We start from the raw sequence: 41628 nt of genomic DNA, 5'->3' as shown, positions 1-41628 counted from the left end.
CACCGATATCCGGCAAACGGGATGCCCGTACGCGGCATTTCCGGCGCTTTTCCGCACTGGTTGGTTTGTAAGGATTTCGCTATCAAGTTGGGTATGTGGAAGATGTCCGTTTTCCGTTCCGTTTTTTCCCGCCGGCAGCACATCGGGGCGGAAACAGGCGATTCTGCGGCGCCGGAAAAGACAGATTGTCAAAAAGACAGCCGTACGCGGTTTTTCATTTGCATCCAACTTCCTGACGGATCGATGCGAAGGGGCAACTCCTCCCCCCCTCCCGAAATGCAAAAGCCGCGGGAAAACATTTTCTTTATCCTGCCGGAGCGGGATTTCCGCAATTTTCATTTATCTTTGCAGGGTTAACCAACAATACACAGACAAGATGAAAACCGGCACACTGCTATTGTATGTTTACATATTCCTGTTATCCGGCATCGGCTACAGTTCCGCCCAAGAAATATCATTCAATCATCTTACCTCCAAAGACGGTCTTTCAAGCAACACGGTCATGAGCATCTACCAAGATGAAAAAGGATTTATGTGGTTTGGTACAAGATACGGCGTCAACCTGTATAACGGAAACAAAATCACCGTCTACAAATCGTATAAGGACGGCCCGCACATCCTCAACGCCGGCGGCACGGGAGGGAGCATCACCGGCAACGGGAAAGGGGAAATTTATATCAAAACCTCACAGGGCATTTCCATGTTCAACACCTCACGGCAACGGTTCACGACCTTATTGAAAGGAGACATAGGAGTGATGTGTTACCACAAGCACCTGTATATTACACAAAAAAACAGGATTTACAGATATGAAGGCAACCAGTTTGTGCCGTTCTATGAGTTGAGGAACAACCGCCACAGCATCATCACCGCCTTGCACGTCCGTGACGAACACATCCTGATAGGGACCGAAGAAGACGGTCTGTTCCGGCTGAACGGCAAGCAGGAGCCGGTGCAGCTTATCCCGCAAGGCACTGTCACCAATATTTTCCAGGATTCTACGGGAAAGACATGGGTCGGGACGTGGGAACACGGCTTTTACCTGATTGACGGGACATCGATTGCCAATTTCAAGCATTCGGAAACAGACCCGGCAAGCGTCAGCTCCAACTTCGTAAGAAATTTCTGTGAAGACAAACAAGGGAATATATGGATAGGAACCTTCAACGGGCTGAACAGGTTTAACCCCTCTACCCGGACTTTCACCTGCTACAAAAAACAGGACGACGACAACAGCCTTACCCACTCCTCCGTATGGAGCCTGCTGTGCGACAACCAAGGGACCGTATGGGTGGGCACCTATTATGGCGGGGTCAATTACTTCAATCCTCAAAACCAGATATACCGGCATTTTCAGGAAAGCAAGACGGAAAACGCCGGGTTGAGCGCATCCATCATCGGTTGCATTACGGAAGACAGCCTGCACAACATCTGGATAGGGACCGAAGGCGGAGGAGTCACCAAATACGACCCGCAATCGAACACTTTCCAATGGTACAAGCACAACGGCAGGAATGCCAACAGCCTGTCGCACGACAATGTGAAATCGCTCTGCTACGACCACACAAACGAGACTATGTGGATAGGCACGCATCTGGGAGGGCTTAACAGGCTGGACATACGCAAGGGGAAATTCACCCATTATTATCCGGGGAAACAGCACAAGTCACCGCACGCGAACATCATCCGCCAAATCGTACTTTACAAGGACCGCCTTTTCTTAGCCACTCATGGCGGATTGTATTCTTTCGACCCCGAAACCGAGCGATTCGCGCTGTTGGGGCAGAAGCATTCTCCGCAGATAAAAAGCGCCGTATCCATCCAGATTGATTACCAGGAAAAACTATGGCTCAGCGGAAACGGAGAAGGCGTCTATACTTTCGAAAAAAGCACGGGCAAAATAGAGAACCATAAACACAACCACGCCTTTGAGCATAGCATCAGCAACAATCAGACCGGTATTGTCTACGCAGACAAGCAAAAAAGAATCTGGCTATGTTCCGGAAGCGGAATCGATTTATTCCAGCGCGAAACGAATGATTTCGAGAACTTCAACGAACGGAAAAACGGCTTGGGCAGCAACCTTGTTTATGGCGTGTGCGAGTTGTCGCCGGACAAGATGCTGTTCACTACCGATATAGGGTTCTCCATTCTGGATTATCCGACGCGCAGGTTCACCAACTATAGCAAGGACAACGGCTTCCCCCTGTCGGCCATCAACGAGAACTCGGTTTACAAGGCCTGCAACGGGGATATTTACATCGGCGGCCTGGACGGCATGGTCTCTTTCCGCGAGGAGAACATCGACAACACCCCGCAAAACTACAACATCTATCCTTTCAGTTTAAGCGTTAACGACAGCGACATACAAACAGGCGACGAAAGCGGCATCCTGCAACAGCCGCTTTGCGAAGCATCGTGCATCACGCTGAAAGCCGGCCAGCGGATGTTCAGCATCGAGTATGCCACAACCAATTATATCCCTTTCAACAAAGACAATCTGGAATACTACCTGAAAGGATTCTCGGAAGGATGGACGGATATGAACGAACTTAACAACGTCACTTACACCAACCTGAGCCCGGGAAAGTACACCTTGATTGTACGTGCCAAGAACAACCGGCTCATTCCGGAAAGCCGGCTCGGCATCGAGATACTCCCCCCGTTCTATCTTACGATGTGGGCATATCTGCTCTACGCGCTCTGCATTGGCATCGTCCTTTATTTCATTGTACGTGCCTACAAGAAGCGCATCAAGCTGCAGGAATCATTGAGATATGAACAAAAACACACCGAAGACATCGAACGGCTCAACCAGGCGAAACTCCGATTCTTTACCAACATTTCCCACGAGTTCCGCACTCCGCTGACATTAATCATCGGACAAATGGAAATGTTGTTGCAGGCACGCACCTTCCCTCCGTCTATTTACAACCGGATATTAGGTGTGTATAAGAATTGCCTGCACATGCGGGAACTCATCACCGAGCTGCTCGATTTCCGGAAACAGGAGCAAGGTTACATGACCATCAAAGTAAGCGAACAGAATATCGTGGATTTTGTGTACGAAAGCTATCTGCTGTTTCAAGAGTATGCCTTGCAACGGCAGATAGCTTTCAAATTCAACAAGATACAGGACGACATTCCACTTTGGTACGATAAAAGGCAGTTCCAAAAGGTAATGAGCAACTTGATATCCAATGCTTTCAAACATACGCAAGCCGGTGAAGAGATTACCGTATCCGTGCGCAAAGTCCACAAGGAAGTCGTTATTGATGTAAGCGACACCGGTTCGGGTATTGCACCCAAAGATTTAGAAAAGATTTTCGACCGTTTCTATCAAATAGACCAACTGTCCGCTCCATCTGCCGGAACCGGCATAGGACTGGCTTTGACAAAAGGTATTGTAGAATTGCACCATGGGCACATTGAAGTATTTAGCAAACCCGGCGAAGGAACCACCTTTTCCGTATATATGCAACCGGGAAAAGCCCACTTCGCAGCGGAACAAATTTGCGATAACGCCGCAGACTCTCCAATAGAAAAATCGGTTCTACCCGAAATCGCCTCCCTGATTTCGGAAGAGCAACAGTTTCTGACCTCGGACTCGTATGCAGACCGAAAACAAGAGATTAAAATACTGGTTGTAGAAGACAATGGGTCGCTCCGCGAAATGCTGGTTGACATCTTCACGTCGTTCTACCGGGTAATCACCGCCTGCAACGGAGAAGAAGGGTGGCTAAAAGTGCAGTCGGAGCATCCACATATCGTATTGAGCGACGTGGTAATGCCTGTCATGTCGGGAACCGATTTGTGCAAACTCATCAAGAACAATATAGAGACCTGCCATATCCCTGTAGTACTGCTTACTGCAAGGACAGCCGTCGAGCACAACCTGGAGGGGCTTCGCATAGGAGCGGATGACTATATCACCAAACCTTTCAACGTCAATATTCTGTTGTCACGCTGCAACAACCTGATCAACAACCGGATTATGTTGCAGGAGAAATTCAGCAACCATCCGCAGGAGACGCCGCAGATATTAGCGACAAATGCGATAGACAAAGAACTGGTGGATAAGGCAATGGCAGTCATTGACAAATATATGGATAATACCGAATTCAACATTGATATACTCGCACGAGAAATGGGAATCTCCCGCACAAAGCTCTTCAACAAGCTAAAGGATATCACTGGGCAAACCCCGTACGACTTCATCGTCACAATCCGCTTGAAGCGAGCCGCAATCATGCTGAAAGAGCATCCTGAACTGAACATCTCGGAGATTTCCGACAAACTCGGCTTCTCCTCGCCACGGCAGTTCAGCAAGAGTTTCAAAGAGAAGTATAACATTGCGCCACAAAGCTATCGGAAAGGAGAAGTAGCGTCGGAAGGTGACGAGCACTGAAAAGAGGATGCCGAAGCACCCTCTTTCTAATATCACCTATGACTTACTCATCCTCCAACGACTCCGTATATTCCATTTCACCTTGCACAATGAAAAGGATTTCATCCGGATCGTAATCGCCCATTTCATCCTTATGAGCTTCCTTGATGATGTAATCTACGATTTCTCCCAAATCGATTTCGATATACCCATCACCGTCGGGCTGCACATCAAGGATGCCGCTCTCGGAATAATACTCGTCAATCAAATCGAGGAAATAATAAAACTCATCATCAGAGAACTTCTCTTTCAACTCCTGCGGCAAATAGTTTTTGATGTACTCAATGGTCTTTTCATCATCGAGATCATTCTTCAAAAAATCGTTTTCCAGTCCCATAGCTTTATATTATTTTAATTGTCAAACAAGTACCTTACAACAGTGCTTCAATCTTCGCCTGATAAGTCGGTTTAGAAGCAGAACCCACCTGTTTATCTACCAATTCCCCGTTCTTAAAGAACAATACAGTGGGAATATTACGGATACCATATTCAGCAGCCACATCGCCATTCTCGTCTACATCGCATTTACCGATAAGAGCCTTGCCCTCATATTCACCGGCCAATTCTTCAATAATAGGACCTACCATTTTACAAGGTCCGCACCAAGGTGCCCAAAAGTCAATTACCACAGGTTTACCTTCTGACAAGATTTCTTTGAAATTGTTGTCTGTAATTTCTAATGCCATTTCTTTTAAATATTAAGTTTAAATATCAATTCAACAGTATAGGTATCAAGCATTATCCGCTTATCACTATCAGTGAAGCAAAGATAATTAATTTATCCGAAAGTCAAGTTCCGGACGCTCTTTTAAATAAGAGATAAGTTCACGACCTACAGAAAGTTTCACCGGACGGGATACCAAATCAACAGTCATCTTACTGTCCGGATCGGTCACTTTAAAATAGAGTTCCGTAGTTCCGGGACGCTCTTTTGTCAGCTCTGCCAATTCTGTTACCAATGCCTTGTTCAGCACACTGAGCGGAACAAGAATCGTAATCTTCTCTATCAATTTCTCTTTTACATCGGGAAGCAACTCCATAGAGGTAATCTTCAATTCCAGTTCATCCTGGCGCCACTGCTTAGGCTGGCAACGCGCCTTGATATAAAGGAAAGTACGCTCGCCCAAATATCCCTGGTAAGTTACCCAATCATTTCCGAAAAAAGGCAACTCTGCCGAACCGGAATAGTCTTCTATCCTGGCAATGCCGTAAGGATTACCGTTCTTACTGATGCCCCGGCGGACAGATGTAACGATACCGCCCATCGTAATTTCACGTCCTACAAGAGCTGTTTTATCTTCCAGTTCTGCCATGTGCGTATTGCAGACATGCTCCAACACAACGGAATATTCATCCAAAGGATGAGCAGAGAGATAAATACCTACCAAATCGCGTTCCTTATTTAATCGGTCAAGGTCGCTCCAACGCTCTGCCGGAAGAATTTCGGGAGTGGCTATATCCACCACGTTTTCCCCACCGAACAAAGAATTGACAACTGCCGCCTTATCCGCCTGATAACGGTTGCCATAACGCACCAGCGTTTCAATAAATAGTTCATTCTTTGCGTTGACAGCAAAATATTGCTCACGCTTCAACTCGGGAAAACTGTCAAAACCACCGGCAAGAGCCAGGCATTCCAAGTTCTTTTTATTGCAAGCATTCAGGTTGACACGCTGTACAAAATCGAATATACCTGTATACAGACCGTTCTTCTCACGCTCTTCCATAATGCTTTGCACAGCACTTTCACCCACACCTTTTACTGCCCCCAATCCGAAACGGATATTACCTTCAGGGTTGACGGTAAACTTCAGGTTCGATTCGTTTACATCGGGTCCAAGCACTTTGATGCCCATCGACTTACATTCATCCATAAGTTTGGTTATGGTCGTTATATCGGATAAGCTTCGGCTCATTACGGCAGCCATATACTCCGCCGGATAATTGGCTTTCAGGAAAGCAGTTTGATAGGCCACCCATGAGTAGCAGGTAGCATGAGATTTATTGAATGCATAAGATGCGAATTTTTCCCAGTCAGCCCATATCTTCTCGAGTACTTTCGCATCGTGTCCGTTTTTCTGTCCGCCTGCAATGAACTTCGGTTTCATGTGATCCAATTTGTCACGCAGTTTCTTACCCATTGCTTTACGTAAAGCATCGGATTCGCCACGGGTAAAGTCTGCCAACAAACGGGACAAAAGCATGACCTGCTCCTGATAAACAGTAATTCCGTATGTGTCTTTCAGATATTTCTCCATAATGGGAATATCATATTCAATAGGCTTGCGCCCATGCTTGCGATCAATAAAGTCCGGGATGTAATCCATAGGTCCCGGCCGATAGAGAGCATTCATCGCAATCAAGTCCTCAAAAGTGGAAGGTTGCAATTCGCGCAAGTACTTCTGCATACCGGCAGACTCGAATTGGAACGTGCCGACAGTACGACCATCACTATATAATTTATAAGTAACCGGATCATCAATGGGCACCTTATCTATATCCAACTCCAAACCACGATGTAAACGTACATTCTCAACGGCTTCCTTTATAATAGAAAGAGTTTTCAGTCCCAGAAAGTCCATCTTTATCAATCCCGTATCCTCAATGACCGAACCTTCATATTGAGTAACGAGCATCTTCTCTCCGGTTTCCTTATCATCTGCCGTACTTACAGGAACCCAGTCGGTGATATCATCACGACAGATAATGGTACCACAGGCGTGCACACCTGTACCGCGCACATTACCTTCCAACATTTTGGCATACTTCAACGTATCGCGTACTAACGGATCGGGCGATGCTTCCGCTGCCTGCAACTCCGGAACATAGGCAATGGCATTGGGAAGATTCAGTTTCTTATCGGGTATTTTATCGGGAACCAATTTTGCCAAACGGTCGGACTCCGACAAAGGCAACTTCTGTACGCGGGCAACATCCTTAATGGCAAGTTTGGTTGCCATCGTACCATACGTAATGATATGCGCCACTTTCTCCTGCCCGTACTTTTCCGTTACCCAACGCAACACCTCACCGCGTCCGTCATCATCAAAATCCACATCAATATCAGGCAAGGAAATACGGTCGGGGTTAAGAAAACGCTCGAACAGCAAGTCATACTGAATAGGGTCTATCTTAGTTATACCTAAACAGTAGGCCACAGCCGAACCGGCAGCCGAACCACGTCCCGGTCCTACCGAAACTCCGAGTTGCATACGGGCGGCATTGATAAAATCTTGCACAATCAAGAAGTAACCGGGGAAACCCATTGTCTTCATAATGTACAACTCAAATACCAGACGCTCTTTTACTTCATCCGATAACGGATCTCCATAAAGCCGCCTGGCACCATCAAATGCCAATTTGGCAAGATAATCAGCTTCCAGTTTGATACGATAGAGCTTCTCGTAACCGCCCAAACGCTTGATTTTTGCTTTAGCGGCTTCTTCGTCCAAAACGACTTTTCCGTTTTCGTCTTGCGTAAACTCATCAAACAAATCTTTTTCCGTGTACTTCTGCCTATATTCTTCCTCTGTCCCAAAATCTTCGGGAATAGCGAAAGTAGGCATGATAGGTGCATGGTCAATAGAGTAGTATTCCACCTTGTCCAAAATTTCCAATGTATTGGAAAGCGCTTCCGGAACATCGGCAAATAGCTCGTTCATCTCAGCCTTGGTCTTCATCCACTCCTGTTTGGTATACAGCATGCGGCTCGGATCGTCCAAATCCTTACCTGTACTCAAACATATAAGACGGTCGTGCGCTTCAGCGTTCTCCTCATCCACAAAATGGACATCATTGGAACAGATTACTTTTATATCGTATTTTCTGGCATATTCCAGCAATTTGGCATTCGCCTTCTGTTGCAAAGGATAAGCTTCATGATTGGCCCGGGGAATGGTTGCCTTATGACGCTGCAATTCCAAGTAATAATCATCTCCGAACAGGTTCTTATACCAACGGATAGCCTCTTCGGCATCTTCCAATTGTTCATTGATAATCTTTTTAGGTACTTCGCCACCGATACAGGCGGAACAGACAATCAGTCCTTCGTGATATTTTTCCAATTCATTACGGTCGGTACGCGGACGCATATAATATCCCTTGGTCCACGCACGGGATACCAATTTTATAAGATTATGATATCCCTTTTCGTTCTTCGCCAACACAATCAAGTGATAACCGCTTTGGTCGGGTTTGCCCTCTTTCTTATCCATTGTGCGGCGTGCCACATACATTTCACAACCAATGACAGGCTTGAAGAGTTTGTTTTCGGCTTCTGCTATCTTCGCCTTGCAGGCGGCAATCTCCGTTTCCTTATCCTCGCACTCTATCGCACCGCTCTCTATTCCGGCAATCCGTTTTTTCAGGTCTTTTATTTCCCCTTTCGGACCGCTGTTCTTTTTATTAACATAGTTGGTGAATTCCTTGATGCCGAACATATTGCCATGGTCAGTAACGGCAATACCTTTCATACCATCCTTCATCGCCTTGTCCACCAAGCGGCTTACACTGGCCTGACCGTCGAGGAGCGAATATTGGGTATGTACGTGCAAATGAACAAAATCCTGCATAAATGTATCCTTTCTATAAGCGAGCCTAAAGGTACGACCTATGCGATATCTAACAAAAATATTCCTCAAAAAGTTATCAACACCTGTAATTCTATGACTAATTTCTTGTTAGATTTTCAAAATAAGCCTATTTTTGCAGATAATTTGCATCAGAAAGAATAAAACAAGATACATGAGTCGACTTAAAAAGCTAAAGAAAATACGTATTCACCGCGAAGGCACACATACCCTTATCGGCAGTTTATTATTGATACTTGCCATAAACACCGGACTTTATTTCGGATTGGAGTGTAAGATTCCTTTCTACGTATCGGCAGTTATCAGCCTTGTAGTTTATGGTATCTTAGTGAATTTCTTCCGTTGCCCCATACGCTTGTTCGGTCAGGAAGAGACCGAAAAGATTGTGGTTGCCCCCGCCGACGGAAAGATTGTGGTAGTGGAAGAGGTTGAAGAGACCGAATATTTTCATGACCGCCGTATCATGGTTTCCATATTCATGAGTTTAGTTAACGTACATGCCAACTGGTATCCGGTAGATGGAACCGTGAAGTTGGTGTCTCACCACAACGGCAAGTTCATGAAAGCCTGGTTGCCTAAAGCAAGTACCGACAATGAACGATCTACCGTGGTCATCGAAACCCCCGAAGGTGTGGAAATCATGGCACGCCAGATTGCAGGTGCCATGGCACGCCGTATCGTAACATACGCCGAACCGGGCGAAGAATGCTACATTGACGAACACATGGGATTCATTAAATTCGGTTCTCGCGTAGATGTGTTCCTTCCATTGGGTACGGAAGTTCTCGTTAAACTTGGACAACTTACTACCGGTAATCAAACCGTGATAGCAAAACTTAAATAATAATGGCAAATCGCATCACCCGTCCTATTCCAAACACCTTAACCTGTCTGAATTTATTCTCCGGGTGTATTGCTTGCGTCATGGCTTTTGAAGCCGATTATCATTTGGCGCTTTTATTCATTATTTTCAGTGCCGTATTCGATTTTTTCGATGGCATGATGGCGCGTCTGCTGAATGCCCATTCGCCCATCGGAAAAGATTTGGATTCTTTGGCGGATGATGTAAGTTTCGGTGTGGCACCCTCATTGGTCGTGTTCTCTTTATTTAAGGAGATGTATTATCCGGCATCTATGGAGTTCATCGCTCCTTATATGCCTTATGTCGCATTCCTCATATCCGTATTCTCGGCGTTGCGCTTGGCGAAATTCAATAACGATACGCGCCAGACAAGTTCCTTCATCGGTTTACCTGTTCCTGCCAATGCTCTTTTTTGGGCATCATTAGTAGCAGGCATGCACCCCATTCTCATCTCCGAGAACTTCAATCCTGTTTACCTGTCGGTATTGGTCGGTCTGTTCTCATGGTTGCTGGTATCGGAAATACCGATGTTCTCATTAAAGTTCAAGAATCTTTCATGGACAGACAACAAGACAAGCTTCATTTTCCTGATTGTCTGTATCCCGCTTCTTATCCTATTTAAAACCGGCGGTTTCGCAGCAGTGATTATATGGTACGTCATATTGTCACTTCTAACAGGGAAACGCGGGTAAACATTTCCGTGGCACGGTTGTTGTACTATATGTTCGCAAGAAACGAACACATAAAAAAAGATTAGCCCATGCTCCATGTTTTAGGATTCTTCTTCATCATTATAATCGCCATCCTGCTTATCGGACTCAGCATTATCGGCACTGTCATCCGAAGTATCTTCGGGTTGGGCAGACACCGTTCATCAAGTACTTATCGGAACGACAACGAAGACTACCAATCCGGAAAGGAATATTCCTTCAACGGCAGGCAGCAATCCGGTCCTATCGCCGATGAAGAACCGCAAACAAGAGCTAACGCAACCTCTACACACAACAAACGTAAGAAACTCTTCTCCCAAGATGAAGGGGAATACGTAGATTTTGAAGAACTCAAAGAAGAATAACAATAAGAGAAACCGCTTCCAAGAAAGCATTATCTGCGTTTGGCTACAAAGAAATCCTTCATCAGCGCGGCACATTCCTCGGCAAGTATCCCTTTCGCTACCTCAGTCTTAGGATGCAATGCCTGTGGCGCATAACACTGATATCCCCGCTTCTCGTCCTCCGCACCAAAAACCAATCGTCCCGTCTGTGCCCACGCAATAGCTCCGGCACACATCACACAAGGCTCAACGGTCACATACAACGTACATTCATTCAAATATTTACCGCCTAGAGTGGCGGCTGCGGCAGTGATTGCCTGCATTTCGGCATGAGCGGTAACATCGGTCAGCGTTTCGGTCAGGTTATGGGCACGGGCAATAATACGGTTTTTACAAACAACAACAGCACCAACGGGCACTTCGCCCCGCTCGCCTGCCTTTTGCGCTTCAAGAAGCGCCTGTCTCATATAATCCGCATCGGTCATCTTTTTCCCTGCTTATAGTCCGCTTTACTTTTTTACTTTCACATCCTTATACAAGCTCCGCTCCGCAATGTGCTTACCTTCGCATATCATGCTCACCGAACAATGTAGGATAATCCTCTTCCATATTCTTATGGATAAACATGAGAACAGTCTCCCTCAGCCAGCGCGATTTGTTCGTTATCTTATACTTCTCCAAATAACGGTCCACAATCCGCAGCTCTTCTTCGCTCATCAGACATACTATGCGCTGCTCGCGTTTGGGTTCTTCGGGTGTTGCTTTCGCACACGTTTTGTCTCTCTTTCTCATATTTCTTTGCAAAAATAGCTTTACTTCCGTAAAAACAAAGCAGAAAAAACGTATTTTTGTAGGGAAAGAAAGAAAATTGTACTATGGCAATACATAATGCACTGGGAAAGGCCGGAGAAGATGCGGTTGCCGCTTATCTGGAACATAACGGATATATAATACGCGACCGGAATTGGCGGAAAAACCATCTGGAGTTGGACATCGTCGCTGCTAAAGACAATGAATTGGTTGTCATAGAAGTAAAAACCCGGAGCAGTACCGAATACATCAAACCGCAAGATGCCGTCGACCGGCAGAAAATACGCCGTATTGTCATAGCCGCCGATGCCTATATCAAACACTTCAGTATCGATGCCCCTGTACGTTTTGACATCGTTACGGCAGTAGGCAATGCCGGCACCTTCAAGATAGAGCATATCAAAGAAGCATTTTATCCGCCAATGTTTTAAACAAATCCTAACATCTGAAATACAATGGATATAGAAACCGCCCGCGAATATTGTCTCAGTAAAAAGGCTGCGACCGAAGACACCCCTTTCGGTGAAGACGTGCTCGTCATCCGAGTAATGGGAAAGATGTTCTTATGTATTAATCTCCAGACTCCGGACCGTATCACCATGAAGTGCGACCCGGAATACGCATTGGAGCTACGCGACCGCTACAACGCCATCGAAGGCGCCTGGCATTTCAATAAAAAGTATTGGAACCAGGTACTTCTGGACTGCGACGCAGACGACAAGCTGATAAAACATCTTATAGACCATTCTTATGAAGAAGTAATAAAGAAGTTCACAAAAAAAATGCGCAATGAATATGAAGCCCTGCCCTGAGACGTTTCCTTATCCGCTGATAGCGCTGGACGAAACAGACTCGACCAATCAGTACATAAGCCGGCTGTGCTACGACCGGCAAGCCCCGCTCACCGAACTGACCACGGTTACCGCCGAATTCCAAAGCGCCGGCAAAGGCCAGCGCGGCAATAGTTGGGAAGCGGAAAAAGGAAAGAACCTGCTTTTCAGTTTTGTCCTCTACCCCACATTCCTCGAAGCGCGCCGTCAGTTTATCCTGTCGCAAATTGTTTCCCTCTCCATTAAGGAAGAACTGGACAAATGGTCGGACGAAATCACCATAAAATGGCCGAACGACATCTATTGGAGAGACAGGAAAATATGTGGCATACTGATAGAGAACGACCTCACCGGACACTTCATCGGGCGCAGCATCTCCGGTATCGGAATTAACATCAACCAGAATATATTTCGTAGCGATGCCCCCAATCCGGTATCACTGACACAAATCACCCACCGGGAACATAACCGTTACGAAATCCTGGCGAGTATCCTGAAACGGATACAAATCTACTACAACGGCCTGCAAACGGAAGAACGCGACAGCTATTCCGCCGAGATAGCCGCCCGCTATGCCCGTTCCCTATTCCGCCGCCGTGGTTTTCATCCCTACGAAGATGCCGATGGCAGATTTTCCGCCCGTCTGCTACGTGTGGAACAAGACGGACGCTTCGTATTGGAAGACGAGAACGGCAAAGAGCGGGAATACCTGTTCAAAGAGGTGCAATACATTGTCTGATTGGAGAAATCGGCAAACATTACCTTTACAAAATACATTCCGGATTAAAATCAACATACAACCTCATGAAAATACAACTTTTACTCGCAGCCTTCCTGTCAAGCTTCATCCTATGCGGCTGCAAGGATAATGAAGCCGGCATTTTAGAGCTCTCCGAATCATCATTCGGCAACATCAGCAGTGCCGGAGCAACCTTAACGGTCGGCATCACAAGCGATGCGGAATGGAAAGTATCCAAAACGGCGCAATGGTGCAACGTCACCCCAAGCGAAGGCTCAGGCAACGGGACGCTGACCCTACAGATAGAAGCCAACCCCGACAACAAAGAAAGAAAAGTGACGGTAACCGTCGCCTCGGCAGCCGCGAAGACAAGCAAAAGGATAGAAATCACCCAATCGGCAGGATATACGTCCATAGAGCAACATCATTACAACCTGCCCGTAGTTTTCCATGTACTTTATAAAGACCGGTCCAACCCGGAACAGTATGTCAGTACAAGACGCCTAGCGGAAATACTGGGCGCGGCAAACCGGCTTTACAAGAACAGCATGCAAAACGCGGACATGAATCTGGCATTCACGCTCGCCACCGTCAATCCCAACGGGGAAAAGATGGCACAACCGGGCGTGGAATACATCCCGTGGCAAGGCAACTATCCGATAGACTGCGACGAGTTCATGTACGACAATATCAACGAGCCGGCAGGCAAGGGATATGTGAAATACCTATGGGACCCCAACAGGTATATCAACATAATGGTTTACAACTTCGCCCAAGACCCGGACGGCAATGCAACGACATTGGGGATATCGCACCTGCCTTTCACCACGAAAGGGGCAAACAGCCTGCCGGGCCTCAGCGAAATCACACCATCGCATTTGGAATTAAGCAACTTGCCTTTCCCTTATTGCATATCCATCAACAGCCTGTTCATCAACTATGAAAGTACGGCAGACATATACACCACAGCAGACGTCACCGTCACATTAGCCCACGAATTAGGGCACTATCTGGGCCTGCACCATGTATTTTCCGAAACCAAAAGCGGAAGCGGTTGCGAAGATACCGATTATTGCACAGACACCCCCACCTACGATAAAGAGCAATATGATATCGATTGCGCATACATCAAAGCAAACGAACAGGAGAAATTCAAATTCGACTATCTGGTAAGACGTGAGAATTGCCTGACAGGCGAATCCTTCGTTTCACACAATATCATGGACTATGCCATCAGCTATTCCGACCGGTTTACTCCCGAGCAACGGAGACGTATCCGCCATGTACTGATGTACAGCCCCCTGATACCCGGTCCTAAAGCAAACCGGGAGACCGATACACGTTCCACGCCTGCCGGTCTTTTAAACCTGCCGATCCGGGCAGTCAAATAAACATTCCCCCTACTGCCTGTCATGAAGAAGAGTGTGCCGAGACACTTCAAATACACAAATCACCCCTGCCATAGATATCTGTGACAGGGGTGATTTGGTCAATAAGAGAGTTCCGACACACTCTCTGTTATGAAGTGCACCCCAAAAGTCAGACACAAAACTTTTGGGGTGCACTTCAGTTATAAGGAAACAAAGAGGAGAACAATCAGTTCATCTCTTTTTCCAATATCATTATCCGTTCCAGCGTCTTTCCGGCCTCGGTAGAGGGAAAAAGCTGAAGCACCTTCTGCAAATATCCCTTAGCCTTGTTATACCCGTTAGAGAATATATCCGACAGTCCGTTACGGTAACCGGCATACTGCATACGTGTAGGAGAAGCAATTTTCTTATAACTGTCCTCCAAAGCCTTCTTCTTTTGCTCGGCTTGCAAGTAGTAATAATTACCCAGAAATATGTTCGCCTGAAGATTATCGGCATCCAATGCCAACACTTTCCGATAGAGCACCAAGGCATCTTTCGCTTCGTCGCGCATCAGCTGCATCTCCGCACATGCCACAAGTCCGGGGACATCTTCCGGATAATATTGCAACCACTCCTTATAAAAGAGATACGCCTTGTCATAATTCCGTTTGTCCTTATAATAGACCGCCAGTTCGTGCACGACGCGAGGAGCCGCCGCGCTGTTTTTCTCCACATTCGTCCAATAGAACATTTCCGCCTGTTCGGCTCCCACAGCGGCAGCCTGGCGAAACAGGCTCACGGCATAATCATCCTTGCCTGCCGACAAAGCATCTGCCGCCTTCTGCAACAGTATCTCTGCCGTTTGTGCCGGAAGCGGCATCGGGCACAGCAAAAGCCCAAAGAAAAGTAAAGTTAAGGTCTTCATTTTTAATATATACTTGGTTCAACGTTTCCGAAATGTCCTACGGGGGATTACCCACAAATTTACGGATTTCCACACCAACCATCAACAGATGAAAGTAGAAATATAGTTAAAGATACTATTCCCTATCCAGCAACAGCCAACGGTCCAACCAACCAAAGCATATCCTCACCCAATGATTGGACAGCGAGTAAAACCACATCATAGGGATGAAACAGAAAAAGAAGCGTTTGGCAGAGTATGCCAGCACATTCCGGATGGAATCCCACTTATAGTCAATCTGATAAAGAACAATCACATAAAACGCCAAGGAGAGGACAATCATTGCCAGCAGAGCCAGGTTGTCTTTCCGCTTTATCAAGAACCAACCGTTGACAAGCAACGACAGGGAGAATGCCATGACCGTCCAGCCAAAGAACTGCGTATCTTCATAATAAGCCTCCAGGAATGCCCGGATGATACCCGCCTTCTCCGCATCCCAGTAAGGGCGGGATATGACAATGCTTTCGGCATAAAAACCATTTATCCACGAAAAAACCGCCCACAAAAGAGCGGGAAGCAACGCAGCGGCAACAGGCAGCAAGTCTTTCCAGTTTCTGCCCCTAAGCGCGCCGGCAAAAACCGCCAACAGCGCCGCACCGATAAAGACTATCCCTTCCGAACGGGTCCATACATTCACCGCAAGCAGCAACGAACCGAGGTATAAATCCTTCCGCTCCCCGCACTTCAGCCATAAAGAGACGTAAATAACGCCCAACGAAGCGGTGACGGCATGAATGACATTCGTTGCCGACAGCGAAGAAAAGGCAATCATCTCCGGAGTTATCAACACGAAGAAAGTGGCAACAGCCGCGCACGTAGGTCCCGACACACGCTGCATGCTGCCATAGAAGGCTATCAATAGGGACAAATACATCAATGCCGGAACTATTTTGGATGTCTCCGCCCCCAAAAGATAGACAAAAGCATAGCTCAACTGCACCATCGGGGCATACGTTATGTAGCTGCCCGCATCATGGATATGCGGCATATAGCTCTGCTGGAATATGCTCAGGTTCCTGAACGTATGTTCCTGCGCGATGACGTATCCAATGGTGTCGAACCCCGCCAGGCTGTCCCTGTCGAACGTAGGGAAATACATGCACTTGGCAAAATTCATATACTCAAAGTATGCGATAAGCATGATGAAGAAGAACCAGACAAGGTTATAGTTCGAGGTATCGATATGGAAAGCGTCCTTATAATACATTATCACCTCGCCTCTACGTCTATACAGGAAAAACAGCAACAGAAGCAACAGCAACACTCCCCCAAGCAGCACGCTGACGGGTATCAACTGTATCTTAAGCAGGTTGACGACAAGCATCACAAGCGTTTGCAGCCCGATTCCTACCGGAAAGGCAAGACCAATCTTTTCGGTCCACGTAAACTTAATGGAAATACAATTGACGGCAAGAAAACCTATCGCAATGACGAGAACAATTCCTAATGCAAGCATGGCTACTGTTTTTTCTGTTGGACAATCGGGAATATGGCATGCTTCACTTCCGGGTCGACCTGATAAGGAATCCGCTCCTTTCCTTCCCCGTTCACAATGGCAATATGAGTTATTTTACCTGCATACTTGCTCTCTTCCAATTCGCTTTCCAATATCAGCAGGCGGGGATGCAAGAAACGGGTGGCATAAAGTTTATTGCTGATTTCCCGTTTGAACGGGCTTCCTTCTTTTTGGAACGCTGCCTGAGAAGGATAAAGAATAACCGCATTCTCCGGCGTGGCTTGCTTGATAAAGCGGAGATAATCGTAACCCATCCCCAGTTTCATCTGCATTTTCTCTTCAAAGGTCAGTTTGGGATACTTCCTTATCACTGCCATATTCTCTTTCAGCAAACTGTTGTACACCCAACGGTAAGTAGGCTGCTCCGTCAATGCGTATCTGACAAGAAGCAGTGCAAGGACCATAAACAGCACATTCCTTGCAAGCCATGCGGCATACACGGCAAAAGTTTTCTTTTGCATCGCCCGTCTCCCTTCCCGGTTTGTTTTCTTCGATTGCATATCCATCACTTTTTAGTAAACCTGTATTTCAACAATATGCAGACAGCCTCAACCCCGTCACGCCATCTTATCTTCTTCCCCTCTTCTTTAGAACGCGGATTATAGCGTATCGGGACTTCCTTTATCCTGTGCCCCCTTCTGAGAATTTTGGCAGTCACCTCGGGACAGAACCCGAACCCGTCACAGGTCAGCGGCACGGACTTCAGCAAGGCAGCATCGAACATCTTGTAGCAAGTAGGCTCGTCCGTTATCTTCCGGAAGAAAAGCAGGCTTGTGACGAGGGATACCAGCCGCCCGCCCCAATAGTACGTATGATATATCGGCTTATTATTGCCACCCAGCAGCCTGGAGCCATATACCACCCGGCACTCTCCCGACAAGATGGGCTGCAACAAAACCCGGTAATCCTCCGGGTCGTATTCCAAATCGGCATCTTGTATGATGATGACATCGCCGGCGGCACACGCTATGCCCTGGCGCACCGCATATCCCTTTCCCCTGTTTTCCGGCAGTCTGAGATATTCGATGCAAGCATCCGGATAGCGCGCTTTGGCTCTCCTCACCTCCTGTTCCGTGTCGTCGGCGGAACAATCGTCAATCACCCGTATCTCTTTTTCCACGCCCGCAGGGAGCTGCGCGCTTACAACCTTTTCCAAAACCCTGAATATCGTTTTAGCCTCATTATAAGCAGGTATTATTACGGAGAGCGTCTTTACTATGTTCTTCATCTTTATCAATTAAACAATTATTCCTTTGCGGGAGAGAGTGCCCGAAAACTCCGGCAGAGCAGAACAATACTGGTTTTGGCATCGGCACAGCCTCTTATAGGGCAACTGTCTGCAAAATAACAAAATTTTAATCAGAAAGTTACGACATGCACGATTAATATTTAATGATTGTCCGCAACTGAGTTTTTGCATTGAAAGGGGGCAAAAGCCATGTATCAAAATGACAATTTGCATTTTCCAACTCCGTAGAATCGCCTGTTTCCGCCCCGATGTGCTGCCGATCGGAAAAAACGGAACAGAAAACGCTTATCTTATACATTCTCAACGCGATAGCGAAATACTTACAAACCAACCGAAAGAGAAAAGCACCTGAAATGCCGCGTACGGGCATCCCGTTTCACGGATATCGGCGTCTTTTGCAAGCGACATTAACATCGCTCGTGATAGACATTAATGTCTGTCGCGAGCGGCATTAATGTCTATCGCGAGCCGTGTTAATGTCCCTCGGCAGAAACACCAGTGTCTGACATCTGAAACACCTGCATCCAACAACGGAAAAACCTGAATTCTGCATAAACAGCGCATATCTATCGGGAAAAGCGGTATATCTATCCGCACTTTATACAAGCCGCCGCTATTCCGGCAGAAATACGGAGGAAGGGGAGTAAGCGAAAAGGCGTTTGCGCCGTCTTTTTGCCATAAAAAGCGGCAAAGACGTAACAGGAAAGGTACGGCAGAACGAATGCCCTGCAAATGAAAGAGCCGTGGCCGTCCAAACAGAATAACCGGAAATTGTTTATGACGATTGGTATTATTTTCCTACACAACTGACTTAACAACCCGCTCTTTCCTCTAAAGAAAAAACATTTTCTTTATCCTGTCGGTGTGAAATTCCCGCGATTTTCATTTATCTTTGCCGCTAAGCGAAATAAATTAATAAACTATGGCAACATACAAAAGAATCTTATTGAAACTCAGCGGCGAGAGCCTGATGGGAGAAAAGCAATACGGCATTGACGAGAAACGCCTTGCCGAATATGCGGCACAGATTAAGGAAATTCATGGATTGGGCATACAAATCGGCATCGTTATAGGCGGCGGAAACATCTTTCGCGGGCTAAGCGGCGCCAACAAAGGTTTCGACCGCGTGAAAGGCGACCAGATGGGCATGCTTGCCACCGTCATCAACAGCCTTGCGCTGAGCTCGGCACTGGTAGCGGCAGGCGTAAAGGCACGCGTGCTGACAGCCGTCCGCATGGAGCCTATCGGCGAGTTCTACAATAAATGGAAGGCAATCGAGTGCATGGAAGCGGGCGAAGTGGTCATCATGTCTGCCGGGACAGGCAATCCGTTCTTCACCACCGACACCGGCTCCAGCCTTCGCGGCATCGAAATTGAAGCGGACGTCATGCTGAAAGGAACACGCGTAGACGGCATCTATACCGCCGACCCGGAGAAAGACCCTACGGCAACGAAGTTCCACGACATCACCTACGACGAGGTGCTGAAGCGCGGACTGAAGGTGATGGACCTTACAGCCACCTGCATGTGCAAGGAAAACAACCTGCCCATCATCGTCTTCGACATGGACACCGTAGGAAACCTGAAGAAAGTGATGCAAGGCGAAGAGATAGGAACGCTGGTGCACAATTGAGAATTGGGAATTAGGAATTGAGAATTAAGAGTTGGGGGTAGGGAATTAAGAAACAGGTGCCAAACACCGACGTCACGGCTTTTTCTCAATCCCCGGTTCTTAATTATCAATTTAATAACTATCTTTGCAAAGTTTCAAAACCAAACGCTACTTCAAACAATAGAAATATGAAAGACGTAAAAGACATCTTAGACGAAGCACAAGAGAAAATGGACATGGCGGTAATGTATCTGGAAGAGTCACTGGCACATATCCGTGCCGGAAAAGCCGACGTCCGTTTGCTGGACGGAATCCGTGTAGATTCTTACGGAAGCATGGTGCCCATCAACAACGTGGCAGCCGTAACCACCCCGGATGCCCGCAGCATCGCCATCAAGCCGTGGGACAAGAGCATGTTCCGTGTGATTGAAAAGGCAATCATCGACTCCGACCTCGGCATCATGCCCGAAAACAACGGCGAGATTATCCGCATCGGCATTCCGCCGTTGACGGAAGAGCGCCGCAAGCAACTTGCCAAACAGTGTAAGAATGAAAGCGAAACCGCCAAAGTGAGTGTACGCAACGCACGCCGCGACGCCATCGACTCCTTTAAGAAATCCGTTAAGGAAGGCCTGGCGGAAGACGCACAAAAAGGCGGTGAAGAAAAGCTGCAGAAGATTCACGACAAGTATATCAAGCAGATTGACGATATGCTGGCAGCAAAGGAGAAAGAAATCATGACCGTTTAATCCACTACAGGCTTTAATAGTTGATAGTTGATAGATGATTGAATTGGCAGATGCCATGCGGAACGACGTGGCAACAGGCTATCAGAAATCGATTATCAATTATCAGCTATTAAAGGCTATCATCCATTAAAGACTATCAACTATTTTGAGGGGACTGGTAATTAAAAACACAGGAAGCTGGTATCTGGTAAAAACCGACGAAGGGACATACGTTGAATGCAAAATCAAAGGTAACTTCCGCCTGAAAGGCATCCGCAGCACCAATCCGGTGGCTGTGGGAGACTATGTGCACATCATCCTGAACCAGGAGGGCACAGCGTTCATCAACGAAATTGAAGACCGGAAGAATTACATCGTCCGGCGTTCGTCCAACCTCTCCAAACAGTCTCATATCCTTGCCGCCAACCTCGACCAATGTATGTTGGTGGTAACGGTGAACTATCCGGAAACGTCCACCACATTCATCGACCGTTTTCTGGCATCGGCAGAAGCCTACCGCGTACCCGTCAACATCATTTTCAACAAGACAGACGCTTACCACGAAGACGAGCTCCGCTATCTGGACGGTCTTGTCAATCTTTATACCACCATCGGTTATCCCTGCTTCAAGGTATCCGCCAAAACAGGCACAGGCATCGATACCGTAAAAGAGGAACTTAAAGGGAAGATAACGCTCTTCTCCGGTCACTCCGGAGTAGGCAAATCTACCCTTATCAACGCCATTCTGCCGGAACTGGACATCAAAACCGGCGCTATCTCCTCCTATCACAACAAAGGCATGCACACCACCACGTTCTCCGAAATGTTTCCCGTGGCGGGCAACGGCTATATCATAGACACACCGGGCATCAAAGGCTTCGGGACATTCGATATGGAAGAAGAAGAGATAGGACATTACTTTCCCGAAATATTCAAGGTTTCGGCAGACTGCCGCTATAATAACTGTACCCACCGCCACGAACCGGGATGTGCCGTACGCGAAGCGGTAGAGCAACATTACATCAGCGAATCGCGCTACGCTTCTTATCTGAACATGCTGGAGGATAAGGAAGAAGGGAAATACAGGTCTGCCTATTGACAAAACATCCCCGGCATCCACGCTTCTTTCCCATAAGCCATCCGCCTTGTGGAATATACAGATGCAACGTAAGGGATATACAGAGCCGGCAGGAGCGCGCTTATCACTTTTATTAACTTTTCTTGCTTTAAACTTTTCCGTATCTTGTCTGTCTAATTAACTTTAATATTAATGATTAATTAGCTTATACCATTGCTATCGGTCATCCGGAACGCAGCGAAGGCTATACCTTAATGAGGCAACCCCAAAAAAGGATTAACCTCACCCAAGACCGTTTGCGTTTTTTAAAGAGAAGCGCCGTTTCAGCACGCTCCGGATGGCAGAATAGTATATGATACAGGCTGATTTCAAATACTTACTAATACTACAGCATGAATAAAAAAGTGAAATGGGGCATCATCCTGCTTATTGGTGCCGGACTGATAGGCGGAGGTATTTATTCCCAACTCCCTAAGACAAACGAAGAATTGGCGGCTGCCGACAAAGTGATGACAGGCAAACGGGGCGGCGGAAAAAAGATTCTGAACGTAAACGCCCGAATAGTAAAACCGCAACTGCTGAAAGACGAAATACAAATCAGCGGCAGCCTGCTGCCCGATGAAGAAGTAGACCTTTCGTTCGAGACATCCGGCAAGATTATAGAGATAAATTTCGAAGAAGGAAGCTTTGTGAAGAAAGGGCAATTGCTCGCCAAGGTAAACGACCGCCCTCTCCAGGCACAATTGCAAAGGCTGGTATCGCAACTGAAGCTGGCGGAAGACCGGGTGTTCCGCCAAAACGCGTTGCTGGAAAGGGATGCCGTCAGCAAGGAAGCCTACGAACAGGTAAAAACCGAACTGGCAACCTTGAATGCCGACATCGACCTGATAAAATCGAACATTGCACAGACCGAGCTTCGCGCTCCCTTCGACGGGGTTATCGGCTTGCGGCAAGTCAGCGTAGGAACATACGCCTCTCCCGCTACCATTGTAGCCAAACTCACCAAACTGTCGCCTTTGAAAGTGGAGTTTGCCGTGCCCGAACGATACGCCAACGATGTAAAAATCGGTGCAGGGCTGGAGTTCACACTCGAAGGGAAGCTGAATGCCTTCCATGCCACCGTCTATGCACGCGAGTCGAAAATAGACCCCACCACCCATACGCTGACCATACGCGCGCTCTATCCCAACGCCCACAGTGCCGTGTTGCCGGGACGTTATGCCAGCATCAAACTGAATAAGGACGAAATAGAAGATGCGCTTGCCGTACCTTCCGAAGCCATCGTACCGGAAATGGGCAAGGACAAGATTTTCCTCTATAAGTCGGGAAAGGCACACCCCATAGAGATTACCACCGGCATCCGTACGGAAGCCGAAGTGCAAGTGCTGCAAGGCTTGAGCGTAGGCGATACAGTGATTACATCGGGAACCTTGCAGCTTCGCACAGGGTTGCCGGTGACATTGGATTCCGTCGAGTAAGAGCCAGTTCCCAATCATTATTCCTCCATTATCAATATAGCAAACAATGAATATATCCGAATTAAGCATACGGCGACCGGTGCTCTCCACCGTATTGACACTGATTATCCTGCTTTTCGGTTTCATCGGGTACAATTACCTCGGTGTCCGCGAGTATCCATCGGTAGACAATCCCATCATTTCCGTGTCTTGCTCCTATCCGGGAGCAAACGCCGACGTTATTGAAAACCAGATTACAGAACCGCTGGAACAGAACATCAACGGTATTCCGGGCATCCGCTCCCTCTCCAGTGTCAGCCAACAGGGCTCGGCACGCATCACGGTGGAATTCGAACTTTCCGTCGATCTGGAGACTGCCGCCAATGACGTGCGCGACAAGGTTTCGCGCGCCCAGCGCTACCTGCCCCGCGACTGCGACCCGCCAACCGTATCCAAGGCAGATGCGGACGCCATGCCTATCCTCATGGTTGCCTTGCAAAGCGACAAGCGCTCCCTGCTGGAACTGAGCGAAATAGCCGACCTCACCGTCAAGGAGCAGCTCCAGACAATCTCCGATGTAAGCAGCGTGACCATTTGGGGAGAGAAGCGTTATTCCATGCGCCTGTGGCTCGACCCCGTCAAAATGTCCGGCTACGGCATAACCCCTGTCGATGTGAAGAACGCGGTAGACAAGGAAAACGTGGAACTTCCTTCGGGCAGCATCGAAGGAAACACGATTGAGCTCACCATCCGTACACTCGGACTGATGCATACGGCTGAAGAGTTCAACAACCTGATTCTGAAAGAAGACGGAAACCGCATCGTCCGGTTCAGCGACATAGGCCGTGCCGAATTAGGTCCGGCGGATATCAAAAGCTACATGAAGATGAACGGCGTGCCGATGGTAGGTATCGTGGTAATCCCCCAACCGGGCGCCAACCATATCCAGATTGCCGATGCCGTGTACGACCGCATGGAGAAGATGAAGAAAGACCTGCCGGAAGACGTGCAATACTCGTATGGTTTCGATAACACCAAATTCATCCGCTCCTCTATCAATGAAGTGAAGCAAACGGTGTATGAGGCGTTCATCCTCGTTATCATCATCATCTTCCTCTTTCTCCGCGACTGGCGTGTGACGTTAGTGCCCTGCATCGTAATTCCCGTCTCGCTCATCGGAGCGTTCTTCGTCATGTATCTGGCGGGGTTCTCCATCAATGTGCTCTCCATGCTTGCCATCGTGCTTGCCGTAGGACTGGTGGTGGATGACGCCATCGTAATGACGGAAAACATCTACGTCCGCATCGAAAGGGGAATGCCTCCCAAAGAGGCGGGCATCGAGGGAGCCAAAGAAATCTTCTTTGCCGTTATCTCCACCACCATTACACTGGTGGCGGTGTTCTTCCCTATCGTATTTATGGACGGCATGACGGGACGTTTGTTCCGCGAGTTCAGCATCGTGGTGTCCGGTTCGGTTATCATTTCCTCATTTGCCGCACTGACCTTTACGCCCATGCTGGCAACCAAACTATTGATAAAAAGAGAACAGCAAAGTTGGCTGTACCGTAAGACCGAACCTTTCTTTGAAGGGCTGAACCGCCTTTACAGCCGTTCGTTGGCAGCTTTCCTGCGCAAACGCTGGATTGCATTGCCCTTCACGGCGGCAACCATTCTTATTATCGGTTTCCTCTGGAGCCATATCCCGGCGGAAATGTCACCTTTGGAAGACCGCTCGCAAATCAGCATCAATACGCGAGGTGCCGAGGGTGTCACCTACGAATATATCCGCGACTATACGGAAGACGTCAACCAACTTGTCGACTCCATCGTGCCCGATGCCCAAGCCGTAACCGCCCGCGTATCCAGCGGTAGCGGCAATGTGCGCATCACCCTGAGAAACATGCAGGAACGTGACTACACGCAAATGGAAGTAGCGGAAAAGCTGTCGAAAGCCGTGCAGAAAAAGACCAAGGCACGCTCCTTCGTGCAGCAGTCCTCATCGTTCGGCGGACGGCGCGGCGGCATGCCCGTGCAATACGTGCTGCAAGCCACCAACATCGAGAAGCTGCAAGAAGTACTGCCCAAATTCATGGCAAAGGTCTACGAGAACCCGGTATTCCAAATGGCGGACGTGGACTTGAAGTTCAGCAAACCGGAAGCGCGCATCAACATCAACCGCGACAAGGCAAGCATCATGGGAGTCAGCACGCGCAACATCGCACAGACACTGCAATACGGGCTGAGCGGACAACGCATGGGTTACTTCTACATGAACGGAAAGCAATACGAGATATTGGGCGAAATCAACCGCCAGCAACGCAACAAGCCTGCCGACCTGAAAGGCATCTACATCCGTAGCGACAAAGGAGACATGGTGCAACTCGACAACCTGATAGAGCTGACCAACGGCATCGCTCCGCCCAAGCTGTATCGCTACAACCGTTTCGTATCCGCTACCGTATCTGCCGGACTTGCCGACGGCAAGACCATCGGACAGGGTTTGGACGAAATGGACAAGATAGCCAAAGAGACGCTGGACGACACCTTCCGCACCGCCCTCACCGGCGATTCGAAAGAGTATCGTGAAAGCTCTTCCAGCCTGATGTTCGCCTTCATCCTGGCAATCCTGCTCATCTACCTGATTCTCGCCGCGCAGTTCGAGAGTTTCAAAGACCCGCTGATTATCATGCTGACAGTGCCGCTTGCCATTGCCGGCGCGCTGGTGTTCATGTATTTCGGCGGCATCACGATGAATATATTCAGCCAAATTGGCATTATCATGCTGATTGGACTGGTGGCAAAGAACGGTATCCTGATTGTAGAGTTTGCCAACCAGAAACAGGACATCGGCGAAGACAAGATGCAAGCCATCAAGGATTCCGCCCTGCAACGCCTGCGCCCCATCCTGATGACAAGCGCCTCTACCGTATTGGGACTGATACCGCTGGCATTCGCCACAGGCGAAGGTTGCAACCAGCGTATCGCCATGGGCACTGCCGTAGTAGGCGGCATGCTCGTATCGACATTGCTCACGATGTATATCGTTCCTGCTATTTATAGTTATGTATCTACCAACCGAAGTAAACTGAAGAACGAATGAGACGTACGATTCTATCTTTCTTAACCATCTTGTGCGCCGCGCTTGCCGTTCAGGCGCAACCCGTACCCGTATATACCCTGAAATCCTGCCTGGAACAGGGGCTGCTGAACAACTATTCCCTGCGTATCACCCGCAACGAGCAGCAAGTAAGCCGGAACAACGCCACCCTTGCCAATGCCGGATACCTGCCTAAGCTGGACCTGTCCGCCGGCTATAGAGGCACTCTGGACAACACCGAAACCAAGCTCCGCGCCACCGGCGAAACCACCAAAGAGAACGGCGTGTTCGACCAGACCGTCGATGCCGGCGTCAACCTGAACTGGACCATCTTCGACGGTTTCAACATCACCGCCAACTACCGGAAACTGAAAGAACTGGAACGGCAAGGCGAAACCAACACCCGCATCGCCATCGAAGACCTGATAGCCAACATCGCCGCCGAATACTACAACTACGTGCAACACACCATCCGCCTGAAGAATTTCCGTTATGCCGTATCGCTCTCCAAAGAGCGCCTGCGCATCGTAGAGGAGCGCTATCACATCGGAAACTTCTCCCGGCTGGATTACCAGCAGGCGAAAGTGGACTTCAATGCCGACAGCGCGCAATACATGAAGCAGCAGGAGTTGCTGCATACCTCGCGCATCCAGTTGAACGAGCTTATGGCAAACGAAGATGTGGACCGTCCTTTCGTCATTCAAGACAGCCTCATCAACGTCAGTGCCAAGCTGAACTTCGAAGAACTCTGGAATGCCACCCTGCATGCCAACGCTTCGTTACTGAAAGCGGAACAGAACAACACGCTGGCGCGCCTGGACTATAAAAAAGCCGCTTCGCGCGACTATCCGTACGTAAAGATGAACGGCGGCTACGGCTATACCCTCAACAAATATGATATCTCGGCAAACAGCCGCCGCAGCAACCTGGGACTGAACTTCGGCGTCACCGTAGGCATCAACCTTTTCGACGGCAACCGCCGCCGCGAACTCCGCAACGCCCGCATCGCCGTGCAGAACGCCCGCCTGGAGCGCGAGCAACTGGAACAAGCCTTGCGTGCCGACTTGAGCAACCTGTGGCAAGCCTACCAGAACAACCTCCAAATGCTGAACCTCGAACGCCAGAATCTCGTTGCCGCCAAAGAGAACCATGAGATTGCAATGGAACGCTACATGCTCGGCAACCTTTCGGGCATCGAAATGCGCGAAGCGCAAAAAAGCCTGCTGGATGCCGAAGAACGTATTCTATCGGCAGAATACAACACCAAACTGTGCGAGATATCCTTGCTGCAAATCAGCGGAAAGACAGAACAGTATTTAGAGTAGGGAAACAGGCGTAAATAACAATATTTACGCCCTTAAAAACAAATATTACTATTCCTGCTTCAGGGTTTTTCCTACTTTTGTCCGCAAAGAAAAACCAAAAGCAACAATAGTATGAAAAGAACCATCATCTGCTGTGCATTGCTCGCCCTGCTTACGGGCGTCAACGCACAGAAAACAACCGACTACAGAGAGAAACAACCTTATAAGGAGTGGGTAAAACTGGCTCCCAAGCTGGACGACACTTTCTTCACCACTCCCGAAGCCGTCCGCATTGCCGACAATGTGCTGCTCTACCAACAAACCACCGGCGGCTGGCCCAAGAATATCTACATGCCCGCCGAACTGACCGCCGTCGAATACAAGAAAGCCCTTGCCGCCAAAAAGGATGTGAACGAAAGTACCATCGACAATGATGCCACAAGCACGGAAATACGCTATCTTTCCCGCATCTACCTCGCCACCGGCATAGAAAAATACAAGGATGCCGCTTTGGAAGGCATACGCTACCTGCTGAAAGCACAATATCCCAACGGCGGCTGGCCTCAGTTCTGGCCGCGCCCCAAGGGGTATTACACCCACATCACTTACAATGATAATGCCATGGTGAACGTCATGAATCTGTTGCGTGATGTCTACAACAAGAAAGCCCCGTACACTTACGTGCCCGACACGCTTTGCCAACGCGCCCGCGCCGCATTCGACAAAGGCGTGGAGTGTATCCTCAATACCCAGGTGAAACAGAACGGCAAGCCGACCGTGTGGTGCGCCCAACACGATGAACACACCCTTGCCCCCGCCAAGGCACGTGCCTACGAACTGCCCTCGCTCAGTGGCGGCGAATCGGATAACATCGTCCTGCTACTGATGTCCATCCCCCATCCTTCACCCCGGATAATCGCTTCCGTAGAGGCAGCCGTCGCTTGGTTCAAGGAGAACAAAATCATAGGTATCATGCGCCAGGAATTCATCAACAACGAAGGCAAGAAAGACTACCGGATGATTTCCTGCCCGCAGGACGACTATCCCTGCCCTGTGCTTTGGGCACGCTTCTATACCCTCGAAGACAACCGCCCCTTTTTCTGCGACCGCGACGGGGTGAAGAAGTACGATATCTCCGAGATAGGTTACGAACGCCGCAACGGCTACAGTTGGTACAACAGCGCCGGACTGAAAGTGCTGGAGAAGTACGAACAGTGGAAGAAGAAACTAAGAAGGGATATTCAGTAAATGTCCCTGAGAAACTAACAAAGAGCTAACAAAGAAAGCCGCTTGCGGAAATTCATCCACAAGCGGCTTCTTCTTTATCGCGATACGGTGATATACGCTGTTACTTACTACAGTTCCACGGCTTCAACTGCTTGAAGAAGTCATTGCCCTTGTCATCCACCAGGATAAATGCGGGGAAATCTTCCACTTCAATCTTCCAGATAGCCTCCATGCCGAGCTCGGGATATTCCACACACTCGATGCTCTTGATGTTGTTCTGCGCCAGAATAGCGGCAGGACCACCGATAGAGCCGAGGTAGAAGCCGCCATACTTCTTGCAGGCATCCGTAACCTGCTGGCTGCGGTTACCTTTGGCAAGCATAATCATACTGCCGCCGTGGCTTTGGAAAAGGTCTACGTAGGGGTCCATACGTCCGGCAGTGGTCGGTCCCATCGAACCGCAAGCCATACCTTGCGGGGTTTTGGCAGGACCGGCGTAGTAAATGGGATGGTCTTTGATATACTGCGGCAGCTCTTCGCCACGGTCCAAACGCTCCTTCAGCTTGGCATGAGCAATGTCACGACCCACGATGATGGTACCGTTCAGCGACAAGCGGGTGGAAACCGGATACTTGGTCAGCTCTTTCAGGATATTCTCCATCGGCTGGTTCAGATCAATCTTCACTACATCACCCTCGCCTGCCTTACGGAGTTCGGCGGGAATGAGTTCGCCCGGATTACTGTCGAGCTTTTCAATCCAGATACCCTCCTTGTTGATTTTACACTTGATGTTGCGGTCGGCAGAACAGGAAACGCCCAAACCCACGGGACAGGAAGCACCGTGACGCGGCAAACGGATGATACGTATATCATGAGCCAGATACTTGCCGCCAAACTGTGCGCCAAGACCAATCTTATGAGCTTCCGCCAATACCTGTTTTTCCAATTCCACATCGCGGAAAGCACGACCGAACTCATTGCCGGTAGTAGGCAGGTTGTCGTAGAAGTGGGTGGAAGCCAACTTCACCGTCAGCAGGTTCTTCTCGGTAGAAGTGCCGCCGATAACGAATGCAATGTGGTAGGGAGGACAGGCTGCCGTACCCAGCGTCTTTATCTTTTCAATGAGGAATGGAACCAGTGTTTGGGGGTTCAGGATAGCTTTTGTCTCCTGATAGAGGTATGTCTTGTTGGCAGAACCACCGCCCTTGGTAACACAAAGGAATTCATACTCCATGCCTTCGGTAGCCTCGATGTCAATCTGTGCCGGAAGGTTGCATTTCGTATTCACCTCATCGTACATGGTAAGAGGCGCATTCTGAGAATAACGTAGATTCTCCTCCGTATATGTCTTGTAAACACCGAGCGAGAGAGCTTCTTCATCGCAGTAGCCCGTCCATACCTGTTGACCCTTTTCACCGTGGATGATAGCCGTACCCGTATCTTGGCAGAAAGGAAGTACACCCTTGGAGGCAACTTCGGCATTGCGCAGGAAAGTCAGAGCCACATACTTGTCGTTATCGCTTGCTTCGGGGTCGTTCAATATCTTAGCAACTTGTTCGTTGTGCGAACGGCGCAACATAAACGAAACATCACGGAAAGCCGCATTAGCCATCGCGGTAAGACCTTCTTTCTCAATCTTCAAGATAGGTTTTCCTTCAAACTCGCTTACAGACACGTAATCTTTTGTAAGCAGATAATACTCGGTTGTATCCTTACCCTTCTCGAACATGGGCTGATACTTGAACGGAGGTGTTGTTGCCATAATTATTTGTTCATTTAATGTTTAAAAGTGATTCGAGGGCAAAGGCAGCCCAAAACCGCCTTTACCGAGCAAAGGTAAAAACTATTATTGAAATAATTCTTTAATCAGAGGAAAAACGCAACAAATCATACTTAATTTATTGCTTCGTATGAGACAAGGACACCCGCTGCATCCGTCCTATCAATTCATCACCGAGTGCCGTTTTCACCTCTATGTGTTTCAACACAGCCGTCACAAAAGGATTGCTCTCAAAGTCGCCACGCACCTGCTCGAAATCAAGTTCTTTCTCAAGGCGTGAGCCGTCGGCACCGAATCCGGTCATGGAAGCCAATGAAAATTCTTTCTTGGCATCCTCGTATACCATGCGGTCAAGACCTACTACAGCTTCTTTCCATTTCTCGACAATGTGTATAACGTCTTCCGACGTTATATTTTCCGGCTTGATGCCATAGAACTCCTCCAACTTCTCATAAGCCCATGTCCATTCGTACGTGTAGTAATTGTCATGCATCTTCTCGAACTCGGCATTGATATGCTTCAGACGATTCACCCTACCGGACTCAATTCCCTCTATCAGTGCATCTATCTCACTCTTCGGAGCAATCAGCCCGGAAATATCCACCCACTCGCCACTGCCAATGGCAGTATCGGGCTTCAGACAGGCACGTATCTCTTCATTACTGCGGAAGTCGGTATTTTCCAGACGCTTGATGACAGAGTTACCGAGAAACTTATGGATGGCAACCTCATAGAAACGGATACCTTTCACCAAAGCCGAGTTGCGTATCTTGGCACTGTGGAAAGAGTATATATCGGAAAGTTCGCCACTAGCATAACGCAAATTCTTCAGCGTTTCCCGCCCCTTGAACATCTTCTGTACGGTATAGGGACTCAGAAGGTTGTAATTGATGAAATCCAGTTTATTGGTGTCGGTACGCCGGTCGCGCTTAGGCCATTTCTGCGCATCGCGGATGGTACCTACGCTTCGAAGATTGACACCCGGCACAAGATAAGTCGTGTTGTTCTGCTCTATCAGATAGGAGAACGGCAGGTTGGAAGTGTCGGAATGATTGACGTGGCGTCCCATAACGAGGGAGAACGCCCCTACCCTGGCAGGCCAAAGGATATAAGAATCGGAAGTGGTCTTGGCACCACGCTCCAACGTGCCCTGATGGATAGGACCGAGCTTGTACATGTGATTGCTTTGGTTGGAACCGGAACCGGCATTCATGAATGAAAACATACCGGCTATGAGCAAAGTGGATTTATGGTGTGTCACCGTATAAGGTCCGGCAAAGATGGCACACGCCTCACCATTCTCTCCCTGGCAATTGCTGAAAAACAGAGAGTCCGAAGCAGAATAATTGTGTCCCAGCTTGCACGCCTGCCCTACGAAACAACGGGTAAGCATGGCGCCATCATCCACGTGCGAACCGGACGAGATGATAAAATGGTCGCAAATGACACCGTGACCGATATGCACAGGCGCTACCTCATTGCTGTTGATACTTCCGTCATACAACCGGCACGTACCGCAAATGTGGCAATAATCGCCGATACGCACATTCTTGATGGAACCGGTATTGAGTATCATGACATGACTGCCGATAAATCCGGTGGCAGAAGCATGCTTGTTGGAATAGAAATCGGTAATCTCCTTCATCCGCGCAATCAAATCCGGACGATGGCGGTAGAGCGCCATGATATAAGCCTGATGAGCGGAGAGTTTGTCGCTGATAAGCACCTCACGACCACCGGTCTCGTTCAGGACAGACACCTCCACTCCGTTACCGAACTTGGAAAGCCCGTCTACGAGAATGATATCTACATTCTCAATGAAAGTATCATGTCCTATCTCATAGTTGGCAATGTAGTTCTGGATATTCTCAATGCAACAGTTGTCTCCCACCGTTACATTGTGAAGCGTCACATGCCGCAAACCGGAATGTTTCTTTATTCCGCCGGGCAAGGTAAACTCCGAATGGAACACTCCCAGACGCACCTCGCCCGAAAAGCGGGTGTGATGCACAAACTCCGTTGAAAACCCTTCTGCAACGGTCACCTTTCCCCAATCATCCGCCAAACACGATTGGCTCTGCAACCGGGACACTTCGTCTCCGGTCAAGTTTCTGTAAATCATACTTTAATGAATTGTAAGACAGGGCATCACCTATAATGAGTATGACCAACCCGCCTTAAATTAAACTTCTTCATCGTAAGTCTGATAAAGAAAATCGTTATAGGGATACTTTTGCACGTGCAGTTCTTTCACACGCTGGTAAACCACACTCTTCAGTTCCTCCATATTGATTTTTTCACGGGCGGAGACGAACAGGCAGTTGTCTTCCATCTTTGCCATCCATGTCTTCATCAGTTCTTCGAGTGTCAAGTTCTCTTTCGTTCGGGGGGTAAGGTCGTCTTCTGCTTTCGCCACGTAGGTATAAGCATCTATTTTATTGAATACAAGCATCATGGGCTTGCCGGCGGCACCGATATCCGCCAATGTCTTGTTTACTACTTCTATCTGCTCCTCAAAATCGGGATGAGAGATATCTACGATGTGCAGCAACAGGTCGGCTTCGCGCACTTCGTCCAACGTAGATTTAAAGGAGTCTACCAAATCGGTAGGCAATTTACGGATAAACCCGACCGTATCGGACAACAGGAATGGCAGGTTCTCAATAATAACCTTGCGTACAGTAGTATCCAATGTTGCAAACAGCTTATTCTCTGCAAACACTTCACTTTTGGAAAGCATCGTCATCAAAGTAGACTTTCCGACATTGGTGTATCCTACCAGCGCCACACGAATAAGGCGTCCTCGATTTTTACGCTGGGTTGCTTTCTGTTTGTCGATTTCTGCCAGGCGTTCTTTCAGCAACGACATACGGTTCAGGATGATACGGCGGTCCATTTCCAACTGGGTTTCACCCGGTCCGCGCAAACCTACAGAACCCTTGCCGCCACCGGCACCCGAGCCACCGCCCTGACGCTCCAAGTGCGTCCACAGACGTTGCAGGCGGGGAAGCATGTATTTATATTGCGCCAATTCCACTTGCGTTTTGGCATTTGCCGTCTGCGCACGCATGGCAAAAATATCAAGAATAAGCGAGGTACGGTCCAGTATCTTTATCTTCAGTTCGGCCTCAATGTTACGTATCTGTTTTGCCGATAGTTCATCATCAAAAATCACCATGCCAATCTCGCGCTCGGCTTCCTCTTCGTTGCGGATATACTCTTTTATCTCTTCCAACTTGCCCTTACCCACATATGTCACCGAGTGCGCCTGGTCAAGTTTTTGCGTAAATCTTTTCACTACTTCCGCCCCGGCTGTCTCAGCCAAGAATGCCAGTTCGTCGAGATATTCGTTTGTCTTACGCTCATCCTGAGTCTTCGTGATCAGACCTACCAATACTGCGGTTTCAACCTGTGCCTCGGAAATTACAAATTCTTTCATTGCCATATTCTGTCCTTATACCTTATTATATATACACTCCGGCTACGACCGAAGTTATTGACATACAAATAACAGTTTAACCAAACTATTTATCAGTTATATGGCGACAAATATAGCAAAAAAAGAAAGCATAAATAAAAAGTTCCTACTAAAAATCCCCCTGCCGCAGTTGAAGTTCATTCATTGTGCAACAGGGGGAAGCCTATTCAATCGGCTCTCAGCCAATCGTTATCTTAATTCTCGAACGGTAACGATATTTGCGCGGCAGACAGGGTCATGACATTTAAAGGATTAGCATCCTCTGTCAAAGTAATGTAACTCGGATTCTTCGCGTCATCCGTAGTAAGCGTAAACAAACGTTCCGCACTGTAACCAAACGGCATCAAAGCATAGGCCATTCCGCCGCTATTATGATACCATATTCCGTTGTTATCACCGTCCATAGCAAATTGTAATGCTATCTGACTGTCACCAACCAGCCGGTAATTAAAATACAATATGCCACGGTAGCCACTGCTGATAAAATTAAAACCGAACTGACCTGTTTCGGAAAACATTGTACCCATAAAAGCATACTGCAGTACCTCACCCAGTTCATCTTCCTTTTCTTTTACCTTATCAAAATAAGATTTGGCAAATACACCCAACTTACTGTAAGCAATAAACCAGTCACCTTCTACAAACACTTCATTTATCGCAGGCGGAATTTTCGCCATGGTAACTCCCGTGGTGGAAGAGGTGAAAGTATCAGTCGAAGCATCATAAATCAAATCAGCAAACTCAATACCATTCACATTGACAGGAGCATAGAACTTCATGCCGGCAGGAGTCACGATATAAGCTATCGTCTGCGACATTTCCTCGCCATTCACCTCATAACTCAAAGAGAACGTACGTTGTGATTTACGTACCAATATCTCCAAATCGCCCACCGTCATTGTGTACTTATTGCTGGACATGGCTTCCTCTTTCGCCTGGATTTCTGTAATGTAATCTTCCCAGCTACCGCTAACCGGAGTCATCACCGCCACATTGCCGCTCTTCTTACCTTTCACCACTACCTTTTCCGGTGTAGCCTCCAGTATCAGGAAGTCATAATCGCCTTCCATGCCATATCCGGCTCCTCCCAATCCCGAAGGATCGGACGGATCGGAATAGAAATGGAAAATCTCATTGTAAGTGTCGAAAGAGAGCATCACGCCTGCACTCTGTTTCACCGAATAAAGGCTGGTAACTGCATCGGTCGCCTCATAGACATCACTCGATACTGTAACTTTTCCTTCATTGTCAAACTTGACCAGCGTATTGTATCCGCCATATTTTTGCTGCATTTCGGGGTAATACTCCATCAGCCATCCGTTTTCGGCTCCCGTCAAGATATCCGTATAAGCTTTGATTGTCGCATCGGCACGGTCGGCAGAAGAAGAATCGAACAAATCTTCCTCCTCGTGGGTACACGCAGATGCCATCATGGCCGCAACCAAACAAAATAGACAGTATATTTTCTTCATAATCGTATCCATTAATTAAGTGTTGATAAATCCATGTCCAAGACTTCCTGTGAACGGCGTTGCACTACGGCACGGAGTTCATCCAAATCAATCTCCCATGTTGTTTTCATATAATCCTTCACAATAGCCAACTTCTGTTCTATGACATCGCGTCCATAGTCGTTTGCCAGGCCGACCAACGCATCCCAATATTCGGCAGTGTGGGTCACATAAATAGAAATAAACTCTACAAAATCTTCCTGAGGCTCGGAACTGCCGTAAGAGGAGACAAATCCCATATCAAGGGCGTCGGTAGAAATCTTTCCCAACTGAGGGTGCATCACTTCTTCTACATTCACCCAACTGCTCGACTGGTAGTTGCTGGCAGATATAATACCGAAATCGGTGGAATATTCCTTGGTCTGATGCAGAATGTGTGCAAACTCATGGTGCATGGTCTTGAAGTACCAGTAATTCAGCTCGTCAATGTCGATATTGTCCAAATCGATGGAATTGACATTGTAAAGCGTAATCTTAAGACCGCCTTCTGCCGTACCCAATACGATTTTCCCTTGGCTGTCATAGGCAGGCGAGCCCACTAATTGAATGATTTTAGGGCAATAAGTACGGATAAAGTGGGGACCCGCCAACTCTTCGTAAGCATCAAGCCACAGGAACTTCACCATTTTAGCCAATGCCACCGACCTGTCATAATCGGCAGGCGCCAGGTTGTAATTCATGTTCGTTTCCTTATCATCCAAATGGTACTTGAAATTGATATTGAAAGGTCCGGCATAGTTAGTGAGCAACCATGAATCAAACTCATTCTGAACTCCGGTATCTTCCGCATCGAAGATGCTGTTCGGGTTCAAGTCATCCTCGCCACATGCTCCCAGCACAAGAGCCGTGAGCAACATACATATCCATTTTATCTTTTTCATATTCATTTCGTTTATAAGAGTCATTTATTACGTGGATTTGCCTCAAGCCCTGCACTTATCACATCGGCGGGCAACTGGAAAGCACGGCGCGGGTCATCGGCTGTCAGCACATCGTTTGTCTGACCTTCGCGGTTGTGCGAGATTTCTATGCGATAGCGCTTGATGTCCTGCCAGCGCAAACCTTCATGGATGGTTTCGATGCGGCGCAAGTGCAAGATACATTGTATCACTTCCTTCTGGTCGCCTTCGGCAAGCGTAAAGCCGATGGGGTTGATTTCCTTTTTAATGGTGCGTGTACTGTTGTCGAGCGGCATGCATGGAATGGCAGCATAGAAATCCACAATGTCTTGGGTAGTCACTTGCAGCGGAGCATCGCCGGGAACCGGTTTGTTAGGATCGGCAAACATGCGGGTATGCGTGGCGAGCCATGAATTGATGTCCGCAGTGGCTTCATTGAGCATTCCCTTCAACGCATACGCCTCGGCACGGCAAAGCAATGTCTCGTCTGCGCTAAATGCCAAAATCACATTCTTGCGATAACCGATGCCGTTAACCTTGTCTGTATAGAAGAAATAACCGCCCACTTTACCTACAGCGAGCTTCTGATCCATCCCCCACATATTCTTAAAGGGCAACAACCGGGAGTAGCTTCCCCACATGCCGTTGGCACGTCCGGTCTCCATTTTACAGATGTCCTGTGCATGACCGTAGCGCTGACCTAAGCCATAAGGACCTCCCCAATATCCCCAGGAAGAGCTTACCGGAAGAAGCAGTAGATTGGCAGGATCACTGGCATTGATATAAGCATCCACACGATTGTCCCAGTTGGGCGTACCGCTTTCTATCACGATGCCATACCAGTTTTTCAACATCTTTTGCGGAACTGTACCCAACACCACATCGGCATACTCTATCACCTTGTCCAAATTCTTGTAGTACAAGTTAAAGCGTGCGGCAAATGCATAAGCCGCCTTTTTGTTGAAGTGATATTTGGGCACCTTATAAATCGCATCGTTCACCAACGGGAGCGCCTCTTCTATATCTTCATTGATTTTGGCATAAAGGTCTTTCATATTGCCCCGTTCATAAGCAGGAGCCACTTCCGTTTCGGGTTTGTCGGAATAGGGTATTCCCAAATCCTGTTCGGCAGTTTCAGGATTATAAGGCAAACAGAAAAGATTGGCCAGCGCGAAGTGTCCGTATGCGCGGCACATCAATGCCTCGCCACGTTGTGGCTGTAAACTTGCCGGATTGCCCATCTCATCTATTGCGGCCAAAGCCTGATTGGCAGAAGCGATGGCATTGTAGCATGCATCCCAATAACGCTTGGGGGAGTCATTTCCGGCACTTGTTATATCTTGCCACAAATAAGCCTCTTCCTGCGCCTTATCTTCTATAGAGTATCTGGAGCCGTTATCCAAGGCATTGTCCGATGCCATTTCCGACAGAACCACATCCGTATTACCGGGATAGGCAGATACCAACAGATTGGTAATTTTACTTTCAGTATTCACTTCGGCACGGTTATCAGGCATCGTATCCAAAAAATCGGCACACGAAGCCAATGTCATAGCTGAGCCGGCCAATATATATAGTAAACTGTTCTTTTTCATATTCTTCATATATTATTATATTTTAAATACCTAATCTTACAGTAAGCGTAAATTGTCTGGGAACAGGAGCAGCCACACCACCTGTATTATAGAACTCCGGATCCTGACCGTTCAGTTTGTCGTCAGCATAAATCAGGAAAAGATTGGTAGCCTGCAATTTCAGTGACAGGTCACTTATCTTCAGCGGTTTCAGCCAGTTCTTCGGAAAATCATACGACAACGAAATTTCTTTCATACGTATAAAGTCTCCTTTGGCTACACGAGCCGTAGAATAATTATAAGCATTGTAGGCATAACGCAGATAGTTATCATTGTTATTCATACGTTTGTCGGCAATAACTGGAATATTCGTAGTTCTTTCGTCACCGGCAACGGTCCAACGATTTTTAAACTCCTTAGGCATTGCATCAAGATCGGAATAGCGGTTACTGAATACAGGATCCAAACGAATAACATTGCCAAACGAATAGGTCATAAACACATTCAGTTTAAAATTCTTATAGCTAAAGATGTTACCGAAACTACCGGTAATTGTCGGGTCTGTCGGTCCTTCATAAACCAGATGCTCTTTATTGTCACGCTCCTGAAAGTCAATATCACTGACAGTCAGTTCACCTTTTTCGTTAATGAAAGTAGGCAATCCTTCTTCATTCAATCCCTGAAAATCCATAGAGAAGAGCGAACGTACAGGATAACCCGCCATAGTAAAACCGGTTCCGGTAATCATGTCTATCACATGAGCGGTAGATTCAAGATCCGTCACTTCATTCTTGGTCTTGGAGAAGATGAAGTCCGTATTCCACTTAAAGTCTTTCGTTACGATATTACGGGTAGAGAGAGTCAACTCTATACCGTGCGACTTCATACTCGCCACGTTGGCATATTTCATAATCTGTCCGCCTACTCCCATCGTATTGATAACGCCTATCAAATCGTAATTATTACGCTTGTACCAGTCAGCAGAAAGATTGATGCGATTATTCAAAAATCCTATTTCGGCACCAATATTCAATTCGTGTTTCTTTTCGTAAGTCAGTTCACTGTTTTCAAGGTCATATATTTGTAACCCCGACTCATTGACACTGGTAAAAGGACGCCACGGATTATAGCTTTCAATAACGACTCTCGAGTTAGTTACACTGGCCGGTCCCCGGTCGGCAGTCAACGAATAAGAAGCTTTCAATGTCAAATTAGAAAGTGCCGGATTAAGGCTTTCAAAGAATTTTTCTTCGTGCATGTTCCAGGCAGCAGACACGTTCCATGTAGGAAGCCAACGTGCAGAACGGCTTTTTCCTAATTTATTAGTACCTTCATATCTTACAGTTCCATTGACCGTATACTTGCCCTGATAAGAGTAGGTTGCCGTACCAAAGAATGATGCCGAACGAGTACGTGTTTCATCTACCGTATAATATTGTGAATTTTCCTCGTTACCTTGCTTGAAATACAGGTAATCGTAAGCAGGCAGCATACCCATTTCATACTGCATACCTACACCGTTGAACCAGGTTTTCTTACGGTCTACCGCATTGATTTCCATACCACCGAAGAAATTGAAGATATGATCGTCGTTGAACACATCATTATAGCTGGCTGTTGCGCGGAAATCATAACTGTTCATTGCATACTTCGTCTCACGATAGAATCCACCTACCGGCAACACACTTACAGGAAGAGAATTCACATTATCCGGATCCGTATATAACCACGGATTGGCATCTCTCATAGTCGCATCATCCATAGCACGGAATGCCCAAGCCTGATTAGAGTAATCTCTGATTTCATGGCTCTGTGTAGTAGTTGAATATTTATAAGCGCCCAACGCCGCAAATTCCAACTTACTGAGAGGTTTCCACTTTAATTCACCTTGAAACTTCAAGTCCACCACATCCAGACTCATATTGTTGTTCTCCAACTCATTCAAAATATTGAACGGAGCATAATTACGGACATAATACTCATTGGCATCCAAGGCACGCGATGTATTCAAAGCATAAGAATACGGGTTGATATCAAAATCACGTCTAACCTCACCGGACACCACATCCAGACTTTGACTCAACGTCCCCGGAGCTTTTTGTTTACGATATGATCCATTACCTATCAAGTTCAATGACAAATGCTTGGAGATATTATACAAAGCATTGATATTCGCTGTATAACGGCTCACTTCACTTTGCTTATACCATCCTGGATCGTTCATTACGCTTAATGAAGTATAATAAGAGGCTTTGTCTGTACCCGATGACATACTGACAGCATGGTTTTGGGAAACAGAGTTGTTAAACAACACATCAAACCAGTCTGTGTTTCTATATTCGGCATCCTGCAGATAGGCATTACGCGCAGCAGTCGTATTCGCTAAAGCATATTTCCCGGTTATAGGATCGTATGTGTTGAGCAAATGGTACATCTTGCCATACACACCGCTATCCGATGCACGGTAAGTCTCAGCCAAATTCAAATAGCCGCCTCTTTCCATTTCACGATAAACGCTCATCTGTTCTTGCGAGCTCATTATATTATAGTTACGATAGTTAGGCTTCATACGGAGAGAGAATTCGCCCGTATAACTAATCTTATTACTACCGGCTTTACCTTTCTTAGTAGTAACTACAATCACACCCGCCATAGCACGGGCACCATATATAGAAGTAGCAGAACCGTCCTTCAGAATTTGGAAATTTTCGATATCATCCGCATTCAATCCGGCAATGGCAGAAGAAATCAACGTCTCAGCATCACCGGAAGACAACGCATCGGCATCTACTTCTGTAACATCCTCCATGATAACTCCATCTACAACCCATAACGGTTTAGAGCTACCATATATAGAAGTGGCACCACGTACGCGGATTTTAGGTGCTGTACCAAAAGTACCTGATACATTCTGTACAGACACACCTGCCGCACGTCCTTCCAATGCACGGCTAATTTCAGCAATACCGTCCAGTTTCACATTATCAGCAGTCAACTTGGTGGCAGCACCGGTGAACAATCTCTTGTCCATCTTTTGCATACCGGTAACAACGACTTCGTCAAGTACCTCACTGTCAGCTTTCAATGTGACTTTTACATGAGACTTGATTGCCACCTCCAATGTCTGCATACCCACAAATGAAACCCGCAAAGTTTTCGCGGAACTGTACAATGTGTAATCAATTAATTACAAACGACTTACTTCACACGTGAAATATCTGAAGAATCACCATAATCCTTTCCAAAAGCCTTAAAAGATATACCTACAACTCTATTGTACTACTAACATGCTACTACAATTTGAGTTATAATACTAAATATCAATATACTATATAAAAACATACGGTCTATTGCCCTATTGAAAAAAGACTTTCCTCTGCCCTATGCTTCTTTTTGTTTATATTATTTGTAGACACATAATTCTCTTCGTAGTAAAAAGAATTGATTTTCCTATTCGAATGAAATGCGTAT

32 protein-coding genes are annotated in these 41628 nt (G+C 47.5%); 16 read left to right on the top strand and 16 right to left on the bottom strand.

Features of this window, described 5'->3' with window-relative positions; all coding sequences use genetic code 11:
- Positions 1–357: hypothetical protein (locus QZ327_RS09095; RefSeq protein ID WP_294618756.1), on the top strand; the 357-nt coding region annotated here is incomplete at its 5' end.
- Between the two features lie 19 nt (positions 358–376).
- Positions 377–4408, top strand: coding sequence for a two-component regulator propeller domain-containing protein (locus QZ327_RS09090; RefSeq protein WP_294618755.1), 4032 nt, complete (start codon positions 377–379; stop codon positions 4406–4408).
- A gap of 43 nt (positions 4409–4451) precedes the next feature.
- Here the strand turns inward: QZ327_RS09090 and QZ327_RS09085 are convergent, their stop codons facing one another.
- From QZ327_RS09085 to dnaE, 3 genes are all read right to left on the bottom strand, one after another.
- On the bottom strand, positions 4452–4784 hold the full coding sequence (locus QZ327_RS09085) for a hypothetical protein (RefSeq protein WP_294618754.1): 333 nt from the start codon (positions 4782–4784) through the stop codon (positions 4452–4454).
- Between the two features lie 34 nt (positions 4785–4818).
- Entirely contained in the window at positions 4819–5133 is a 315-nt protein-coding gene (gene trxA / locus QZ327_RS09080) for a thioredoxin (RefSeq protein ID WP_294618753.1), read from the bottom strand.
- A gap of 87 nt (positions 5134–5220) precedes the next feature.
- The gene (gene dnaE, locus QZ327_RS09075; RefSeq protein WP_294618752.1) at positions 5221–9018 is read right to left on the bottom strand and encodes a DNA polymerase III subunit alpha; all 3798 of its coding nucleotides are present in this window, start codon (positions 9016–9018) and stop codon (positions 5221–5223) included.
- Between the two features lie 172 nt (positions 9019–9190).
- On the opposite strand from dnaE, the gene QZ327_RS09070 reads away from it, so the two are divergent.
- The 3 genes from QZ327_RS09070 (at position 9191) to QZ327_RS09060 (ending at position 10973) form a co-directional block, all read left to right on the top strand.
- Entirely contained in the window at positions 9191–9880 is a 690-nt protein-coding gene (locus QZ327_RS09070) for a phosphatidylserine decarboxylase family protein (RefSeq protein WP_294618751.1), read from the top strand.
- 2 nt (positions 9881–9882) lie between these two features.
- A complete protein-coding gene (gene pssA / locus QZ327_RS09065; RefSeq protein WP_294618750.1) occupies positions 9883–10590 on the top strand; it encodes a CDP-diacylglycerol--serine O-phosphatidyltransferase in 708 nt (235 codons plus the stop codon).
- Between the two features lie 68 nt (positions 10591–10658).
- Complete coding sequence (locus tag QZ327_RS09060) at positions 10659–10973, top strand: DUF4834 family protein (RefSeq protein ID WP_294618749.1); 315 nt, start codon at positions 10659–10661, stop codon at positions 10971–10973.
- A 29-nt stretch (positions 10974–11002) separates the two neighbouring features.
- Here QZ327_RS09060 and QZ327_RS09055 read toward each other — a convergent pair whose 3' ends face one another.
- Together QZ327_RS09055 and QZ327_RS09050 are read right to left on the bottom strand one after the other, a co-directional pair.
- Positions 11003–11437 carry a nucleoside deaminase gene (locus QZ327_RS09055; protein WP_294618748.1) on the bottom strand — a complete coding sequence of 145 codons (435 nt, stop codon included), beginning with the start codon at positions 11435–11437 and terminating at the stop codon, positions 11003–11005.
- A 73-nt stretch (positions 11438–11510) separates the two neighbouring features.
- Positions 11511–11744: a hypothetical protein gene (locus QZ327_RS09050; protein ID WP_294618747.1), complete on the bottom strand. Its 234-nt coding sequence runs from the start codon at positions 11742–11744 to the stop codon at positions 11511–11513.
- A gap of 83 nt (positions 11745–11827) precedes the next feature.
- On the opposite strand from QZ327_RS09050, the gene QZ327_RS09045 reads away from it, so the two are divergent.
- The 4 genes from QZ327_RS09045 to QZ327_RS09030 all read left to right on the top strand — a co-directional run bounded on the left by QZ327_RS09045 (position 11828) and on the right by QZ327_RS09030 (position 14722).
- Positions 11828–12193 carry a YraN family protein gene (locus QZ327_RS09045; protein WP_294618746.1) on the top strand — a complete coding sequence of 122 codons (366 nt, stop codon included), beginning with the start codon at positions 11828–11830 and terminating at the stop codon, positions 12191–12193.
- A 24-nt stretch (positions 12194–12217) separates the two neighbouring features.
- Positions 12218–12574, top strand: coding sequence for an MmcQ/YjbR family DNA-binding protein (locus QZ327_RS09040; protein WP_294618745.1), 357 nt, complete (start codon positions 12218–12220; stop codon positions 12572–12574).
- The gene (locus tag QZ327_RS09035; RefSeq protein WP_294618760.1) at positions 12558–13331 is read left to right on the top strand and encodes a biotin--[acetyl-CoA-carboxylase] ligase; all 774 of its coding nucleotides are present in this window, start codon (positions 12558–12560) and stop codon (positions 13329–13331) included. Before QZ327_RS09040 ends, QZ327_RS09035 begins: the two co-directional genes overlap by 17 nt.
- A 65-nt stretch (positions 13332–13396) precedes the next feature.
- Positions 13397–14722, top strand: a complete 1326-nt coding sequence (locus QZ327_RS09030; protein ID WP_294618744.1) for a zinc-dependent metalloproteinase lipoprotein — start codon at positions 13397–13399, stop codon at positions 14720–14722.
- 205 nt (positions 14723–14927) lie between these two features.
- Here QZ327_RS09030 and QZ327_RS09025 read toward each other — a convergent pair whose 3' ends face one another.
- The 4 genes from QZ327_RS09025 to QZ327_RS09010 form a co-directional block, all read right to left on the bottom strand.
- The gene (locus QZ327_RS09025; RefSeq protein WP_294618743.1) at positions 14928–15608 is read right to left on the bottom strand and encodes a hypothetical protein; all 681 of its coding nucleotides are present in this window, start codon (positions 15606–15608) and stop codon (positions 14928–14930) included.
- Positions 15609–15723: 115 nt separating this feature from the next.
- Positions 15724–17103: a hypothetical protein gene (locus QZ327_RS09020; protein ID WP_294618742.1), complete on the bottom strand. Its 1380-nt coding sequence runs from the start codon at positions 17101–17103 to the stop codon at positions 15724–15726.
- A gap of 2 nt (positions 17104–17105) precedes the next feature.
- On the bottom strand, positions 17106–17663 hold the full coding sequence (locus QZ327_RS09015) for a hypothetical protein (protein ID WP_294618741.1): 558 nt from the start codon (positions 17661–17663) through the stop codon (positions 17106–17108).
- A 5-nt stretch (positions 17664–17668) separates the two neighbouring features.
- Positions 17669–18391 (bottom strand): glycosyltransferase family 2 protein, encoded by a 723-nt coding sequence (locus tag QZ327_RS09010; RefSeq protein WP_294618740.1) that lies wholly within the window; start codon positions 18389–18391, stop codon positions 17669–17671.
- A gap of 943 nt (positions 18392–19334) precedes the next feature.
- Between QZ327_RS09010 and pyrH the strand changes: the two genes are divergently transcribed.
- From pyrH to pelA, 7 genes are all read left to right on the top strand, one after another.
- The gene (gene pyrH / locus QZ327_RS09005; RefSeq protein ID WP_294618739.1) at positions 19335–20045 is read left to right on the top strand and encodes a UMP kinase; all 711 of its coding nucleotides are present in this window, start codon (positions 19335–19337) and stop codon (positions 20043–20045) included.
- Positions 20046–20212: 167 nt separating this feature from the next.
- Entirely contained in the window at positions 20213–20773 is a 561-nt protein-coding gene (gene frr / locus QZ327_RS09000; RefSeq protein ID WP_294618738.1) for a ribosome recycling factor, read from the top strand.
- A 145-nt stretch (positions 20774–20918) separates the two neighbouring features.
- Complete coding sequence (rsgA, locus tag QZ327_RS08995) at positions 20919–21851, top strand: ribosome small subunit-dependent GTPase A (RefSeq protein ID WP_294618737.1); 933 nt, start codon at positions 20919–20921, stop codon at positions 21849–21851.
- 371 nt (positions 21852–22222) lie between these two features.
- Complete coding sequence (locus QZ327_RS08990) at positions 22223–23308, top strand: efflux RND transporter periplasmic adaptor subunit (RefSeq protein ID WP_294618736.1); 1086 nt, start codon at positions 22223–22225, stop codon at positions 23306–23308.
- A gap of 46 nt (positions 23309–23354) precedes the next feature.
- The gene (locus tag QZ327_RS08985; RefSeq protein ID WP_294618735.1) at positions 23355–26387 is read left to right on the top strand and encodes an efflux RND transporter permease subunit; all 3033 of its coding nucleotides are present in this window, start codon (positions 23355–23357) and stop codon (positions 26385–26387) included.
- Entirely contained in the window at positions 26384–27709 is a 1326-nt protein-coding gene (locus QZ327_RS08980; protein ID WP_294618734.1) for a TolC family protein, read from the top strand. Before QZ327_RS08985 ends, QZ327_RS08980 begins: the two co-directional genes overlap by 4 nt.
- Positions 27710–27820: 111 nt before the next feature.
- The gene (pelA, locus tag QZ327_RS08975) at positions 27821–28936 is read left to right on the top strand and encodes a pectate lyase (protein WP_294618733.1); all 1116 of its coding nucleotides are present in this window, start codon (positions 27821–27823) and stop codon (positions 28934–28936) included.
- Positions 28937–29036: 100 nt separating this feature from the next.
- On the opposite strand, the gene QZ327_RS08970 is transcribed toward pelA, so the two are convergent.
- The 7 genes from QZ327_RS08970 to QZ327_RS08940 all read right to left on the bottom strand — a co-directional run bounded on the left by QZ327_RS08970 (position 29037) and on the right by QZ327_RS08940 (position 41341).
- Positions 29037–30677, bottom strand: coding sequence for a fumarate hydratase (locus tag QZ327_RS08970; protein ID WP_294618732.1), 1641 nt, complete (start codon positions 30675–30677; stop codon positions 29037–29039).
- Between the two features lie 136 nt (positions 30678–30813).
- Positions 30814–32817, bottom strand: a complete 2004-nt coding sequence (locus tag QZ327_RS08965) for a DUF4954 family protein (RefSeq protein WP_294618731.1) — start codon at positions 32815–32817, stop codon at positions 30814–30816.
- A gap of 60 nt (positions 32818–32877) precedes the next feature.
- Entirely contained in the window at positions 32878–34134 is a 1257-nt protein-coding gene (hflX, locus tag QZ327_RS08960; RefSeq protein ID WP_294618759.1) for a GTPase HflX, read from the bottom strand.
- Positions 34135–34367: 233 nt separating this feature from the next.
- Positions 34368–35645 (bottom strand): DUF4302 domain-containing protein, encoded by a 1278-nt coding sequence (locus QZ327_RS08955; protein WP_294618730.1) that lies wholly within the window; start codon positions 35643–35645, stop codon positions 34368–34370.
- An 11-nt stretch (positions 35646–35656) separates the two neighbouring features.
- Entirely contained in the window at positions 35657–36565 is a 909-nt protein-coding gene (locus tag QZ327_RS08950; RefSeq protein WP_294618729.1) for a putative zinc-binding metallopeptidase, read from the bottom strand.
- Positions 36566–36585: 20 nt separating this feature from the next.
- Positions 36586–38187 (bottom strand): RagB/SusD family nutrient uptake outer membrane protein, encoded by a 1602-nt coding sequence (locus tag QZ327_RS08945; RefSeq protein WP_366143353.1) that lies wholly within the window; start codon positions 38185–38187, stop codon positions 36586–36588.
- A gap of 13 nt (positions 38188–38200) precedes the next feature.
- On the bottom strand, positions 38201–41341 hold the full coding sequence (locus tag QZ327_RS08940; RefSeq protein WP_294618757.1) for a SusC/RagA family TonB-linked outer membrane protein: 3141 nt from the start codon (positions 41339–41341) through the stop codon (positions 38201–38203).
- Positions 41342–41628: the final 287 nt, after the last annotated feature.

The organism is uncultured Bacteroides sp., assembly GCF_910578895.1.
Classification (GTDB): Bacteria; Bacteroidota; Bacteroidia; order Bacteroidales; family Bacteroidaceae; genus Bacteroides.
Note: the sequence above shows the minus strand (reverse complement) of the source record. Positions and strands in the feature narration are given on the sequence as shown.

Bases quoted from the DNA above. Each gene is read 5' to 3' on its own strand.
- QZ327_RS09090 (WP_294618755.1), top strand. From the start codon at position 377: ATGAAAACCGGCACACTGCTATTGTATGTTTACATATTCCTGTTATCC.
- QZ327_RS09085 (WP_294618754.1), bottom strand. From the start codon at position 4,784: ATGGGACTGGAAAACGATTTTTTGAAGAATGATCTCGATGATGAAAAG.
- trxA (WP_294618753.1), bottom strand. From the start codon at position 5,133: ATGGCATTAGAAATTACAGACAACAATTTCAAAGAAATCTTGTCAGAA.
- dnaE (WP_294618752.1), bottom strand. From the start codon at position 9,018: ATGCAGGATTTTGTTCATTTGCACGTACATACCCAATATTCGCTCCTC.
- QZ327_RS09070 (WP_294618751.1), top strand. From the start codon at position 9,191: ATGAGTCGACTTAAAAAGCTAAAGAAAATACGTATTCACCGCGAAGGC.
- pssA (WP_294618750.1), top strand. From the start codon at position 9,883: ATGGCAAATCGCATCACCCGTCCTATTCCAAACACCTTAACCTGTCTG.
- QZ327_RS09060 (WP_294618749.1), top strand. From the start codon at position 10,659: ATGCTCCATGTTTTAGGATTCTTCTTCATCATTATAATCGCCATCCTG.
- QZ327_RS09055 (WP_294618748.1), bottom strand. From the start codon at position 11,437: ATGACCGATGCGGATTATATGAGACAGGCGCTTCTTGAAGCGCAAAAG.
- QZ327_RS09050 (WP_294618747.1), bottom strand. From the start codon at position 11,744: ATGAGAAAGAGAGACAAAACGTGTGCGAAAGCAACACCCGAAGAACCC.
- QZ327_RS09045 (WP_294618746.1), top strand. From the start codon at position 11,828: ATGGCAATACATAATGCACTGGGAAAGGCCGGAGAAGATGCGGTTGCC.
- QZ327_RS09040 (WP_294618745.1), top strand. From the start codon at position 12,218: ATGGATATAGAAACCGCCCGCGAATATTGTCTCAGTAAAAAGGCTGCG.
- QZ327_RS09035 (WP_294618760.1), top strand. From the start codon at position 12,558: ATGAAGCCCTGCCCTGAGACGTTTCCTTATCCGCTGATAGCGCTGGAC.
- QZ327_RS09030 (WP_294618744.1), top strand. From the start codon at position 13,397: ATGAAAATACAACTTTTACTCGCAGCCTTCCTGTCAAGCTTCATCCTA.
- QZ327_RS09025 (WP_294618743.1), bottom strand. From the start codon at position 15,608: ATGAAGACCTTAACTTTACTTTTCTTTGGGCTTTTGCTGTGCCCGATG.
- QZ327_RS09020 (WP_294618742.1), bottom strand. From the start codon at position 17,103: ATGCTTGCATTAGGAATTGTTCTCGTCATTGCGATAGGTTTTCTTGCC.
- QZ327_RS09015 (WP_294618741.1), bottom strand. From the start codon at position 17,663: ATGCAATCGAAGAAAACAAACCGGGAAGGGAGACGGGCGATGCAAAAG.
- QZ327_RS09010 (WP_294618740.1), bottom strand. From the start codon at position 18,391: ATGAAGAACATAGTAAAGACGCTCTCCGTAATAATACCTGCTTATAAT.
- pyrH (WP_294618739.1), top strand. From the start codon at position 19,335: ATGGCAACATACAAAAGAATCTTATTGAAACTCAGCGGCGAGAGCCTG.
- frr (WP_294618738.1), top strand. From the start codon at position 20,213: ATGAAAGACGTAAAAGACATCTTAGACGAAGCACAAGAGAAAATGGAC.
- QZ327_RS08990 (WP_294618736.1), top strand. From the start codon at position 22,223: ATGAATAAAAAAGTGAAATGGGGCATCATCCTGCTTATTGGTGCCGGA.
- QZ327_RS08985 (WP_294618735.1), top strand. From the start codon at position 23,355: ATGAATATATCCGAATTAAGCATACGGCGACCGGTGCTCTCCACCGTA.
- QZ327_RS08980 (WP_294618734.1), top strand. From the start codon at position 26,384: ATGAGACGTACGATTCTATCTTTCTTAACCATCTTGTGCGCCGCGCTT.
- pelA (WP_294618733.1), top strand. From the start codon at position 27,821: ATGAAAAGAACCATCATCTGCTGTGCATTGCTCGCCCTGCTTACGGGC.
- QZ327_RS08970 (WP_294618732.1), bottom strand. From the start codon at position 30,677: ATGGCAACAACACCTCCGTTCAAGTATCAGCCCATGTTCGAGAAGGGT.
- QZ327_RS08965 (WP_294618731.1), bottom strand. From the start codon at position 32,817: ATGATTTACAGAAACTTGACCGGAGACGAAGTGTCCCGGTTGCAGAGC.
- hflX (WP_294618759.1), bottom strand. From the start codon at position 34,134: ATGAAAGAATTTGTAATTTCCGAGGCACAGGTTGAAACCGCAGTATTG.
- QZ327_RS08955 (WP_294618730.1), bottom strand. From the start codon at position 35,645: ATGAAGAAAATATACTGTCTATTTTGTTTGGTTGCGGCCATGATGGCA.
- QZ327_RS08950 (WP_294618729.1), bottom strand. From the start codon at position 36,565: ATGAAAAAGATAAAATGGATATGTATGTTGCTCACGGCTCTTGTGCTG.
- QZ327_RS08945 (WP_366143353.1), bottom strand. From the start codon at position 38,187: ATGAAGAATATGAAAAAGAACAGTTTACTATATATATTGGCCGGCTCA.